The following is a 57,671-nucleotide window of genomic DNA, read 5'->3' as shown; positions in this document are numbered from 1 at the left end:
GCAGGTTTCTGAGCGGACCAACGGACAAGGTAATCTTCGATACGTGTTTGGAATCAATGGCTCGGAGTTTCTCATCCTGCTGATCATCGGCGTCATCGTGATCGGCCCCAGCCGTTTGCCTGAATACACGCGGAAGCTGACGAACCTGGTCAAGGAGCTGCGGCGCATGGCGTCCGGTGCCCGCGAGCAGATCAAGGAAGAAGTCGGCATCGACATCGATGAAGTCGACTGGAAGAAGTATGACCCGCGCCAGTACGATCCGCGCCGGATCATCAAGGAAGCACTGCTCGACGACGACACGAAGCCTGTCAGCGATGGTGCGCCTGTCGCCGTGGCAGCCGTGGACACCCCGACGAAGGTTCCCGAGCGCGTCGTTGAACGGCTTTCCATTGGGGAAAAGGCGCCCTTCGACGCCGAGGCCACCTAAAAAGGCTATTTCGGCTGGATCCCGAGGGACATTCCGGCGAGGCCACGCGGCTTGGCGTTGAGCTTTCCCGCGATGTCCTGAAGTGCCTGTGCGGCGGCCGTCTCCGGAGCCGTCAACACCAGGGGACGGCCCGCGTCTCCGCCTTCGCGCAGACGGATGTCCAAGGGGATCTGTCCCAACAGTGGAACGTCGGTCCCGACGGCGGCGCTCAACCGCTCAGCCAGCACCCGCCCGCCGCCGCTTCCGAACAATTCCATCCTGCCGCCGTCGGGCATTTCCAGGAAGGACATGTTCTCCACGACGCCGGCAAGCTTCTGGCCGGTCTGCGTTGCGATGGTTCCGGCCCGCTCGGCAACATCCGCTGCCGCGGCCTGCGGGGTGGTCACCACGAGGATTTCCGCGTTGGGAAGCAACTGTGCCACCGAGATCGCGATGTCGCCCGTGCCTGGCGGAAGATCCAGGAACAGGGCATCCAGATCGCCGAAATAGACATCCGTGAGGAATTGCTCCAGGGCACGGTGCAGCATGGGTCCCCGCCAGGCCACCGCTTTGTTCCCGGAAACAAACATGCCAATGGAGATCACTTTCACGCCGAAGGCCACGGGTGGGAGGATCATGTCGTCCACCCGTGTGGGCTGCTGTGTGATTCCCATAAGCGCCGGGACGGAGAAACCGTGGACATCGGCGTCGACGATTCCCACGCGCAGCCCCTGTGCCGCAAGGGCGCACGCAAGGTTGACCGTCACCGAGGACTTTCCCACACCGCCCTTGCCGCTGGCCACGGCGAAGACTTTCGTCAGGGAGCCCGGCTCGTTGAAGGGGATTCCGCGTTGCCCCCCTGCGCCTCTCAACTGTTCCTTGAGTGCGTCGCGCTGCGCTTGTGTCATGACCTTGAGCTCGACTTCGACGCCCGTCACGCCCGGAACCCTCGTAAGGGCAGCCGTGGCGTCGGCCGTGATCGTCTCACGCAGGGGGCAGCCGGCGATGGTCAGCCGCACCACAACCCGGACGGTTCCGTCCGGACTGGCCTCTACCGAATCCAGCATCCCCAACTCGGTGATGGGCCGGCGGAGTTCGGGATCGATGACGGTTGCCAAGGCAGCGTTGAGGGCCTCGACAGATGGTGTGCTCATGGGGTGGATGTTCAGCTTTCGGGCTGGGCGGGAGGAGTTGAGTGACGCGCCGGCGAAGTGCCGACTGCCGAGAGGTCGGGGGCAGATTGCTCCGCGTTGGAGTGCGCCGGATGGACCTTGGGAATCTGTTGCGTGGGGGGATTGCGCTGTTTATTGCGCTTGTCCTTGATTTTGTCCTTGGCTTTCTCGCCGTTGTTTGAGCCGCCGGAATTGTTGGGACCCAACTCCTCCTGCGCTTCGAGAAGATCCGAGAGCAGCGAGCGGAGTTCTGCACGTACGTAGTCCCTGGTAGCGACCTCACGCAAAGCGATGCGAAGGGCCGCGACCTCACGGGTCAGGTATTCGGTGTCAGCCAGATTGCGCTCGTCCCGGGCGCGGTCCTGCTCGATTGTCACGCGGTCCCTGTCGTCCTGGCGGTTCTGGGCCAACAGGATCAGGGGTGCGGCGTAGGAGGCCTGCGTGGAGAAGAAAAGATTCAGGAGGATGAACGGGTACGGATCCCACTGGAAGCCGAACAAGCCAATAACGTTGAACGCAATCCAGACGATCACGAAGATCGTCATGTAGAACAGGAAATTCGCCGTACCCATGTAGCGCGCGAAGCGCTCGGCAAATCGGCCGAAGGCATCGGGATCGCTCCCGAAGTTCGGCAGCATGCGGGAACGTAGCTCGAGCGGGGTGTCAAGTCCTCCGCTGGTGGGCTTCTCAGCCAATTCGGCCTCCTAGTTTCCTGATCGGTGCTCCGTCTTCGTGGGTTCGCCAGTCGTCCGGGAGCAAATGGTCCAAGAGGTCGTCAACTGTCACCGCCCCTACGAGGCGACCGGCGCTATTCACGACCGGGAGGGAGTTTAGGTTGTAGGAGGCCATGGTGTGGCTGACCTCGCTGACGCTGGCGTGATCGGAAACCGGCTCCAGGTTCTTGTCCACGATGCTGCCCAGCTGTTCGGGCGGGGCGCTGCGGAGCAATTGCTGGATATGCACGACGCCAAGGAATCGTCCCGTGGGGGTCTCCAGCGGCGGGCGGCAGATAAAGATGGCAGAGGCCAGGGCGGGGGAGAGTTCCTCGCTGCGCACGTGGGCCAGAGCCTCAGCGACGGTGGCTTCGGGGGGAAGGATGACGGGAACCGGGGTCATAAGTCCGCCGGCCGTGTCTTCGTCATACTGCAGGAGCCGGCGAACGTCGTCGGCCTCGTCGGGCTCCATCAGGAGCAGCAGTTCCTCGGCCTTCGCGGAAGGAAGGTCCGCCAACAGGTCTGCGGCGTCGTCCGGGTCCATCTCTTCCAGTACGTCGGCTGCGCGTTCGTTGTCCAGGGCAGACAGGAGGGTTACCTGGTCCTCTTCCGGCAATTCCTGGAGCACATCGGCGAGGCGTTCGTCCTGGAGCTCGCTGGCCACTTCGATCCGTCGCTTGTCCGACATCTCCTGGAGTGCGTCGGCAAAGTCGGCCGGTTTGAGGTCCTCGTGGGTGGCAACGAAATGGCTGGCACCCTGGGGATCGTTCTCGGAACCCTGCAGCGTGTCCGCCCAGTCCACCAGGAGGGTGTGACCGCGGCGCAGTCCACGGAGCCTGGACGTAGACGTGCCGCGTCGAATGAAAAGCTTGGAGACCAGCCAGTCACCGTTGCGCTGCTGGTCCATGGCGATGTCTTCGATGATGGCGTCGCCGCTGCCGTCCTTGAGGGTTACCTTGCGATCAAAGAGCTCGCCGACAACGAGCTGCTCGGCACCGCGTTGCTGGAAGCGGCGCAGATTGACCAGTCCGGTGCAGATAATCTGGCTCTGGTCCATGGACGTCAGCCTGGTCATGGGAACGAAGACGCGCTTCTTGCCGGGGACTTCGACGACGATACCCACTGCATGCGGGGCCCCGCGCAGGCCGCGTGAGAGCACCACGACGTCACGCAGCCGGCCCAGGCGATCGCCGAGGGGGTCGAAAACGTCGAGGCCGAGCAAGCGCGCAACAAAGATGCGTGATGGATTTGTGCTCACCCTTACAGGCTACCGAGTCTGCTCTCTTTTAGCTGAATTTCAGCCGGTTCACATGTGTATGGGACAGAATGGGGGTATGGCGAACATTTTCGGTGCCCCTAAGGCCACGGAGGAATCCCGCAGCGTCCCCAAGGGCGACACCGTGGGCTCTTACACTTCCTATCTCGATGCCCAGAAGGCGGTGGATTATCTTGCCGACCAGCAGTTCCCCGTCCAGCATGTCTCCATTGTCGGAAACGACCTCAAAATGGTGGAGCGGGTAACGGGACGGCTTAGCTACCCGCGGGTCGCTTTGTCCGGCGCCCTGAGCGGTATGTGGTTTGGCCTGTTCGTGGGCGTCATGCTTTCGTTCTTTACCCCTGCCGGGGGACCCTTCTCGATTGTGACGTCGGTCCTCATGGGCGCGGCATTCTTCATGCTCTTCGGGATCGTCACCTACGCCGCTCAGCGCGGGAAGCGGGACTTCACCTCCACCAGCCAGGTAGTGGCGACCAACTATGACGTCATTGTCGCGCTTGAGGCAGCCAACGAAGCCCGCCGTCTCCTTCACCAGTTGCCGATGAATCCTTCCGAGGCAGCCTTCGGCCGGCCGCCGCAGGCATACACGCCGCAGGACTACCGGAACCCGCCGGTCCATCCAGGTGCACCCCAAGGCCCGGCCCCGGAACGTCCGGCGTCGTGGCAGGACCCCTATGGCCAGCGCGGACCCGAAGCCGGACAGGGCACGGCCGGCGAGCCCGCCCAGCCTGTTGCGGATGCCCCGGCCCCAGCCGCGGCCGCGCGCCCGACCGCCGGCGTCCGCTACCCGGATCTTCCCGACGGCCGTCCGCAGTACGGCGTGCGGGTGAACGAACCCGGAAGCGGCGAGCAGGCCGCCAACGATGAGGATCCCGCCAAGCAGTAGCTATTGTTGCGCCACGATCCGCAGGGCCTCCCACGCTGCCGGATTCGCTACTACTCAGCCCTCAGGGCAGCTACCGGCTCCATTCGGGCCGCCCTGCGGCTCGGTCCTATCGCCGCCAAGCACAATGCAGTCAAGGTAACAATTACGATTCCACTGAATGCCAGGACGGTAAAAGTAGGACTCAGCGTCACTGCCGAGTGCCCCGGCGACAAGCTGCGTCAGGACCCACCCAGCCAACTGACCGACGAGAAGACCCCCTGCCAAGGCTGCGATTCCGAGCAAAATCGCATCAACGGCAACTAGCCTCGTTATGTCGCCCCGGGTGGCGCCAATCGCGCGCAACATGCCGAACTCTTTCTCCCGACGAGCGACGCCGACTGAGAACAGGCCTGCGGCGCCGACCGCGCCTAGGCTGAGTGCAAGCACCACGATGCCGAAGGCAACTCCGGCGTATGAACCGAGTTCTGATTCTGCGCGATCCTTCATTTTGGCGGCCGTGATCACCGAGACCCCAGGGATGTCGGCAACAGAATCAGCGATCTGGTCCCGTAGCGCCGTGACGTCGACGCCCGGCTTCGCTTCTACATTCCAGCCGTTGGATCCGGTAATTCCGAGCTCGGCTGCGGCATCACGACTGATCACCACTTGGTTCCCTGTTGCCAAGGACGCAAACGTCCCGACGACGCGAAGCGGGAGGGTCTTGCCTGCCCGGTCTAATCTGACGGTGTCGCCCAAGGAAATATCGCGGCTCACGGCGAGAGCTTCAGGAATGATGACCGCGCCTCCCTTTTCCAGGGCAAGGGGCGCGGTCCCGTCATTTCCTTGGCGCCATGGAAGCTGGGCTGTGGCGAAATAGCTGTTTGGATCGACAGCGAGGATTGCAATCTGGCTCGAGGTCCCCTGGAACTGCAATGCCCCGCGGTCCCAAACAGTGTCTGAGACCCTGTCGATCATTTGAATTGACCCCAGGCGTTCGTCTAGTTTTCCAGCGATAGGCGTCGTGGAGGATATTTGAATGTCGGCTCCGAATTGGCGAACAATCTGCTCAATCATGGCGCTCCTGACGGATCCGACCCCGATCACGAGGGCTGCACCCAGGCAGACGACAACGCCCATGATGGGCGTCGTAGAGTCGAGCGATGCGTATTTGCGGAGGCGCTGGGCCGCTGCCTTGCCTGTCCAACCCTTGAAGATCTGTAGCCTGGTGGCGGCTACGAGAATTAACGGAGCAAGGAATCCCGCGGCGGCCAGCGACAGGACGAAGCCAACGAGCTTCACGACAACGGAGTCAAGCCAGTAGCTGGCGACTCCGAATGCGAGGAGCATGATGCCGACGGCGACGCGGAGTCTCTGCCCAGACCTGCGCTCCGCACCTTCAGGCGAGATGGCCGTAAGAGGGCCCTGGCGTAGCACTTTCACTACGGCCCGAGCGGCCCCGGCGCAGCCCGCGGCGACCCCGCTCAGGATGGCAAGCATTACCTGCCAAGGTTCGACCGCGACGGTTGCTGGAGGTATGTTGCCGATCGACGATAGCCCTTGGTTGAGGATCCAGCTGACGCCAAACCCAAGCCCCAACCCGGCCACCGAGCACGCGGACGCGAGCATCAGTGCCTCACATAAGACGGCGCCTGCCAGCCAGGAACCGCGGGCGCCGACAGCTCTCATGACTCCGTAAGTCAGCCGGCGCGCATTCACGACGGCCTGGAAGGCCGTCGCTGATAGGAGGATCGAGATGCCCAGAACGGTGCAGGAGGCGATCATCAAGATGAGTGAGACAACGGTGATGAGGGGACCGAGGGTGGAATTGAAGGCGGAAGTGTCCTGCACTTTGAACTGAGGAGGCAGGCTGGACGAATATTCGCTCTGCCAGCGTTCCGCGGAGTGTCCGGCCGTCAGCTGGATGTCAACTCTTGATACTTGGCCCTCTTGGTTGAATATCATCTGGGCGTAGGACAAATCGACAAAAATGTTGTCGTATGCCAACGGCCCAAGAACCTTGCCGTTGAACACGCCGACGACGCGCAGTTGCGTGGGCCCATCGCTCGATGCGGCCACCAGCGAATCGCCTAAATCCACACCTAAGCGCGAAGCGACGTCAGCCGGAACCAGGGCCTCGGGCTTGTTTACGGCAGGGAGCCCGCCCCTAAGCTCAAGCCTCCTAAGTTGAAGCTCTGCGTTGAGCGTGGTGGGGTAACCGGTAACCGTCAAGGGGAGGCCTGTGCCAGGGGTTCCCGAGGGCCGGACGCTCGAATTCCGAGCCAGAGTCGGGATCGGCGTCGCAACCCCAGGGAGCTCCGCAATTGCCCTCACTGCGCTCTCGGGGGCCGTCGTCCCGGGAATAGCAGGGACCACGGCGACGTCGCCAATGCCTGATAGCGAGCCAACTCCTTGCGAGAGCTGGTCGTTGATGCTTTTCGATGTGAGGAGAGTGCCGAAAATGAGCGCTACGCCGAACACCAGCGCAACCGCTGCGACTCCATATCGTGGAAGATCAAAGCGAAGTTGCCGCAAACCACTCGCGAACGCGTTCATTATGGTGAGCATCTCCCTCCTGATGCGGTGCGTTGAGGTCAAGTTGATCAATGATCGTCCCGTCCCTCAGCGCAATGATCCGGTCGGCATAACTCGCAGCATATGGATCATGGGTGACCATCAGCCCGCTGGTACGACGATCGCCGCCAATCGCGTCGCGAATCAGACGGAGAACAATATCTCTGTTCCTCGAGTCGAGGCTTCCTGTCGGCTCATCGGCGAGGACGACGCTAGGAGCCCCGAATAGCGCTCGAGCTACGGCGACCCGCTGACGTTGTCCGCCGGACAACTGGTCGGGGAATCTATCGGCATATTCAAACAATCCCAGCTGTTCGAGCAGCACCAGTGCATCTGCTCGCCAACGAAAGCCTCTTTGGCCGGAAACAATCGATGACAACGCGGTGTTCTCCACTACCGTCATGCTTGGAACAAGATGAAAGGCTTGGAAAATGAATCCGACATTCTCCCGCCGGAAGATGGTCTTCTGTTTTTCGTCCATTCCGGAGACACGGAGTCCTGCTACATCGATACATCCGGCAGTCGGCGAATCGATTCCTCCGACCAACTGGAGCAGGGTTGACTTGCCGGATCCAGATGGGCCAATGATCGCAACAAGTTTACCCGGCTGGATCTCCAGTTCAGCAATATCAAGTGCAGCCTTCTCGTTTCCGGCACCGTCGTCATAGTGGCGACGAACGCTTTTGAGGGAAATGGCGGGAAAGTTGTTGGTCATGTTTCGACTGCCCCGACTTGGGGGAGCATCCACTCAAATTCGAACCACATTTCGCATTCTCCGACGTCGCTGGTGAGAAACTCAGACTCAATGACATCCCGATCGGCCAGGACGGATCGGTGACGTTCTTGCTATCTCACTTGGTTCGTTGGTGGCGATACACAACCCCGCCACCAACGAACCGAGCGTGGCAACAGCACCAAACGGGGGATCGACTATCGGTGCTGCGCCTAGGAGGAGGGTATAAGTGCGCAGGGGCGTCTCCGTGTGGATTTCGTCAATCTCAGTGGTCAAAACGGCAAATCTCAGTGTAAAAAACCCGAAATTAAGTGGACGGAAGCCGGCGTCTCCGTGTTTTAACAAAAGAGGAGGGCTACCGGATGTTCAAGATCCGGTAGCCCTCCTCGTGTTTTTTGCCTCAGTGGTTACGCTTCGGCGTCCTGGTAGATGCCCGCCATCCAGGACTCGACGTCGTCGGCCTTGCGGGGGAGAGCGGCGCTGAGGTTGACCGGACCGTCTGCCGTCATCAGGATGTCGTCCTCGATCCGGACTCCGATTCCGCGGTATTCCGCCGGAATGGCGAGATCCTCGTCCTTGAAGTAGAGCCCGGGCTCGATGGTGAACACCATGCCCTCGGTGAGTACGCCGTCCAGGTAGAGATCACGCTTGGCCTGCGCACAGTCGTGGACGTCCAGCCCAAGGTGGTGGCTGGTGCCGTGCGGCATCCAGCGGCGGTGCTGCTGCCCTTCGGTGCTGATGGCTTCCTCCACGGAGACCGGCAGCAGTCCCCACTCCGCAAGGCGCTCTGCGAGGACCGTGGTGGCGGCGGTGTGGATGTCGCGGAACTTCACGCCCGGCTGGGCTGCAGCGAATCCGGCGTCGGCGGCGTCAAGGACGGCTTCATAGACCTTGCGCTGGACGTCCGAGAACTTTCCGTTGGCAGGAATGGTACGCGTGACGTCGGCTGTGTAGAGCGAGTCTGCCTCCACACCGGCGTCCAGCAGGACGAGTTCCCCGGCGTTGACCTTGCCCGTGTTCCGGGTCCAGTGCAGCACCGTGGCGTTGTTTCCGGCGGCCGCGATGGTGTCGTAGCCGAGCTCGTTCCCTTCCTCACGGGCACGCGCGAAGAAAGCGCCTTCGATGACGCGCTCGCCGCGGTGGTGGGTCATGGCGCGGGGGAGGGCACGGACGACGTCGGCGAAACCCTCCACCGTCGCGGCCACGGCGATCTTCATCTGCTCGATTTCCCAGGCGTCCTTGAGCAAACGCAGCTCGGAGAGCGCCTCGCTGAGCAGTTCGTCGAGGGCATCGAGTTCGCCGAGGTCCAGGTTCTCCGGATCCTTGGCTGTGTTGTAGCGTGCGGTGTCCACGAGGGCATCGATGTTCTCGTCGACTTTGCGGACCAGGCGGATGGAGATGCCGCCGATTTCCGGGGCACCCACGTTCTTGGTGATGGCCATCTCGAGTTCGTCGAGATGCGCGGTCCTGAGTCCGAGGCGCGCTTCGAATTCGGCGAGCGTCGGACGCGCGCCGATCCAGAACTCACCGGAACGCGAATCGGCGTAGAACTGTTCAGTGTCCCGGCCGGCGAGCGGACGGAAGTAGAGCGTCGCGAGGTGGTTGCCGCCGTCGTCGCCGGTCCCCTCCTCGACAGGTTCCAGGACCAGCACGGCATCGGGCTCGTGGTCCAGGCCCAAGCCCGTGAGGTGCGCAAAACCTGAGTGGGGGCGGAAGCGGTAGTCGCAATCGTTCGAGCGGACCTTGAGCGGGCCGGCCGGTACGACGAGGCGCAGGCCTGCGAACTTGTCGGAGATGGCCCGACGACGCGTGGCGGCATGGTCGGCGACGGCGTCACGCGCAGGGGTCACCTGCGGCGTTGGTGCCCAATTGCTGGCCATGAATGCCTTGAAGGCATCGGATGTGGGCCGCTGGGAGCGGTTGTTGACGCGCTCCTCCAGGGGCTGGGAGGCTGTGGTTTCACCGTTTTGGGTGTTTTCTGCATCGTTCACCGTCCCATAGTCCCATCAAGGCCGACACTAGGCCAACGCCGAAACGGTCCAAGCCGTCCCCAATCAAATACGCTTGGAAAGTGAAGATCGACCTGCACGCGCACTCCAATGTTTCCGACGGGACCGAGGCTCCCGCGGGAGTGATCGCTTCCGCATCAGCTGCGGGTCTGGATGTGGTGGCCTTGACCGACCACGATTCCACTGACGGATGGGAACAGGCCTCCGTCGCGGCACTCGAATTCGGTGTGGCTTTCGTTCCGGGGATAGAGATCTCGTGCCGCACCCGGGAGGGGATCAGCGTCCATCTGCTCAGCTATCTCCACGATCCCGCGCACCCCGGCCTGCTCGAGGAAATCACCAAGGCGAAAGACGCGAGGCTCACCCGTGCCAAGCGGATGGTCACGCTCCTGGCCGAGGATTACCCCTTGAGCTGGGACGATGTCATCCATCATGTGGCTCCGGGTGCCACCGTGGGCCGGCCCCACATCGCCGACGCCCTCGTGGCGGCCGGTGCGGTGGCGAGCCGCTCCGAGGCGTTCACGGCGATCCTGACTTCGCACTCGCGCTATTTCGTGCAGCACTACGCGCCGGACCCGGCGCTCGCCGTCGAGCTCGTACGGTCGGCGGGCGGTGTCCCTGTCTTCGCGCATCCAGTGGCTTCGGCCCGCGGCCGGATGGTCGGAGAACGGACTTACGGGGAAATGATCGACGCCGGCCTCCTGGGGCTGGAAGTGGAACACCGCGACAATCCCGAGGAAGGCCGCGTGTTCCTGCGCCGCCTGGCCGCCGAACACGGCTTGTTCATGACCGGTTCGTCCGACTACCACGGAACCGGCAAGCCCAATCTGCTCGGGGAGAACCTGACGTCCCCCGAGGTCCTGGCCCGCATCGAGGAATTGGGCACGGGAAGCTCAGTGGTTCGCTAGACGGGGTAGAAGGTGGCCTTGCCGTCCAGGCGCTTGCGCATCACGTCGATGGCCGGGGCGTTCTGGTCCACGCACACGAACTTGCGCTCGAGTTTCGCCGCGACTGAACCGAGGGTGCCTGAGCCGGCGAAGAAATCGAGGCACCAGTCTCCTGGCCGGCTCGATGCCGTGACGATGCGCCGCACCAGGCCTTCCGGCTTCTGCGTCGGGTAGCCGGTCTTTTCCTTGCCTGTCGGGGAAACGATGGTGTGCCACCAGACGTCCGTGGGAAGCTTCCCAAGTTCGCGTTTGGCCGGCGTTACAAGGCCCGGCGCCATGTACGGCTCACGGTCGACCTCGGCGTTGTCGAAGTGGTACTTGGCAGGGTTCTTGACGTACACGAGGATGTTGTCGTGCTTGGTGGGCCAGCGGTTCTTGGCGCGTGCGCCGTAGTCGTAGGCCCAGATGATCTCGTTCAGGAAGCACTCGCGGCCGAAGATCGAGTCCAGCATGACTTTGGCGTAGTGCACTTCGCGGTAGTCGAGATGCAGGTACAGGGTGCCGTCGTCGGCGAGCAGGCGCCAGGCCTCCACGAGCCGGGGTTCCAGGAAGGACCAGTAGTCGCTGAAGGCATCGTCGTACTTGTGCAGGGCGCCCTTGATGGTGTTATAGGAGCGTCCCTTGAAGCCGACGCGGTCGCCGTCGCCGTCGGCGTTGCGGACCATGCGCGTTTCCTGGCGGCTCTGGACCCGGCCCGTATTGAAGGGCGGGTCCACGTAAATCAGTGTGAAGGCGCCGTCCGGCAGCGTCGGGAGGAAATCCGCGTTGTCCGCGTGAACCACCAAATTGCCGCCGTCCGGCGCCCAAACAATGTCAGTCATTGAGGCCGTTAAGCTTCGGTGCTCTCGCCGGACGCACCGGAAGCCGAGACCACTTCGCCGTTGCGGCGGCGGGTGCGGGAACGGCGAGCGCGGGAAGGCTTGTCCGCGCCCTCGCCGGACTGCGGCTCGGCAGACTGGGCCATTGCCTCAACGGGGGCTGCTTCGCCTTCGGACGTTCGACGGCGGCGGGTGCGGTTGCGTCCGCCCTCACCGTCTCCTTCGCGGGACGGAGCATCGCTGGACTTGGTACCGCGGCGTGCACCTTCACGGCCACCTTCACGCCCGGCGTCGCGTCCCGTGCGTCCACGCCCGGAATCGTCGCCTGAACGGGAGTTCTTCTTGCCGGTCTCGCCGAGGTCTTCCAGGACCTCAGCGTCGACCCCGGCGAGGGTGCGCTTGTCGCGGGGCAGGCGGCCCTTGGTGCCCGCGGGGATGTCCAGTTCCTCGAAAAGGTGCGGCGACGAGGAGTAGGTTTCCACGGGCTCCGGGTAGCTCAGGCCCAGCGCCTTGTTGATCAGGCCCCAGCGCGGCATGTCGTCCCAATCGACGAACGTCACGGCCGTGCCCTTGTTGCCTGCGCGGCCGGTGCGGCCAACGCGGTGCAAGTAGATCTTTTCGTCTTCGACGCACTGGTAGTTGATCACGTGCGTGACGTCATCGACGTCGATGCCGCGGGCGGCGACGTCGGTGGCCACGAGGACGTCCACCTTGTTGTTGCGGAAGGCGCGGAGAGCCTGCTCGCGGGCGCCCTGGCCCAGGTCACCGTGGATGGCGGCGGCTGCGAAGCCGCGGTCCACGAGTTCCTCGGCAACCTTGGCTGCGGTGCGCTTGGTCTTGGTGAAGATGATGGTCCGGCCGCGGCCGCGGGCCTGCAGAATGCGGGCGACGACCTCCACCTTGTCCATGCTGTGGGCACGGTAGATGAGCTGCCGGATGTCGCGCTTGGTCAGGCCTTCGTCGTCCGGGTCGGCGGCACGGATGTGCGTGGGCTGCGTCATGTAGCGGCGCGCCATGGCGATGACCGGGCCAGGCATGGTGGCCGAGAAGAGCAGGGTCTGGCGGACGGCGGGTGTGCCGGCAATCAGGGTCTCGACGTCCGGAAGGAAGCCGAGGTCAAGCATCTCGTCTGCTTCGTCGAGAATCACCATGCGTACGTTCTTGAGGTTCAGGTGCTTCTGCTTGTAGAGGTCGATCAGACGGCCGGGGGTGCCGACAACAACCTCGACGCCCTTTTGCAGGGCTTCGATCTGGGGCTCGTATGCGCGGCCGCCATAGATGGTGGCGATGCGGGCGTTGCGCTTCCGGGACGCCGTCTGGAGATCGTTGGCCACCTGCACGGCGAGTTCGCGGGTCGGAACAATCACGAGGGCCTGGGGTGCACCCGGGACAGCGAGCTTGTCGTGCCCGGCGTCGTCCGGTCCGACGACGCGCTGCAGTGCCGGAATGCCGAAGCCGAGAGTCTTTCCGGTACCGGTCTTGGCCTGGCCGATGATGTCGTGACCGCCTAGGGCGACCGGGAGCGTCATGGACTGGATGGGGAACGGGTGGGTGATTCCGGCGTCGGCGAGGGATTCAACGATGTCGGCGCGGACGTTGTAGTCGGCGAAGGTCTTTTCTGCGATCTCGTGGGGTGTTTCGTCCGAGGAAATGGTTTCCTCGGGTTCGATCGTTTCGGTTCCGTCGGTCAGAACTTCATGGGTGTGCAATTCACTCACAGTGGAGTTTTCCTTATTCATTTGGGCTGCGCTGCGTGCTCAACGGTTGTGGCAGGGCCGTTCCGGAGCACGGATGGGCGCAAGCAAATCCAGTGGAAGCCGATCGCGGGCTATCTAAATACTGGCACTGGGGACCAGTTGGTGTATCTCAAGATCGCGTAGGGGCGGGCTTGTTGATGTCAAAAAATTAACTGAATCAACGACCGGGCATCCATTACTACTCACTCAGTCTAGCGTCTGGGGGCGATAATCCCCGGATCGCGGTCCCGGGCCTGCGAACGGAGTGCGCTACGGGATCAGTTCGAAGGTGATTTGGCGGGTGGCAATGTCCGCGTCCAGCAGTTTCACGCGGACCTTCGTGCCCGACTCCATTTCGCCGTCGCAACGAGCGGTGACCGCCGGCTCGGCGATCTGGACGATGCCGTAGGGGCCGTGCGGGGCTCCGTTCCCATTGCCATTACCGTTGTTGCCATTGGCGCTGTTCCCGTTGCCGTTTCCGTTGTTCTTGGCGGGCTTCGATCCGGAAATCACTACGGCGTCGAATTCCTGTCCGATGTGGTTCACCAGGAGCGCTGCCTCCACCGTGTCCAGGGCCAGGCGTTCCATTTTGGCGGCAAGCTGGTCGGAAGACGCCATGATCACCGGCAGGGTCGGCAAAGCATTCCGGGCCCATGCAGGGATCTCTGTTCCATTACTCAGTGCTTCGCAGATGACCAGCACAAAACGATCCACAAGCCGGCGCAACGGCGCGGTGGTGTGGGCATAGGGTGCCCCGATGGCTGACTGCAGGACGCTGCCCGGTACCTCGCCGTCGAAGGGCGTGTAGCCGGCACCACGGAAAAGCAGCCCCGCTGAATGGAGGATGGCCAGTTGCCGGGGGTCCTTGGCGTCGAGGGTCCGCAAGTACGCTCCATAGCTCGTCCCCTCGGTCCAGGGCTTGCCGAGTGCCCCCGTTTGCCGCTTGAAATGGAGCAGCGAGCGCTCATCGGGGGCCGGCATGGTGCGCAAAATCCCCACTTTGCCGTCGAGCATCAGCTGGGCGGCGGCCATCCCGGTCATGAGCGAAATCTGGGCGTTCCAGTCCTCAACCGGCAGCGAGGGAGCTGCGACGATCCTGTACCCCCCGCCGTCGGGCAGTTGGACGATTTCCTGTTCGGGCATGTTCAGGCTTGCCCCGCCGCGGCGGCCCTCAAGTTCCACCCGCTTGAGTCCGACTTCCTTGAGCAGCTGCAGGACGGGATCAGCTGTTCCGGAATCGATCTCAGCCTGCACGCCCTTGTAGCTGAGTTTGGCGCGGCTCCGTACGCTTGCCCGCCGCACGGAGACGGTGCGGAACTCCGCCTCGGCATCGAGTTCGAAGTCCCACACGAACGCGCCGCACGTCTGGCCGGCCAACAGGCTTCCCGCATGCTCGCTGATGATCTCGGGGTGCAGCGGTATACGGCCGTCCGGGGCATAGTACGTTTGCCCGCGGTGGCGGGTCTCGGCGTCGAGCGCTCCTCCCGGGGGCACAAAGGAGGGCACATCGGAGATGGCGTAGAGAACCCTGTAACCACCGCCGGACCTGTCAATGAAGAGGGCCTGGTCGAGATCCGTGGAAGAAGCCGGGTCGATCGTGATGAACGGAACGTCCGTGAAGTCATGCGGCGGCAGGGTGTGTCCGGAAACCGCCGCTTCGGCGTCGCGCAGCGCTTCAGCGGGGTAACCTGCGGGCAGCTCGAGTTCAGTCCGCAGCGCCGCCAGCGCTTCCGCAAGCTGGTTCGACGTTTCACTAACGTTCGGGGCTATCCGCTGGTGTGACACGAAAGTCAGGGTAACTCCAAAATCTCGCGGCGTCTCGCTAGGCCGCCGCTGCGTCCAGGGCAGCCAGGAGCGCCTGGGCAGCTGCCGTCGGATCTTGCGCTTCGGTGATTGCCCGCACCACCACGATGCGGCTGGCGCCGGCCCTAACTACCTCTTCCACGTTGCCGAGATCGATCCCGCCGATCGCAAACCAGGGGAGCACGACGCCCCCGACGGTCTCTTCGTCTGCCTGCTTCACCGCGTTGGCAGCGTACTTCACCAGATCGAGCCCGACGGCGGAGCGTCCCGGCTTCGTGGGGGTGGCCCACACCGGCCCGACGCAGAAGTAGTCCAGGCCGCTGCGGCCAGGCGACGCGGCGATGGCGGCGTCAATCTGTTCCGGCGTGTGCGTGGAGAGGCCGATGATGGTGGGGTCGTGGAGCAATTTCCGGGCAGAGCGCAGCGGAATGTCCTTTTGGCCGATATGGAACACCGGCGCGCCGGAGAGGGATGCTACGTCCGCGCGGTCGTTGACTGCCCAGAGACGGCCGTGACGATGAGCCACGGATTGCAGGACCTCCAGGAGTTCGAGTTCTTCCGCCGCCTCAATCGTCTTGTCACGCAGCTGGATGATGTCCACGCCGCCCTCGAATGCGGCATCGACAAACTGCTCAAAATCACCCTTTTGTTTGCGGGCGTCAGTGCAGAGGTACAGGCGGGCGGTGGTGTGGACATCGTGCTGGGTCATGGAAACAGAGTAGTTCCTCTAAACTGGGCTGGTACCGCGGGAGCCGCGGCGGCAGTCACAATCGCCGCTCGGCTGAGAGGGCTTAAGCGCCGACCGCTTGACCTGATCCGGCTAGTACCGGCGTAGGGAAGGACTCCATGGACGAAGTAAACACCCAGCACGAACCCGTGCGCGCGGATGTCGCGGTGATCGGGGGCGGTGTCATTGGCCTCGGCATCGCGTGGGAAGCCCGCAGATCCGGCCGTTCGGTTGCCCTCGTCGATCCCGCACCGGCCAGCGGCGCTACGTTCGCGGCGGCGGGAATGCTGGCGCCGGTCAGCGAATTGCACTACCAGGAAGAGGACCTCCTGGAGCTAATGCTCGAATCGTCGGTATTGTGGCCGGACTTCGAACGGAATGTGACCGGCTCGAGCATCGGCCGCAGCACAGGTTACCGTACGACGCCGACCCTCGCCGTCGGCGCGGACGCTGCGGACCGCCGGGCGCTCGCCGATCTCCGGGATGTGCAGCTGGCCAACGGCCTGGTGGTGGAATCCGTGCGGTTGCGCGAGGCGCGGGAGCGTGAGCCGCTGCTGAGCCCGCAGATTTCCTGCGCCTTCGACATCCCGGGCGACCACCAAGTGGATCCACGCCGGCTTTCGGCCGCGATTCTGGGCGCGCTGGCAGACCACCAGCCCGGCGATTCCAGCTGGATTCCGGGGGCCGAGGACGGTTTTGCGGTCCACGACGCTGCGGCGGGACTCCTGTGGGAGGACGGGCGCGTCGTCGGGGCCGTGCTCGGCTCAGGAATCGAAGTGCTCGCCACGGAAACAGTGGTAGCCAACGGACTGGATGCCGCCCGCTTGGACGGCCTGCCGGATGGATTGTCACTCCCGTTGCGTCCGGTGTATGGCGACATACTGCGGTTGCGCGTCCCGGAGCACCTGCAACCCCTGGTCACCGCCACTGTCCGGGGAATGGTGCGCGGAGTGCCCGTCTATATCGTGCCCCGCGACGACGGGACGGTGGTGATCGGCGCGACGCAACGTGAAGACGGCTTGTCGGCGTCCGGGGGATCGGTCAACCCGGTATCAGCCGGTGGCGTGTACCAATTGCTCCGCGACGCCCAGGTACTTGTCCCGGCTGTGGCCGAACTGGAACTTCTGGAAGCAACTGCCCGAGCGCGCCCGGGCACTCCGGACAACGCACCGTTGCTGGGCCGCGTGGAAGGTCGCGAAAGAACCGTGCCGGGCCTCATCGTGGCCAGCGGCTTCTTCCGCCACGGCGTACTCCTCACTCCGGCAGCGGCGAAGATCTGCGTCGGACTCATGGACGGCACCGCGGATCCCCGGTGGAACAAATTCCGCCCGGACCGCTTCTCCCACCAGCTTTCAACGGTACCGGCCTCAACGGACGACCCATCGGCCGGTACCTTATATCCCCTTCCGAAGGACCACGCATGAACATCAAATTGAACGGCGCAGACCACACACTGAGCGACGACGCGTCTGTCACCACCCTCGTCAGCCACGTCACCGGACGTGTTGTGGACTCCAGCGGCCAGGCGGCTGACGGACGCAAGATCGGCGTCGCCGTCGCACGCAATTCCGAAGTGGTGCCACGCAGCCAGTGGGCTGCCACCGCGCTCGCAGAGGGCGACGAACTCGAAATCGTTACCGCAGTACAGGGAGGCTGAACCATGACCACAGCAAGCACACACGAAGCAAGCACCCGAACCGACGCCCTGGTGATCGACGGTGTCGAGTTCGGCTCGCGTCTCATCATGGGCACCGGCGGAGCCCCGAGCCTGGACGGCCTGGGGGCGGCGTTGCTGGCCTCCGGCACCGAACTCACCACCGTTGCCATGCGGAGGTACTCGCCGACCGAAACAGGTTCGCTTTTCCAGTTGCTCGTGGACCATGGCATCCGTGTCCTGCCCAACACGGCCGGCTGCTTTACCGCCAAGGACGCTGTCATGACAGCCGAGCTTGCCCGGGAGGCGTTGGAGACGGATTGGGTGAAGCTCGAGGTCATCGCCGACGAACAGACGCTGCTGCCTGACGCAGTGGAGCTCGTGGACGCAACGGAGAAGCTGGTGGACCGCGGCTTCAAGGTCTTCGCCTACACCAACGACGACCCCGTGCTGGCGCTTCGATTGGAAAACCTCGGAGCCACAGCGGTGATGCCCTTGGGCGCGCCTATCGGCACCGGCCTGGGCATCCTGAATCCCCACAACATCGAACTCATTGTGTCCCGGGCTTCTGTGCCGGTAGTACTCGACGCCGGCATCGGAACCGCGTCCGACGCCGCACTCGCCATGGAACTCGGTTGCGACGCTGTGCTGCTGGCAACCGCGGTGACCCGTGCGCAGAACCCGGTGCAGATGGGCGAAGCCTTCAAACACGCTGTCATCGCCGGTAGGCTGGCGAAGCAGGCCGGCCGCATTCCGCGCCGGGAACACGCCCTGGCCTCCTCGGCGATGGAAGGCCGGGCCGAGTTCCTCTAGTGGCCTACGCTGGCCGCCCCGGGGATTCCTGCGAAGATTCCGCGTCTGTGAAGGAGCCCCGAATGGCCGGCAAGGATGACATTCTTTCCAGGTCCGCGATCGACGACGCCCTGGCGGAGCTGCCGGACTGGCGGTACCGCCAGGGCGGACTCGTCACGGTTTACAAATGCCCGACGTCGGCTGCCGCACTCGAGCTGATCGCCGCCGTCGGGCGCATCGCCGAACAGCAGAACCACCACCCGGACCTGGACTGGCGGTACAACCGGGTGTTCATCCGCTACACCTCCCATGACGCCGGGAGCGAGGTGACCCGACGCGATATCCGGGCGGCTACGAGCGCGAGCGAAGCAGCCACGGAAGTGGGGGCAGTGGCCAAACCGGAAGCCACGCCATGAGCCGGATCTGTAGCTAGAGCCGCAGCGCCGGCTAGAGTCGCAGCGCCGCGGTCAGCTGGGCGGTGTCGTGCCGGACCCGATGGCGGCCCAGAAAGTAGGAGGCCACCGCGGCCGCCACGGTTCCCAGAATGATGGGCAGGACCCACGGGATCCACGTCACGCCAGGCTGGTAGCCAAAGCCAAGTTGGATGAAGATCATCCAACTCAGCATGGCGACAGCGACGGAAACGCCGGCGGGCAGGGTGATTCCGTATGTGCCACGGCGTTTGTCAGTTCCCCAGACGATGAAGCCTGAGGCGATGGTGGCTAGCGCCACGATGACAAGTGAGAGCATGCGGACTCCTGGCTCGCTGGTGTTCTTGCTTAATGCTTAGAGGGCGCCGAAGCCCACCCGGCGCACTTCCTCGGCGCCGATCTCCACGTATCCGAGGACATTGCCGGGAACGATGACCTGGCGGCCCTTTTCGTCGGTGAGGCGCAGGTCCGTGCCGTTGGCAATGGCCTCGCTTACGATCTTTGCAACAGCCTCGGCATCGAGAGCGGACTCAAGCGCGATCTCACGGCCAACATTCTGAATGCCGATCTTTACTTCCACAGCGGGGCCTCCCAGCCAATCAAAAAATTACTCAGTCCTCTATTTGTAGTCTAGGACTCTTTCGGGAAGCGACTGATTCCGCGCCAAGCTAAACGGTAGATCAGATCGCTGGCGACATCGAGGTCCAGATCGCCGTCGGTTTCGAGCCAATACCGGGCGCTGACCTGCGCCATTCCGGCCAGGCCGCGGCCCAGCAGCTGGGCCTCCAACGGGGGCAGCTTGGTGTCTTCGGCAATGACCTTGGCGACGGCGTCGGCGAAGGTGCGGTTGAAAGTCTCCAGTCGCGAGCTGACATCCGGGTCATTGATGAGATCGGATTCGAAGACGAGCCGGTGGGCTTGGTCATCCCCCGCGATGAAACGGTAGTAGGCGCGCATGACGGCCTGGACGCGTTCCTTGTTGTCCGACGTCGAATTCAGCGCCGTGAGCATCTGGTCCGTGAGCTTGGCCAGGTGGCTGTCGAGGAGGGCCATGTAAAGCTCCCGCTTGGACGGGAAGTGTTGGTACAGCACCGGCTTGCTGACGTGGGCGGTCTCGGCGATTTCGTCCATCGCTGCACCGTGGAAACCGTTGGCAACGAAGACTTCCAAGGCGGCGTTCAGGAGCTGGGCCCGGCGCTCATCGCGTGGCAGCCTCGCCGAGCGTGGCGAACCGGTCCGATCTTGCCTGACCTGCGCCTCCTGTTTGATGCGTACACTTTCAGCCACTTGTCTGCCGCCTTTCCTTTGCAGTTATGACCACAATACTGCGCAGTAATATGACCGGGCGGCAGCGGCAGGCATACTTTGGAGTATGGCCACTATTTTTGCTGCCCAAACGTTGCCGTCTTCGCTGCCGCCACTCGTGGAACCGGCCGCGGAGCTGACCACCGAAGAGGTCGAACGGTACTCGCGCCACCTCATTATTCCCGAAATCGGAGCGGCCGGTCAGCGCCGGCTCAAGAACGCAAAAGTCCTCGTGATCGGGGCAGGCGGACTGGGCTCTCCCGCGTTGCTGTACCTGGCCGCGGCCGGAGTGGGGACGCTCGGAATCGTCGACGACGACGACGTCGACCTCAGCAACCTGCAACGCCAGATCATCCACGGCGTTGGCGATGTGGGACGGCCGAAGATCGAATCGGCACGTGACGCCATCAAGGAACTCAATCCGCTGGTCAATGTGCAGCTGCACAGCGTCCGCCTGGACTCCTCCAACGCTTTGGAGATTTTCTCCGGCTACGACCTCATCCTGGATGGCGCAGACAATTTCGCCACCCGATACCTGGTCAACGATGCTGCCGCGATCCTCGGCAAACCGTACGTCTGGGGATCCATTTTCCGCTTCGACGGCCAGGTCAGCGTCTTCTGGGCGAAGCATGGACCCAGCTACCGCGATCTCTATCCGGAGGCCCCTCCTGCAGGCTCCGTCCCGTCCTGCGGCGAAGGCGGCGTGTTCGGTATGCTGTGCGCTGCTGTCGGCTCGCTCATGGTGACGGAGGCCGTGAAGCTGATCACCGGCGTCGGGCGCTCCATGCTGGGACGCGTGGCGCTCTTCGACGCCCTCGGCGGCAGCTGGCGCGAAATCAAGGTTTCGAAAGACCCGGAGGTCGAGCCGATCACTGAATTGACCGACTACGAAGCATTCTGCGGCATCACCCCCGCACCCGCAGCCGACTCGGTTCCGACCGTCACGGCCACCGAACTTTCCGGGATGCTCGAGGCACGCGCGGCGGGCGAACGAGACTTTGAACTGGTGGATGTCCGCGAGATCGGTGAACACGAGATTGTGAGCATCGACGGATCGGTGCTCATCCCTCAGGGACGCATCCTGGCGGGGGAGGCCTGGACGGAACTCCCACAGGACAAGGAGATCGTCTTCCATTGCAAGGGAGGCACCCGTTCCGCCGCAGTGCTCGCCGCGGCGCAGCGCGCCGGCTACACCCGGGTCAGCCACCTCGACGGCGGGATCCTGGCCTGGGTGCGTGACGTCGAGCCGGGCAAACCGGTTTACTGAACCCAAACGCCGTTGAACCCGAAAGGTCCCGATATGAGCGAGGAATCCATGACCACACCACAACACCCCATCGGATCGGGATTCGGCCACGGCTCCAAGGCATCGGAGGTTGTGGCGGGAGTGGACCTCCGCGGCAAGACGGCAATCGTCACGGGTGGCTATTCCGGGCTTGGCCTGGAAACGGTGCGGGCACTGTCCTCCGCAGGAGCCGCGGTCACTGTTCCCGCCCGGCGTCCTGAACACGCTAGGGAGGTCCTCGCCGCGGCCGGCCTGGCCCGGGAGCAGGTCAACGTGGAAACTTTGGATTTGGCCGACCAGCAGGCAGTGAAGGATTTCGCGGCACGCTTCCTGGCGTCGAACCCAACCCTGGACATCTTGATCAACAACGCCGCCATCATGGCGAGCCCGGAACAACGCGTGGGCCCGGGCTGGGAATCCCAGTTCGCCACCAACCACTTGGGCCACTTCACCCTTCTCAACACTTTGTGGCCCGCGCTGGCGGCTGCCGGTTCGGCCCGTGTGGTCTCCTTGTCCTCCACGGGACACAAACTCTCGCCGATCCGTTTTGAGGACATCAATTTCGAGACCGGTTACGACAAATGGAAGGCCTACGGCCAGGCAAAGACCGCAAATGCGCTATTCGCCGTGGAGCTGGACCGCCTGGGTAAATCCGCCGGGGTGCGGGCCTTCGCGGTCCATCCCGGCGGCATCATGACCGAGCTCCAGCGCTACCTTCCGCGTGAAGAGATGGTCGCGGCGGGTTGGATGGACGACGCAGGCAACGTCCGGGAGGGTTTCAAGACGCCGGAGCAGGGGGCTGCCACGTCCACCTGGGCAGCGACGTCCTCGGCACTGGCAGGCATGGGCGGGGTGTATTGCGAAGACTGCGACATCGCCAAGCCCACGGACCCGGCCTCGCCGCTCGCGCGGTACCAAGGAGTGGATGCGCACGCAGTGGATCCGGAAGCCGCAACAAGGCTGTGGGCTGTGTCTGCAGAAATGACGGGCGTCAACGCCTTCGCATAGGGCGCGTTCGCGGGGGGCTAGGCGCTTTCAGCCTGCCGGGATGCCGGTTGGTGGTCCACAGGGCATTCAGCTGCTGGAGCAGCGGCAACCGGCTGCTCGACCTGGATGCCATATAAGGCCTCGAGGGCTGCCACATAATCGTCTTGCTGGCCGTTTGCGGCAAGTTCGCGCGCACGGACCGTGGGGATGTGGAGCAATTGCTTGACCATGCGGCGGAGCGCGAACTCGACCTCTTCAGCCGCAGCGGTGCAGCCGTGCCGGGCCCGGACTTTTTCCATCTCGGCGTCGAGCACGTTCATGGTGTGGCGGCGCAGTGCCACTATGGCCGAGTCGACTGACCGGGCTTCGCGCTCCTGCTCGAAGGCGTCTGCCGCACCGGAAACAATGGTGCTCGCTTGTGCCAGCGACTCCGCTTGTTCCTGGGGCGCCGCGAGCCGCACGGATTCGAGCGTCAGGAGCTCGACGCCGTCGAGCTCGCCCACCGCGGGGTCGAAGTCGTGGGTGAGCGCGAGGTCGATCGCAATGAGCGTCTGGGTGGACAATGCACGGACCTTGGCAAGCTCTTCGGCCTCAACGCGGGTGTCCGATCCGCTGCAACCGATCATGACATCGGCGGCAGCGACGGCGGCAGGAAGGGTTTCGGCGTCGAGCGCGGTTCCGCCGCGGGTCGCCACGAAAGCCTCGGCGCGGCCGGAAGACGAGTAAACGGAGACGTCGGTGCAGCCGCGATCGCGAAGCAGCGACATAGTGGCCCCGGCGTAGGCCCCGGTCCCGAAGACCACTACCTTCTTGGTGCTCCAGTCGGCGTTCTCTGAGAGGTCCGTGGCGAGGTCCAGGGCAACTGAAACTATGGACAGGCCCCGCGAACCGAGGGCGGTCTGGGCCCCGACGTCCTTTGCCGTCTTGGAGGCAGCCTGGAACAAGCGGACCAGACCGGAACTCGCGGTTCCTTCGTGCTGGGCGGTGATGAGGGCACGGCGTACTTGGCCGGCGATTTCGCGTTCGCCGACGACGGCGGAGTCCAGTCCGGCGCTGACGGCGAAGAGGTGCCTGCTGACCTCAGGGCCGGTGCGGGTGCTGAAGGCGCGCGAGACGAGTTGCTCGTTGAGTCCGCTCAGGCCGCTGATCTGCGTGACGAGCGCCGAGCGGGCAGCTTCAAGGTTCTCGACATGCGGCGTTTCGCCGTAGATTTCGTAGCGGTTGCACGTGGCCAGGACCACGGCGCCCGAGACAAGTTGGGAATCGGCCAAAGCGGACGAGGCAACCTCGGATGAACCGTTGCTCAACTGAGCGACGGTTTCAAGATCGATGTCGGCGTGTGTAGCCACCAATGAGAAAAGAACCACAGCAAAGCAATCATAGCTTTTTCGGCGCCATGTAGAACAATGCTCGCGAGTGGTTCTCCGCACTGTCCGGAGTGACGCCCGTCACCTCACAATGTGCGGGACAGGCTGTCGTTATCTTTTGATCCCGATCTTCGGCACAATCGAAGGCATGACTTCCAGTTCCGCACTGCCTTATTCTGTGTCGGCCAACGGCGTTTCCGGCACCGCCGCCTCGAGCCTTGATGCAAGCCACCCGCTCATGGATGGCCGCACCGCAGACTCCCCGCTGATCCAGGCGTACCGTGGAGGCAAGCCGTCCCGCCGTCCGGTGTGGTTCATGCGCCAGGCCGGCCGCTCGTTGCCGGAGTACCTCAAAGTCCGTGAAGGCGTGGCGATGCTGGACTCCTGCCTGCGTCCCGAGCTCGCCTCCGAGATCACTTTGCAGCCGGTCCGCCGCCACGACGTTGATGCAGCCATCTTCTTCTCGGATATTGTCATTCCCCTCAAGCTGGCGGGCGTCGGCGTGGACATCGTTCCCGGCGTCGGTCCTGTCCTGGACAAGCCCGTCCGCACGGCCGCTGACGTGGCCGCCTTGCCGCAGCTGACGTGGGAAGCCCTCGAGCCGATCCGCGAGGCCGTGCGCCTGACGGTGGCGGAGCTCGGCACCACACCCCTGATCGGCTTCGCCGGTGCGCCGTTCACGCTCGCCGCGTACATGGTGGAAGGCAAGCCTTCCCGCGACCACCTCGGTCCGCGCACCATGATGCACGCCGATCCGGAAATCTGGACCGCCCTGGCCAACTGGGCAGCCGACGCTTCCGGCATGTTCCTGCGGGCGCAACTGGAAGCGGGCGCCTCTGCAGGGCAGCTGTTCGACTCATGGGCCGGTTCCCTTGGGCTGGCCGACTACGCCAAGTACGTTGCCCCCGCCTCGAGCCGCGCCCTCGACCACGTCCGCCACCTCGGCGCGCCGCTTGTCCACTTCGGTACAGGCACGTCCGAGTTGCTCGTCGCGATGCGCGACGTCGGCGTGGACGTCGTAGGGGTGGACTACCGGCTGCCGCTTGACGAGGCAAACCGGCGCCTAGGTGGAACTGTGCCCCTGCAGGGCAACATTGACCCCGCGCTGCTTTCGGCGCCGTGGGAGGTCCTGGAAGCCCATGTCCGCGAGGTAATCGCCGCCGGTTCCGCAGCCCCAGGCCACGTCCTCAACCTCGGCCACGGCGTGCCCCCGGAGACGGACCCCGCGGTCCTGACCCGGGTAGTGGAACTCATCCACTCGATCCCGGCAGGGTAGCCGGCATGCGCGGCGGTCACCCACAGCCCGAACACACCAATCCCGAACACGCACTTCCCGGCGATTCAGCAGCTGGCTTGACGTCCGTCGTCGTGGGCGGCGGCATTTCCGGCCTGCTCGCCGCCCGTGGACTGGCCAAAGCGGGCATCGCTGTCACCGTGCTCGAAGCGGGCGACTCATGGGGCGGCTGCGTAGGAAGCCACGAGGTTGGCGGCCTTGAGCTGGACAGTGGAGCGGAGTCCTTCGCCACGCGCTCCACTGCCGTGGCCGATCTCGCCCGCGATCTCGGGCTCGGCGACAACATCGTGGCGCCCCATCCGGGAGGGGCCTGGGTGCAGTTGCCCGACGGCCCGCAGGAACTGCCCAAGACCGGCGTGCTCGGAATTCCGGCGAACCCCTGGGACCCCGAGGTGCGGCGTTCCTTGGGCTTCGCAGGGTCCTTGCGGGCCTCGCTCGACCGCTGCCTGCCCGCATCACTGGGCACTTCCGCCGAGGTCACCAGCGTCTCTTCGTTGGTCAGCGCACGGATGGGCAAGCGGGTCCTCGAACGGCTCGTGGCACCCGTCGTCGGGGGAGTGCACTCCGCTGATCCCGCACTGCTCGACGTCGACATGGTGGCCCCGGGACTACGCGCAGCACTGCGCAAGCACGGTTCGTTGGCCGCCGCGGTGGCCAGCCAGCGCGCAGCCGGTTCAGGACAAACTGCTTCAGGGCAAAACGGGAGCGGAGCGGCGAAGGCCGGATCCGCCGTCGGCGGCTTGAAAGGCGGAATGAACACGTTGGTTTCCGCCCTCGTGGCTGAGCTGCGTTCTCAAGGTGTCGCCCTCGTTTCCGGCGCCCGCGTGGATTCGATTACCCGCACCGAAAACGGTTGGCAGGCCACCGCTGCGGGCACAAAGTACGACGCCGGGCGGCTCGTGGTGGCGCTCGACGGTCCGGCCGCCGTCGGGCTGCTGGAGGAGTCGCTTCCGGAGCTGTCCGCGCTGCGTCCCGCCGCGGGCCCCTTGGTGAGCTTGGTGACCTTGGTGGTGGACGTGCCTGAACTGGACCGCCGTCCCCGCGGCACCGGTATTCTCGTCGCTCCGCAAACCGAGGGGATCGAAGCGAAAGCGCTCACGCATGCCACGGCAAAGTGGGACTGGCTGGCGGAAGAAGCCGGCCCCGGCACGCACGTACTGCGCCTGTCCTATGGGCGGGGCGAGGGAGCGGACGCCCCTGAATCGGCGGCCGCGCTGGATGACGATGCCCTGTTTGAGGCTGCGCTCCGCGACGCCTCTACCTTGCTGACGGTGCCCATTGTTCGCGAAGACGTGCTCGATTGGGACGTTGTCCGCTGGGCCGGTGCCTTGCCGTTCGCCGCCGTCGGTCATAAACAGCGCGTTGCCGAGGTTCGGCGCATCTGCGCCGAAGCGGAGGGTCTGTCGGTTGTGGGCGGCTGGCTCGCGGGAAACGGCCTGGCCGCGGTGGTTGCGGACACTTCTACGCAAATCGACGCAGTTTTGTGAAATGCATCACTTCTACGTCTTGTAGAAGAGATGCATTTCGACTTAGCGGCATCGACGGGGCAGACTTGTACCATGAGCCACACTTCTGCCGAATCTGTCACTAAAACTGCCGAATCCGAAGAGCAGTTCTTTACGCTGTGGACCGTCTTCAAGCGGTCGGGCGATGTCCTGCGCAGCGCCGATGCTGTCCAGGATTTCGAGCAGCTGGCCGCCAAGCTCGCCGAGGACGGCGTTGTCCTCCGCGGAAGCTACGACGTCTCCGCCATGCGTTCCGACGCCGACATCATGGTGTGGCTCCACGGAGCCAAGCCCGAGGCCCTGCAGCAGGCCGTCCGTGACATCCGCCGCAGCGCGCTCTTCGCGGGCACCGAGATTGTCTGGTCCGCCATGGGCGTCCACCGCGAAGCTGAATTCGCCAAGAACCACGTTCCGGCCTACGCCCGCGGCGTCGAGCCCAGCACCTGGCTGTGCGTCTACCCGTTCGTGCGCTCCTACGAGTGGTACATCCTGCCGGCCGAAGAGCGTGGAAAGATGCTGCGCGACCACGGCATGCTGGGCCGCGACTTCCCCCAGGTCATCTCCAACACCGTGTCCTCGTTCGCCTTGGGCGACTGGGAGTGGATCCTTGGCCTGGAAGCACCCGAACTCGTTGACCTGGTCGACCTCATGCGTCACCTGCGGGCCACGGACGCCCGCAACCACGTCCGCGAGGAAATCCCGTTCTACACCGGTCGCCGCATCACCGCAGCGGAGATCGCCGAGGTCCTCGCGTGAGCGGCCGCCACTCCGCGGGTCCGGCCAGCCTCACCGAGGTCAATGACGTCACCGAGGCCGGACGCATGGCTCCCAAAGAGTACGACGCCGTTCTTCTCGCCTCTTTCGGCGGCCCCGAAGGCCAGGACGACGTCATTCCCTTCCTGCGCAATGTGACCCGCGGCCGTGGCATCCCGGATGAGCGTCTCGAAGAGGTGTCGCACCACTACCGCGCCTTTGGTGGCATCAGCCCCATCAACCAGCAGAACAGGAACCTCAAGGCCGCCCTCGAAGCGGAGCTCGCATCGCGCGGCATCAGCCTGCCCGTGCTGTGGGGCAACCGCAACTGGGACCCCTACATCCCGCAAACGCTCCAGGAAGCCTACGACGCCGGTCACCGCAAGTTGCTGATGGTCACCACGAGCGCCTACTCCTGTTACTCGAGCTGCCGCCAGTACCGCGAGGACATTGGCATCGCCCTGACGGAAACCGGCCTCGACGGCAAACTCGAGGTGGACAAGGTCCGCCAGTACTTCGACCACCCCGGCTTCGTGGAACCCTTCGTGGAAGGAACGGCCGCAGGGCTTGCCGAGGTCAAGGAGAAACTGGCCGCGGCCGGTCTCCAGGACGCTCCGGTCCACATCCTGTTCGCAACCCACTCCATTCCGACCCGCGACGCCGAGGCTGCCGGGCGATCGGACGCCGAGCCCCGCGAGTTCGAGCAGGACTCGGCTTATGTGGCCCAACACCTGGCCGCCGGCGCCGAGGTTGTCCGGCGGGTTGAAGCCGAATCCGGACTCACCGCGCCATGGTCCTTGGTGTACCAGTCCCGTTCGGGCGCTCCGAGTGTTCCATGGCTTGAGCCGGACATCAACGATGCCATCGAGGAACTGGCCGGCCAAGGGATCAAGGGCGTCGTGATCGTTCCGCTCGGATTCGTCTCCGACCACATGGAAGTGGCCTGGGACTTGGACACCGAGGCCTTGGAAACGTGCAAGAACCTCGGGCTCACCGCGACCCGCGTCCCCACGCCAGGAACCCACCGCAAGTTCGTTTCCGGCTTGGTGGACCTCATTTGCGAGCGGACCGCAGCCAACAACATCGCCGATCGCCCTGCCGTGACCGGGCTGGGACCGTGGTACGACATCTGCCGTCCCGGCTGCTGCGCCAACTTCCGTGGAGAGAAGCCCACGATTGCGGGTGCGGACACCACAGTAGGCACCGGACATGATGCCTACCCCGTAGGAGAAAGCGCGAAATGACCGTACGGATCGGTACCCGCGCGAGCAAGCTCGCGCTCACCCAGAGCCAGCAGGCGGCGGACCAGCTGGCCGCCGTCGGGGGCTTTCCCGTTGAACTGGTACGCATCAAGACGGAAGGCGATGTCCGGACGGGCTCGCTGTCCCAAATGGGCGGCACCGGAGTCTTCGTCGCCGCCCTTCGCGACGCGCTGTTGGAGAACGCGTGCGACGTCGCGGTGCACTCCCTGAAGGATCTCCCGACAGGTGCGGCACCGGGACTCACCATTGCCGCAACGCCCAAACGTGTCGACGTCCGGGATGCGTTGTGCGCCCGTGACGGGCTCAAGCTGGCGGATCTTCCGGCCGGCGCACGGGTCGGTACCGGCTCGCCGCGCCGTGCTGCCCAGCTGCGCGCCGCCCGCCCGGACCTTGACGTCGTGGACATCCGCGGCAACGTGGACACTCGGCTGGGCCGCGTTCCGGGGCTCGCCGGCAACGCGGAAGACGCACCCGGCGACCTTGACGCCGTCGTCCTCGCCGCCGCGGGACTGGAACGGATCAGCAGGCTCGACGTCGTGACCGAGTTCTTTGAGACCGACGTCATGCTTCCCGCCCCCGGACAGGGCTCACTCGCGATCGAGTGCCGCACGGCGGATGCTCCCGGACAAGGCTCCCCTGAGGGTTCCCAGGGTGCTCTAGCCCAGGCCCTGGCCGCACTCAATGATGAAGACACCCGGCTGGCCGTCACCGCGGAGCGTGCCGTCCTGGCCCGCCTCGAAGCCGGCTGTGCTGCGCCCGTGGGCGCATACGCTTACCGCAAGGGCAGCATGCTTTACCTTGAAGCCGTTGTCTGCGCCGTGGACGGGAGCAAGTCAGTACGCGAGAAAAAGGCCAGCGACGGACTCACTGAGGTGGGCGCCACGTTGCTGGGCATCGAAGTCGCCGAGCTCCTGCTTGCCGCAGGTGCCGCGGACATCGCAGATCTTGCAGCGTCCCGATAACCGGAGCCAACAGGAGACCATGGGACGACACAGCGCGGTGAAGTCGGGGGAGGCCCGGGTCCTTGAAGGAGCCCGGGTTCTTGTGACGCGCAGCCCTGATCGTGCCGCCCCGCTCGTCAGCGCCCTGCGGGAAGCGGGCGCCGAGCCGCTCTTGTTGCCCTTGATCGACTTTGAGCGTGCCCGCGACCAGCATTCCCTTGAGGTCGCCTTGGACGCCCTCCTCGCGGGAGCGTACGGCTGGCTGGTGGTCAGCAGTATCACGACGGTGCGCGCCCTGAAGGAGAAAGCGTCCGAGCGTCGCGTGGAGTTGAAGGACCTGATTCCGGATTCCGTCCGGATCGCGACGATTGGTCCGTCAAGCCGGCGGGTCCTCGAAGCGGAGGGCATTCCCGTGGACCTCGCGCCGGAAGACGTCCAGTCGGCCGCGGGCCTCGTGGCCGTCTGGCCGACAGGCCCGGCCAATGTGCTGTTGCCCCAAGCGGACATCGCCGACGCGATGTTGGCGGAGGGGATCGAAGCCAAGGGAGCCGCGGTCCAGTCAGTGACGGCCTACCACACCGTGGACTACCCCGCGGCCCCCGAACGCAGGCTGACTGCTGCCTTGGTAGCGGCGAACGGCTGGAAGACAGGGGCGGGATCCGGGGCGCCGGAGCTCACCCCCGAAGCCGCCAAGGCCGAACTGTCCGGCGGCCGGCTCCACGCCGTCGTCGCCGCTTCACCCAGTGCGGCACGCCGCATCCACGCCTCGCTGGGGCCGCTGCAGGATTGCCGCTTTATTGCGATCGGGCGCTCGACGGCGGCAGAGGCTGCCGCTCTCGGCATCCCGGTCGCGGCAACTGCCAAAGAACCCACGCCCGACGGCATCGTGACCGCCCTACGCACCGTATTCGCCACCGAAGGGAACGAAAGTTGAGCTTTCCAAACCACCGGCCCCGCCGGCTCCGCACCACCCCCGCCATGCGCCGGATGACCGCCGAACACCGCTTGGCTCCCGCGGATCTCATCCTGCCCGCCTTTATTCGCGAAGGACTCAGCGAACCGGCTCCGATCAGCTCCATGCCCGGTGTTGTGCAGCACACAACCGACTCGCTCAAACGCGCCGCTGCGGAAGCCGTGGAACTCGGTGTCAGCGGCATCATGCTGTTTGGTGTCCCGGCCATCCGCGATGCCCGGGGAACCGCCTCCCTGGATCCGGACGGCGTGCTGAACAAAGCCATCCGCGACGTCCGGGCGGAAGTTGGCGATGACCTGGTGGTCATGGGCGACGTGTGCCTCGACGAATTCACCGACCACGGCCACTGCGGCGTCCTGGACGCCAACGGGTACGTGGACAACGACGCCACCCTCGAAATCTACGCTCAAATGGCCGTAGCCCAGGCCGACGCCGGTGCCCACGTCCTGGGACCGTCCGGGATGATGGATGGCCAGATCGCCGTGATTCGCCAGGCCCTTGAAGAGGCCGGACACCAGAACACCGCGCTCCTGGCGTACGCGGCGAAGTACGCCTCCGCCTTCTACGGCCCTTTCCGCGAAGCCGTGGACTCGCAGCTCAAGGGTGACCGCCGGACGTACCAGATGGATGCCGCCAACCGCCGCGAAGCGATCATCGAGGTGGAACTCGACCTCGAAGAGGGCGCCGACATGGTGATGGTCAAGCCGGCCATGAGCTACCTCGACATCCTCGCCGACGTTGCCGCCATGAGCCCGGTTCCCGTGGCGGCCTACCAAATCTCCGGCGAATACGCCATGATCGAAGCGGCTGCCGCGAACGGCTGGATCGATCGCCGCGGCGCCATCACAGAATCCGTGCTCGGCATCAAGCGGGCCGGCGCCGACATGGTGCTGACGTACTGGGCCTCCGAGCTTGCCGGCTGGCTTAAGGAGTCCTGATGACAGATAACGCTTCCACTCCCACGGCCCCTGTCGGAGCTACGGAGATCCTCCTCGGACTGAATACTTTCGGTGACGCCGGGGTGGACGCCGGCGGCAACCCGAAACCGCATGCACAGGTTTTGCGGGAGCTGCTGGCGGAAGCGGAACTGGCGGACGCCATCGGGCTTCATGCCTTCGGGGTGGGGGAGCACCACCGCCGAGACTTCGCTGTCTCGGCGCCCGAAGTGTTCCTGGCGGCCGCCGCCGCCCGGACATCGCAGATCAAACTCGGTTCGGCGGTCACCGTGCTCAGCTCCGACGACCCCATCAGGGTCTTCCAGCGCTTCTCGACCGTTGACGCGATCTCCAACGGTCGTGCGGAAGTGATGCTGGGCCGCGGCTCCTTCGTGGAATCGTTCCCCCTGTTCGGCCTGGACCTGGCAGACTACGAAATCCTGTTCGAGGAGAAGCTGGAACTCTTCGACAAGGTCCGGGCGCAGAAGCCCGTGCATTGGGAAGGCCGCACCCGGCCGAACGTGAACGGAATGAGCGTCTTTCCGCCGCTGGAACACCACTTGCTGCCAACGTGGATCGGTGTGGGCGGCACCCCCGAGTCGGTGCTGCGCTGCGCCCAATATGGCTACCCGATCATTTTCGCCATCATTGGCGGGGAACCGCGCCGCTTTGCCCCGCTCGTGGAGCTCTACCGCGAGGCAATGGAAAAATACGGGCACCCCATGCAGCAGATCGCCACGCACTCGCCGGGCTACGTCGCTCCCACCGATGAGCAGGCCCGGGAGGAACTCTTCCCGCATTGGCTGGCCCAGCGCAACCGCATCGGCGCGGAACGCGGCTGGGGACCGGCGAGCCGGGGCGAGTTCGACGCCATGTGCGGACCTGAGGGAGCACTTTACGTAGGTTCCCCGGAAACGGTCGCCCGGAAGATCGTCTTGCTGAAGCGGAACCTCGGCGTCGACCGTTTCGACCTCAAATACAGCAACGGAACCCTGCCGCACGAATCCATGATGCGCTGCATCGAACTCTTCGGCACCGTGGTGGCCCCATTGGTGGCCAAGGAGCTTGCCGACGCTTGAACGCGGCCGAACCGTCTTTGCCGGCGCCTGAGCCGTCCCGAATCCCTGAAAGAATGGACCCCATGACTTCAAACACCCCTGTCTCCGACCAGCTGTTCGACCGTGCCCGTTCCCTGATGCCCGGCGGCGTCAACTCCCCGGTGCGCGCCTTCGGTTCCGTCGGCGGCACGCCGAAGTTCATGGTTTCTGCGCAGGGTCCGTACCTGACCGACGCGGATGGCCGCGAATACGTCGACCTCGTCTGCTCATGGGGCCCGGCGCTGCTGGGTCACGCGCACCCGGCCGTCCTCGACGCCGTCCACGCCGCCGTCGACCGCGGCTTGTCCTTCGGCGCCTCCACGCCCGATGAGGCAAACCTCGCCGCGATCGTCAAGGAACGCGTCTCCGCCGTCGAACGCATCCGCATGGTGTCCACGGGCACCGAGGCCACCATGACCGCCGTACGCTTGGCCCGCGGGTTCACTGGCCGCAACCTGATCGTGAAGTTCGCCGGCTGCTACCACGGCCACCTCGATGGACTGCTCGCCGCCGCTGGCTCGGGCCTTGCGACCATGGCACTGCCCGGTTCGGCCGGTGTCACTGAAGCTGCCGCCGCTGAGACCCTCGTCCTGCCGTACAACGACCTCGGCGCGGTGGAAGCCGCTTTCGCTGCGCACGGCAACAACATCGCTGCCGTCATCACCGAAGCCGCGCCCGCCAACATGGGCGTCGTCACCCCGGACGAAGGCTTCAACGCAGGGCTGTCCCGCATCACCCGCGAACACGGCGCGCTGTTGATCCTGGACGAGGTGCTAACCGGCTTCCGCACGGGCTATGCGGGCTACTGGGGCCTCACTGGCCGCCAGGAAGGCTGGATGCCGGACCTGCTGACCTTCGGCAAGGTCATCGGCGGCGGCATGCCGACGGCGGCCCTCGGCGGGCGTGCCGACGTCATGGATTACCTTGCGCCCCTTGGTCCGGTGTACCAGGCAGGAACCCTGTCCGGGAACCCGGTGGCCATGGCCGCAGGCGTCGCCACCCTGACGCTCGCGACCCCGGAGGTCTACAGCTTCGTGGATGCCCGCTCGCTGGAACTTTCGGCGGCACTCTCGTCGGCGCTGGACACTGCCGGCGTGGACCACTCGATCCAGCGCGCAGGGAACCTCTTCTCCGTGGCCTTCGGCACTTCAGCCAACGGCGTCCACAACTACGCCGACGCCCAAGCCCAAGATGTCTTCCGCTACGCACCGTTCTTCCACTCCATGCTGGACTCCGGCGTCTACCTGCCGCCCTCGGTCTTCGAGGCATGGTTCCTGTCCGCTGCCCACGACGACGCCGCCATGAACCGGATCTTTGACGCGCTCCCTGCAGCAGCCAAAGCGGCCGCGGAGGCCACCGCCCTGTAACGCCACTTTCCCGATGCTGCGCAGCCTGCTCCTTGCGCGCCCCGCCGGGCCGGGAGCAGGCTGTGGGCAACGATCGAATCTACAAGGCGATGATTCATCTGCTCAAGCCGTCCAGAATTTCAGTGCTCATCCTCTTCGCCCTGATGGCCGGGGCATTTGCCGGCATTGCGCATGCCGACGCCCCTGACCGCGGTTTGATGGCGGCCGGGGACCCGCCCTCGGCGCCAGGCACTCCCCAGGCCGCCCCAACGCCTCGGTTTTCCAACTCTCCGTCCGCGGGACCGCCGAGTGCTTCTGCAACGCCGGCCGGTCCTACTGAGCTGCCGCCGCCACCGCACCCGACGCCGGAACAGCGGCTCGCGGGCCTGACCCTGGAACAAAGGGTAGGGCAATTGTTCATGGTGGCGGCCAAGGCCGACGGAAGCGATTCGGGCGCAGTGGCCGATCTCCTGAACAACCACGTGGGCAATATCTATTTGGCCGGACGGAGCCAAGCAGGCGTTGCAGCGACAGCCTCAGTGGTGGAAAAGCTGAGGGCGGGCATTTCGCCGGCCTCAAGCCGTGGCTTGCCCCTGTCCGTCGCGACGGACCAGGAAGGCGGCTCCGTCCAAGTCCTCCGGGGACCTGGATTCCTGCCTATTCCCGCAGCCTTGGAGCAAGGCAACTCGAGCCCTGAACAACTACGCGCCGACGCCCGGAACTGGGGGGCCGAACTCTTGCAGGCCGGGGTGAATGTTGACCTGGCGCCAGTACTGGATACCGTTCCCAGCCCCGAATTTGCGCCCTCGAACAAGCCCATTGGGGCGTTCAAGCGCGAATACGGCTTCACCCCTGCCGCGGTGTCCGAGCACGGGAACGCGATGGCGGCCGGACTGCGGGACGCGGGGGTGGCGCCCGTGGTCAAGCATTTCCCAGGAATGGGGCGCGTCAGCCTGAACACTGACGTCAGCGCGAACGTCCACGACGCCGAAACCACCCGGACGGATCCGTACCTGATGCCGTTCAAAGCCGCGATCGACGGCGGACTCCGGTGGGTCATGATTTCCAACGCCTATTACGACAAGATCGATCCCGACCATGTGGCCCCGTTTTCGTCGGTGATCATGCGCACCATGTTGCGGACGGACGCGGGGTTCACCGGCATCATCGTGTCCGATGACCTTTGCAACGCCGTGCAGCTGTCGCCCTGGAGCATGGGGGATAGGGCAACGAACTTCATCGGGGCGGGCGGCACCATGGTTCTGTGCGCAGACACGGCTTCAGTTCCGGCGATGTACGCCCAGGTCCTGCAACGTGCGCAGACCGATCCTGAATTCCGCAAATCAGTCGATGCCGCTGCTTTGACTGTGCTTCAAGTCAAGGCGGGGCAGTAGCCCCGGTTACGGGCCCGGGCGGACATGAAAAAATCCCCGGTTTCCGGACGATTCACCACTTGGGTGGTTCGTCCGGAAACCGGGGATCTTCGTTGTTAAGGCCTAGAGCACGTCCGAAAGGAAGCCCTTCAGGCGATCGGTCCGCGGCTCGGTGAAGAGTTGTTCCGGCGATCCGGTCTCTACGACGACGCCTGCGTCCATGAACGTCACGGTGTCGGACACGTTCCTTGAGAAGCCCATTTCGTGGGTTACCACCACCATGGTCATGCCGCCCTTGGCCAGCTCGGTCATGAGCGCGAGAACGCCCTTGACCAATTCAGGGTCCAGGGCCGAAGTTGCTTCGTCGAAGAACATCACCTCGGGCTTCATGGCGAGCGCTCGGGCAATGGCCACTCGCTGCTGTTGCCCGCCTGAGAGGTTGGCTGGCCGGGCGTCAGCTTTGTGCTTGAGTCCTACAAGGTCCAGTTGGGCCAGGGCATCTTCCCGTGCCTGTTCCTTGGACATGCCACGGAGCTTCCGCAGTGCGAGGGAGACATTTTCCGCTACGGTCTTGTGCGGGAACAGGTTGAACTGTTGGAAAACCATGCCGATCCGCCGGCGCAGTTCATCCGGGTTGTCCTTGAGCACCGAACGGCCATCGAGCAAAATGTCACCCTGCTCGGGTTCGATGAGCCGGTTCATGACCCGCAGGAGCGTGGATTTCCCCGAGCCGGACGGGCCGATCACGGAAGCCGTCGTGCCCTTCTCGACGTGCAGGTCGATGCCGCGCAGGACATGGTTGGACCCGAAGGACAAATGGATGTTTTTGGCCGTCAGTGTTCCTGAAGCGAACTCGCTCATGCCTGGGCTCCCTTTCCGACGACGGCGGCCGCCTCGTCCGGTTCTTTCTTTTCCGGTCGCCCCGAACGCAGGCGGCGGTCCAGCCAGTTCACGAAATGCGTAAGCGGAATCGTCATGACCAGGTAGAACAGGCCCGCCGCCACATAGGGGGACAGATTGCCGCTCGTAGACGCAAAGTCCTTGCCGATCTGGAAGACTTCCCGTTCAGAGGCGAGGAGACCCAGGACGAACACAAGGGAGGACTCCTTGATCAGCGCAATGAACTGGTTCACGAGCGCGGGCAGCACGCGGCGTACACCCTGGGGAACCACCACAAGGCGCATGGCAGGGCCGTAGCCGAACCCCAGTGCTCGTGTTGCCTCCAGCTGCCCTTTGTCGACGCTCTGGATGCCCGAGCGGAAGATCTCGCCGATGTACGCCGCCGACATCAGGGACAGAGCCGCGACAGCCAACGGGTACGGGCTTGTTGAGCCCGTCAAATGCCGGATGATGGGTCCGAAACCGAGGCCGATCACGAGGATCGTGAGCACTGCCGGGAGCCCGCGGAGGACATCCGTGTAGATCCTGGCAATCCACCGGGCGACAGGATTCCGGGAGATCCCCATGAGGGCGAGCAACATCCCGAGCAGCGTTCCGATGATGCCGGAGGTGACGGCGAGGACAAGCGTGTTCGGCAAGCCGACCGCGAACATCTTCGGGATGACTTCGCCCATCGCCTTCCAGTCGAGGAAGGTCTCGCCGAGCTGTTTGAGGATTTCCTGGAGATCCATGGAACGCCTGGGTTACTTGGCCGGGATCTGGACGGCCTTGCTGCCCGGCTTCCAGCCCTGCGGGGTCTGCTCCGCCGTCGTCGGGCGGTCCTTGTACCACTCGGCCGTCAACTTGGTCCAGGTACCGTCTGCGATCACGGCGTCAAGGCCGGAGTTGAGGGCATCGAGCAGAGGCTGGTTGTCCTTGTTCACGGCCCAGGCGGTGAAGTTCTGGGTGTTGACGACCTTTTCCGCGATCTTGGTGTTGTCGCCGTCCTTGACCTGGCCGGTTGCCTGCTGCGACGGGGCGACCCAGGCGTCAACCTGGCCGCTCTTCACGTTGGCGTAAACCGTGTTGTAGTCCGGGAAGCGGACGGGCTCAAGCTTGAGCGTGTTGGTGACGTAGTCGTCCTGGACGGTGCCCTGAACGACGCCGATGCGGACGTCGGACTTGAGGTCCGCGAAGCCCTTGATCTTGGAGTCGGACTTGGTCACGACAGCCATGTAGCCGAAGTCGTAGCCATTCGTGAACCCGACCGACTCGCGGCGCTTGTCCGTGGTGGAGATCGAGGAGGATCCGACGTCGAACTGCTTGTTCTTGACCTGGGAGAGCAGCGCCGAGAAGTCAGTGGAGGCGAACTCGACCTTGAGGCCCAGCTTGGCTCCAACCGCGCGCAGCAGCTCGTTGTCATAGCCGGTGAACTTGCCCGAGGGATCGATGAAGATGTTCGGCGGGGCGTCCGAGAGGGTGCCGACGCGCAGCGTGCCGTCGGTGATGAGGCCCAGCTTGGACTTGTCGATCTTGTCCAGCGCGGTGACGTCCTTGGTGGTGTACTTGTCCAGAGTCTTCTGGTCGCTGCCTTGGAGGGCATCGGTCGGCGAGGCGCTGCTGGTGCTGCCCGCTCCGCCACCACACGCGGCCAGGGAGACGGCCAGGATTGCAGCCACGGGGACAGCAGAGAACCACTTCAGGGCTTTGATTTTCATCAAGCAAATCACTTTCATCGGGGAACACGCGTTCGTATCGAGACGGGCGGGGAACGCAGCCAAAGCAGGTTTGGGCCGCAATATCAGTACTCGACCCGCCAAACTTAATTATGTCATCCGCCCATTCAGCGATAAATTGACGGCGATAAGACGTGGGATTCCCGGAAACTCCGAATTAAATTCAAGATCGAATGGAAATTGTGCTTGAAGTGCCGCGCCCCTCAGCCGTCGAGGGGAATTCGTGACTGACGTCCAGCTGGCTTTCAGGCAATAAGCGCCATGTGACGTGCGTCCCATCATGCGGACTCTGGAAAAGCGTCCGGTACGTGGATGGGCGCTCTGAAAGTCCGGCCGCTTTAGAAGTCTCCCCGGCTGGCATCTTCCGGGGGAAGGACCGGCCAATTGCCTTCGATGACGGCTGTCGGTTTGGTCTTGCGCAGGTAGCTCTGGAAATCGGCGGCCTGTGCAGCCGCCCAATCGACCTGGAGGTGGTGCAGCTTGGAAGCGGGCATTTGCAGTTTCGGGAACTTGCCGGCCATGGCATCGAGGACGCGCAGCGTGGCGAGGGCGTCTGCAGCGGAGGTGTGGGCGTTATCGAGGTTCACACCGTACTCCTCGCACAAAGCGGTCAGGGTCCGCTTGCCCTTGCGGTACCGGTCGACCTGTTTGTTCATGACGTAGGGGTCAAGCACGGGGAAACGGCTAAGTTGCGGCACACCGTAGCGGGCGGATTCGGCCGCCAGGACCGTGAAGTCATAGCTGGCGTTGAACGCAATGACCGGCACGCCGTCGTCGAAAAGTTCCTGGAGCGCTGCCGCGAGTTCGCGCGTCACTTCTGCCGCCGGACGGCCCTCGGCCCTCGCCTTTTCCGTGGTGATGCCGTGGATCTCGCTGGCCTCCAGGGGGATCTCCACTCCAGGGTCCGCCAACCATTCGAGTTCCTTGACGATGCCGCCGTCGTCGTCCACTACCGTGACGGAAGCGGTGACGATCCTCGCGGACCGGGAGTTCCGTCCCGTGGTCTCAAGGTCGAACGCGGCGCGGGGGAGGGTGTTCCAGGAGCTCATGCTTCAACGCTACCGGCGCCCTCCGACAAGAACCGGAGCGACACTCCTTCTGCGCCGATCCGGCCGCGCATGCCGATAGGCTGGTGGCATGCGGATGGAGTTTGTGACGGCGGTACTGGCCGTCGTGGATCTCATGCCGCCCGGCGTTGCCGTGTCCTATGGGGATGTTGCCGAGCTTCTGGGCTCAGGCGGTCCCCGGCAGATCGGATCGGTCATGAGCCACCATGGGAGCACAGTGGCTTGGTGGCGCGTACTGCGTGCAAGCGGGGAAGCGCCCCCAGGACTTGAGTCGGAAGCGCTACATCACTACTTGGATGAGGGAACGCCGCTGCACGGCGCCTACGCGGAGTATCTGCGGACCGGCGAGGGCCGCTGGCGGGTTGACCTGTCCCTGGCCCGGTGGGCTCCCACGGACCGCGATTTCGACAGTATCGACGCGATCTCTGAGCAACTCGAGCGTCAGCTCCATAAATTGTCGGTACCCGATGATGAAATGACCGTGTGAGTCCAACACCGACACCTCAAGCAACAACGCAGGATGCAACCCCGGCACAACCGCGGCAGGCACAGTCGCGGCAGGCGCCCGCCCGGTTGCGCCTGCTTCCCCCGCGCGAGGTCCACTACGCAGCGCCGGAGTTGTCAGCCGACCAGGCTGCCGTCGTCGGGCTCCCGCACGGATCCGGGCCGGTCCTGATACCGGGGGCGCCGGGCACCGGAAAATCCACTGTGCTGGTGGAAACCGCCGTCCGCCGGGTTCAGCGTGACGGCGTGGATCCGGAACGGATCCTGATTCTCGCACCCGGCCGGCATGCGGCGTCGGCGTTGCGGGACACCTTTACCGGGCGGCTGGACCGCAGCTTGAGTACGACGCCGGCGCGCACCTGGGCGTCATACGCTTTCGACCTGATCCGGCGGGCCAAGGCCGAGGGCGTGCTGCCGCTGAAGCGGCCGCCCAAATTGCTCTCGGGGCCGGAACAGGACCTCATCATCAAGGAACTGCTGGAGGGGCACGCCCGGCCGGGCTTCGAACTTCCCTGGCCGCAGGACTTGTCGGCCGCGTTGCCAACTCGGGGTTTCCGCCAGGAGATCCGGCAGCTCTTCGACCGGATTATCGAATCCGGCCGCACTGCGGACGACCTCACGTCGCTTGCCTATGAATGCGGCAGACCGGACTGGATCGCTGCCGCAGACCTCTATTCGGAGTACCGGGATGTCCTGGACCTGCGCATGCCGGAGGCCTTTGACCCGGCAGGAATCATTACCGCCGCGCGCCAAATCTTCCAGGACTCGCCCGGGTTCCTGGCGGCAGAGCGGGAGCGGCTGCAGTTGATCCTGGTGGACGACGTCCAAGAGGCAAACCCCGCCGTGTTTGAACTGCTCGCGGACATCGCGGAAGGAAAGGACGTTTTGGTGGCGTCCTCCCCGGACACCGTCGTCCAGGGGTTCCGCGGAGCACGACCGGACCTTGTCGCAGAACTGCCGCGGCTTCTCGGAGGCCTTGCGGGTACCGTGCGGGAGCTTCCGCTATGGCACACCCACCGGCACCTCCCGGACGTCGCAAAAGCGTGGACGGGCGTAGCGGCGCGCATCTCGCAGCGTGCGGGAGGCCAGCTGGCCCGGCGTCTGGACCCACTTCCTGCATCGGCGGAGGAAACTCCTTCCGGAGGTAGCCAGGCCATGGGTCGGGTGGAAGCACATGTCCTTCCGTCCACAGTCCACGAATTGCGCTATGTGGCACAACGCATCCTTGAAGCACAGCTGCGCGAAAACCACGAGTTCGGCGACATCGCAGTAATTGTGCGCAACGGTGGGCAATTGGCGCAGCTCCAGCGCTATCTGAGCGGTCAGGGAATCCCGGTCCGCGTCCCCGTCGCGGACTCGGCTGTCCGCGACGAAGTGGCTGTCCGTCCCCTGCTTGAGGTGTACGGCGTGGTGCTGGATGCCGCCAAGCTGACGCCTGAGTCTGCCGTCTCGCTTCTCACGTCGAGGATCGGCGGGGCTACCGCCATCGAGTTGCGCCGCCTGCGGCAATCCCTGCGCCGGGAGGAACTGTTGGGCGGTGGTGGACGGTCCAGCGATGCGTTGCTGGTTGAAGCGTTGCTGGAGCCCGGGGCACTGGGTTCTTTGGGCATCGAGGGTAGTTCGGCCCGCCGTTTGGCCCGGATGATCGCGGCGGGACGTTCGGCGGCCGCCGAGTCAGGGGCTAACGCGGAGACGGTGTTGTGGGCGTTGTGGCAAGCCACCGGCCTGGCTTCGCGCTGGACGGAAATGGCGCTCGACGGCGGCGCGGCCGGCGCCCGGGCGGACCGGGACCTTGACGCCATGATGGCACTGTTCCACACAGCCGAGCGCTATGTCGACCAACTCCCCGGCTCCGGTCCCGAACAGTTCCTCGAGTATCTGCTCAGCCAGGAACTCCCCATGGACACCCTTGCCGCCAGGGCACAGTTGGAGGAAGCAGTGGAGCTCATGACGCCGGCCAGCGCGGCCGGGCGGGAGTGGGCCGTGGTCATCGTGGCGGGTCTGCAGGAGGGCGTCTGGCCCAATACGAGGCTCCGTGGTGAACTCCTCGGGAGTACTTTGTTCGCCGATGCCGTGGAGCATGGAGTCGAACATGCCTTGCAACGCGGGCCCCTCAGCAGGCTGCGGGATATCCGCTACGACGAACTGCGCAGCTTCTCCACAGCCGTTTCGCGGGCCCGGGAAGTCCTCATCTGCACCGCGGTTTCTTCCGAAGACGAGCAGCAGTCTGCCTTTCTCGACTATGTGGCCCCTCTGGAACCGGGACAGTACCAACGTGAGTACACACCGGTTGGCAGGCCCATGACCCTGCGTGCCTTGGTGGCCGAGCTGAGGCAGCGCGTTCAGCCGGACGACGCCGCGCTCGCCCGCCCGGGCGTCGCCGCGGACGCCGCGGAAGCTGCTCGCGTGCTGGCACACCTTGCCACCGCACAGCCCGCCGTGCCGGGCGCGCATCCGGATTCCTGGTGGGGACTGGCACCGCTTAGCAGCGAGGCACCGGTGGTCCCGGCGGAAGGCACGGTGTTCGTTTCTCCCTCGAAGGTGGAAACTGTGCACAAATCGCCGTTGGATTGGTTTGTCCAGGCGGCCGGTGGCGAAGCCGCTACCGACTTTGCCCGCAGCCTGGGCACCTTGGTCCATACGATTGCCCAGGAGTTGCCCGATGCTTCCGGCGCGGAATATGTCACGGAGCTCGTGCGTCGCTGGCCGACCCTGGGCATGAAGGACAACTGGGAGGGCAGGCTGGACTTCCAACGGGCAGAGCAGATGGTCCGGAAACTCGCCCAATACGTCCTTGTCATGCGGAGCGAAGGCCGAAATCTGGCCGGGGTCGAAGTGGACTTCGAGGTTCCCCTTCCGGAGGTGCGTCTGGGCCACGTTGCCGAGGATTCCGATGTTGTCCGGAACGCCGTGCTCCGGGGACAAGTGGATCGTTTGGAAATAGATGCTGAGGGCAGGCTGGTGATTGTCGACCTCAAGACGGGCAAACGCCAGCCGGGCAAAGCCGAACTGGCCAGGCACCCCCAACTCGGTGCGTATCAGGCGGCGGTACTGCACGGGGCGTTCCAGGATCTGCCTGTTCCGGGGCTTGTTCCCGGCGGTGCCGTGCTGGCACAGCTGGGGACCAAGACAAAAACGCCTGCGGTCCAAGTGCAGGAGCCCCTGGACCCGGGAGATAACTGGGCACAGGACCTTGTCAGCGAGGCCGCCGTGCTCATGGCCGGAGCAAGCTTCGAAGCACGTCACGATCCCTCGAAAGGCAGCCATGGAGGCCACGGCTGCCGACTGCCCGATATTTGCCCATTGTGCGCCAGGGGAAAGCAGGTCACGGAATGACCGTCCAGACACTCGCGGGAATTGAGGCCGGAGACGCCGCCGAAGATGCCGCGGTCCTGCCGGAACCTCGATTTTCGCCCGGCGAATTGGCCGATATCCTCGGCGAGCGGAACCGTCCCACGGACGAACAATCCGCGATTATTGCGTCACCGTTGACCCCCCGGCTAGTCATCGCCGGCGCCGGATCGGGGAAAACCGCAACCATGGCGGACCGTGTGGTGTGGCTCGTCGCGAACGGATGGGTTCGCCCCGAAGAGGTCCTTGGCGTCACCTTCACCCGTAAAGCCGCAGGGGAGCTGGCCAGCCGTATCCGCGCGAAATTGGCCACCCTGCAGCGCATCGCATCCTCGGACAACGGGGAGTACGGCTTCCCGGAGGGGGTTGCAGGCTCCGACGAGCTTGAACCCAAAGTGTCTACCTACCACTCCTACGCCAGCGGGATCGTATCCGACTACGGCCTGCGCCTGGGCATCGAGCGCGATGTGGTGTTGCTCGGCGGCGCCCAGGCCTGGCAGCTCGCGAGTGAAGTGGTCGAAGCGTACGACGGCGACTATGAGCACTTCACCGCTGCCAAGTCCACGTTGGTCAACGCCGTGATGCAGTTGGCCGGCGAGTGCGCCGAACACTTGCGAGAACCGGCCGAGGTTCAGCGCTGGTTGATGGACCGGGTGTCCGAGTTCGCCCAATTGCCCTATGTGTCCGCCGCGAAAAAGAACCCGAGCCAAGCTGCCGGTGATCTCGGCGCCATGTTGCGTACCAGGGCCAGCGTCGCGGACATGGTGGGGCGCTACCAAGAGGCCAAGAGGAATCGCGGCGTCCTCGACTTCGGCGATCTCGTTGCGCTCGCCGCGAAGATCGCCCAGGACATACCGTTGGCGGCTGCCACCGAACGGGCCCGCTACAAGGTGGTGCTGTTGGATGAATTCCAGGACACCTCGCACGCGCAACTGGTCCTGTTCTCCCGCCTGTTCGGGGGAGGGCACGCTGTGACGGCGGTGGGGGATCCGAACCAGTCCATCTACGGGTTCAGGGGTGCTTCCGCCGGCCAACTGTTCCACTTTGTCCAGGAATTTCCCGTCCGGGTGGAAGACGGTTTTGGAACGGCATCACTTACAACTGCACCCACCTCGTACCTGACCACTGCGTGGCGGAACGGGCGCAACATCCTGGCCGCCGCAAACGTCATTTCCGCCCCTCTGAACAAGGCCGCCGCGAATGACGGAGCCCCGGGCTCCAGGGCCGACGACGGTTCCGTCGCAGTGCCTCCGCTGCAGCCGAGCCCGGCAGCCGTGGACGGCAACGTCGTTCTCGGACGATTTGCCACCGACGAAGACGAAGCCGCAGCGATTGGGCGGGACGTCCGGCGCTACCGGCGCACAGTCTTTGAAACCGCGGCCGACGGTACGCCGGTTTCTCCCACCATGGCAGTGCTTTGCCGCCGTCGGGCACAGATGGAATGCTTGCGGCGGGAATTCGAGGTCCAAGGAATTCCGTACGAAATAGTCGGACTCGGTGGGCTCCTCGACACCCCTGAAGTAGTGGATCTTGTGGCTGCGCTCCGGGTTCTCGCAGATCCCGGCCGTTCCGATGCCCTGATGCGTTTGCTGGCAGGCGCCCGGTGGCGTATCGGAACTGCAGATCTGATGGCATTCCGCGACTGGTCCCAGTTCCTTGCCCGGCGGCGATCCCAAGGCGGTGCGGGAGACAGCGGCACTGCAGACGATGCGTCAAACGCGGACGAAAGCCCGATGGAGACCGTCGTGGAGAGCGACATTACTGATGCGGCCAGCCTCGTGGAAGCGCTGGACTTCCTGCCACGCCCAGGGTGGACTTCCGGCCATGGACGCTCCCTGAGCCCGGCGGCCTTGGACCGTCTTGGCCGGCTGTCTGCGGAGCTTCGGAACCTGCGGGGGTTCATGGGAGACGATCTGACCACGCTGATTGGCGAGGTGGAACGTGCCATGCTGCTGGACATTGAGGTCGCTGCCAAGCCCGGGACGAGCATCCACCAGGCCCGCCGGAACCTGGACGCATTCCATGATGCCGCGGCGGGTTTCCTGCGGACTTCGCAGCGGGTTGATCTCCTGGCCTTCCTGGGGTGGCTTGAAGCGGCCGCGTCAGAAGAAGGCGGACTGGACATGGCGGACGCCGAGGTGAACCACGAGGCCGTGCAGTTACTGACAGTTCACGCCTCCAAAGGCTTGGAATGGGACGTTGTCTTCGTCCCCGGCCTCAACGCCGGGGCCTTCCCGAGCAACCGGGACTCCCGGTGGAGCAGCGGCACCGCGGCCCTGCCATGGCCCCTTCGTGGCGACCGGGCGGATCTCCCTCAATGGGATCTGGACCAGCCGGACCAAAAGGGCTGGCTGGACGCCGAAAAGGACTTCAAATCGGAAGTCCAGCACCACGGCGAAGCCGAAGAGCGGCGACTCGCCTACGTTGCCTATACTCGCGCAAAGTTCGTCCTGTGGGCCTCGAGCGCCGCGTGGAATGGCTCGCGGGCAGGCATTGCCGAGACGTCACCTTTCCTCGCTGAGCTGGCCTGCCTCGCCGGTGATGCAGGAGACAACGACCGGGGAGCATCGGCCGCAGCCATTCACCCGCAGTCCCTCAGCGAAGACGCGCTGCCCACTGAGAGCCCCTTGACAGTCGGCACGGAGGTGGCGATCTTCCCCTATGATCCGCTCGAAGGTCCCAGCGACCCTCGCACAGGGGAACGGCTCCGCTTGGTACCTGGGCGGCGGGCCGCCATGGAGGCGGCAGCAACACGGGTCCGGGACGCCGTCGAGGGACTGCGGACGGATTCGCCGCTCGTCATCGATGCCTCGCGGACCTCCCTCCGCGGTGCCGCAGCGGGCTGGGCCGCCGAAGCGGAGTTGTTGTTGGAACGGCAGTTGCGGCGGAAGCCCGTCCAGGACGTCCATTTGCCCGGACACATCTCGGCATCGATGTTCGTCGACCTGGGAGACGACCCCACGGCGGTCCTGGCCCAGCTCCGGCGCCCGGTGCCCCGGCAACCCGGGATCTCGGCACGCAAAGGCACCGCCTTCCATTCCTGGGTGGAGGAATACTACGGAACCACCGGGATGCTGGATATCGACGAAGCCCCCGGCTCTGACTCCCACATCGACGAAGCCTACGGACTTGACGACATGGTGGCGACGTTTAGCAATTCTGAATGGGCGCACCGGTCCCCGGCGTTCGTCGAAGTTCCCGTGGAAACAAGGATCGCGGACGTCGTGGTGCGCGGACGGATTGACGCGGTTTTCCGCGGCGCGGACGGCACATGGGAACTGGTGGACTGGAAAACGGGCAAGCGCCCGGCCGGCAGGCAACTCAAGACCCGCGCCGTGCAACTGGCCGTCTACCGCCTGGCATGGGCGCGCCTCAAGGGTGTGCCGTTGGAGCACGTCAGTGCAGCGTTCTACTACGTTGCCGATGACGCTGTTGTGAGGCCCCATGACCTGGGCACGGTCGCGGAACTGGAGAAGATCATCGCTTCCGCGCTGGGTAGCCGAAACCGGTAGGCAGCCGAAACCACGGCAGCCAAGCCGGGAAGGACTAGTGGTCCTTGGCGTCCTGGAGCGGCGCGGGCTCCACTATCTGGAGGGCCGTCGTCGAGGTGTCGTCAGCTTCGGACGACGCCTCCGGAGTCGGCTCGGTCCCGTCTCCTGAATCTCCCGAAGGCTCCGGGATAGCTGTAACGCTCACCGTGGGCTTCGCGGAGTCGCCCTCCGGGGCCTTCTCTTCCGAAGCCATAACGACTGCCGGTGCTGCCAGCCCTTCCGCGGCGGCAAGTTCCGCAGCTGCAAGTTCCGCAGCAGCCGCCTCGGCCTCGTCGGCCGCCAACGCGTTTTGCTCCTCGATGTCGTCGGCGAGGGATTTGAGCATCGCCTCGGCTTCTGCCGTCATGTCACTGTGACCGGCTGCCAAGGCCTTGACGAGATACTGGGCCAAGGCGAATTCGGCAAGAAGTGCCGAGCGTCGCAGCAAGTGGCTGTCCGGCGTATCCCGCCGGGCTTCCGTGTAGTGCCGGAGGACGGACTCCACGAAGCGCTGTTCGTTTGACGCCACGAGCCAGGCGAAGTCATCGGCAGGATCACCGATGCGCAGATCGGTCCACCCCGTCACGGCCGTCACGCTGTCGCCGTCGACCAGCAGATTGTCTTCATGGAGGTCGCCGTGGACCACACACGGGTTGAAGCGCCACAGCGCCACGTCCTCGAGTGCGTGCTCCCAGCGACGCAACAGCGCGGGCGGAATCTTGCCCGTTGTGGCGGCCTGGTCCAGCTCGTTCAACTTGCGCTGGCGGAATTCGTTGGCCGTGTAGCTGGGAAGATCGGCGTTGTTGACGAGGGATTGGGGGAGGTCGTGGACTGCGGCCAGCGCCGCACCGATCTCCTTGGCCAAGGCATCACTGCAGGTGGACAACTCTTCGATGCTGCGCGTGGCCCCCGCCAAATGGGCGTAAACAAAGGTGCTCAGTGCACCTTGGCGAACGGTTCCGGCCACAGTGGGCATCAGAAAGGGCAGCTCGGCCCGGATGGCCGGAGCGAAAGCCCGCAGAATCATGAATTCGGTTTCCAACCGGGCGCTGGCTTCCGGATGGCGCGGCGAACGGACACGCCACCGTTTGCCCTCGGAATCCAGCAGAAGCGCCGAGTCGAAATCGGCAGCATCATCCGGGGCGGAGGCGGCAGCCATCGGCGTCAGGCCGGGCACCGCCGCAGTAGCTACAGCGGCCAGTTCGAACGGTGTTCTTCTCACGTCTTCCACGGTAGATTGACAAGCGCCTCTGGCAGCGATGCAGTGCGGCGAGTCTTGAGATCCGCTGGAAAACAGGATCCAGGGGCGTACATCGCTGAAAGATCCAAATGTCAATTGTCGGTGCGAGTCAGTACGGTAGGTACATGAGTTTCACCGAGTTCCAGGCGCCGGCAAACCACCTTATAGATACCGTTCTTCCAGTGCGCCCTGCCATGGTTGACCGCGGATCTGCCGAACGCCTGAAACCGGGCATGCTTGACGAAGTGATCTCCTCAGGATCGGCCAAGGCCATGGTGGTGTCGCAGCGTCAGGCCCTCGTGATGGGTGACAAGCTGTGGCTGGGCGACGCCGCGCCGCTCTTCGAAAACCTTAAAGCCGCTGGCGGACCGCTCACCGTGGTTTATCTCGGCCGGACCCTCGCTGCTTCCTCGGTCCCGGAGCAAACACCGATCGTCCTCTTCGTTCCGACTGAGCCGGTTTCGCCTGGAGCCGCGGGCCTTCCTGCCTCCGGGTCCTGGGCGGGATTCCGGGAGGTCGCCGCGCGCCTCGGTGCCATGGACACAGCCTTGTTTGTTGAGGCCAGCGCGATTTCCAATTGGCATGCCACCCATACCCACTGCCCGCAGTGTGGAACTCCCACGGAAATCGAAGCCGGCGGCTGGGTCCGGCGTTGCCCGCGGGACAAATCGGAGCACTATCCAAGGACCGATCCGGCCATCATCGTCACCGTGGTCGGTTCCGACGGCAGGCTTCTCCTGGGTGGAGGTGGGCCGCTTGACGCCAAGAACTACTCCACGCTCGCCGGCTTCGTTGAGCCAGGGGAATCGCTTGAACAGGCCGTGGTTCGCGAAATCGGGGAAGAAGTAGGTGTGCGGGTCACCGCTTGCCAGTACCTTGGCTCGCAGTCGTGGCCGTTTCCGGCCTCGCTTATGCTCGGGTTCACCGCAACAACGGACGACGTCGAGGCCCGGCCCGACGGCGTCGAGGTCACCCGGGCGCGCTGGTTCAGCCGCGCGGAACTCCAGGCAGCCGTGCTCAGTGGCGAGATCACGATCTCCACGAGGCTTTCGATTGCACGTTCCCTGATCGAGCACTGGTATGGCGGCCTCATCGAGGACCTCCAGCAGTGACAGAGGGTATTTTCAGCGACACCGTTTCACTCGAGGACCGGATTCTCGGCGGCCTTGACGCCGAGCAACGGGAAGTCGCCAGCAACCTTACTGGTCCCATGTGCGTCCTCGCGGGAGCGGGTACGGGAAAAACCCGGGCCATTACACACCGCATCGCCTATGGCGTCCACTCCGGCGTTTACAGCCCTCAGCGCCTCCTGGCCGTCACCTTCACATCCCGGGCCGCCGCCGAGATGCGCAGCCGGCTGCGGGATCTCGGCGTCGGTAACGTCCAAGCCCGCACCTTCCACGCCGCTGCACTCAGGCAATTGCAGTTCTTCTGGCCGCAGGCGGTCGGTGGCGTCCTGCCAAACTTGCTGGACCACAAGGCGAACATGATCGCCGAAGCCGCGCGGCGGCTCCGGCTGAGCACCGACCGCGCTTCAATCCGCGACCTTGCGGCGGAGATCGAGTGGGCCAAGGTTTCCATGCTGACGCCGGCCAACTACCTTGAGAACGCGCACGGCCGCGGCACTCCAGGAGGTTTCGACCTCACCGCCGTCGCGCGGGTCTTCCAGTCGTACGAGGACGTGAAGACGGACCGCAACGTGATCGACTTCGAGGACGTCTTGTTGATCACGGTAGGCATCCTTCAGGAGGACCCGAAAGTGGCAGCCACGGTCCGCGAGCAGTACCGGCACTTTGTGGTGGACGAGTACCAGGACGTTTCTCCGCTGCAGCAGAGGCTTCTTGAGCTGTGGCTTGGCGGCCGCGACGAACTCTGCGTGGTGGGTGACTCCAGCCAGACCATCTACTCCTTCACGGGCGCCTCTCCCAAGCACCTCCTTGGATTCAAGGGCCATTACCCTTCGGCGACGGTCGTCAAACTCGTTCGCGACTACCGTTCCACGCCTCAAGTGGTGAAGCTCGCCAACGACCTCCTCGGATCCCGCCGCAGTGGTGGAACGGTTGCCGACGCAGCCTGGGCCAAGCCCCTGCAGTTGGTGGCCCAGCGCCCGGCCGGACCAGAGCCGCGGTTCATGGAATGCCCCGACGACGAGGCCGAGGCGGCGGTGGTCGCAGGCAGGATCCGGGAATTGATCGACGCCGGCACCAAGGCGAGCGAGATTGCCGTGCTGTTCCGCACCAACGGCCAATCGGAAGCGTACGAACAAGCCCTTGCTTCGGCGGGTATCGGCTACCAACTGCGGGGCGGTGAGCGGTTCTTCGCGCGCAAGGAAGTCCGGGACGCCATCCTGCAGTTGCGCGCCGCCACGCGGGCGGTAGCCGAGGATTCCGCCAAGGAGGCGCTCGGCCAATTGGTCCGGGACATCGTGGCTTCGCTCGGTTATACGGATGCCGCCCCACATAGCGGGGGCGCACTCCGCGAACGCTGGGAGTCGCTGGCCGCGCTCGTGGCCCTCGCGGATGAACTCGCCATTAGCCGCGGGCCGGAATTCACTTTGATGGAATTCGTCAACGAGCTCCAGGAACGTTCGGTGGCCCAGCACGCCCCGACAGTCCAGGGCGTGACCCTCGCATCGCTGCACGCAGCGAAGGGCCTGGAATGGGACGCCGTGTTCCTGGTGGGCTTGAGCGAGGGACTTATGCCTATTTCCTTCGCCGACACTCCCGAAAGCGTGGACGAGGAACGCCGCCTCCTCTACGTCGGGATCACGCGGGCACGCGAGCACTTGAACCTGTCCTGGTCCACGGCCCGCACGCCTGGTGGACGTGCCAACCGCAAGCCTTCGCGCTTCCTCGACGGGCTCCGCCCCGACTCGGTGCTCGGAGCCAGCGCGCGCAGCCGCCCCACGCCACGGCGCAAGGCGGCAGCACCGGCGTCGTGCAGGGTCTGCGGCACGATGCTCGCCACTGGCGCCGAACGCAAAGTGGGTCGCTGCAGCCAGTGCCCGCCTACCTACGAGGACCAGACCTTTGAGGCTTTGCGGCAATGGCGCAAGGAGGAGGCCCTGAGCAACGAAGTTCCCGCCTATGTGGTCTTCACGGACGCGACATTGACGGCCATCGCCGAGGCCCGGCCGGAGTCCCTTGAGGAACTGGCGAAACTCGCCGGTGTCGGACCTTCCAAACTGGAAAAGTACGGCGAAGCCGTGCTGGCAGTTCTGGTCGAGAACGGGTCTGCCTAGTGCCGCGGATCGCGGGACAGTCGGCTTTGCCGCTGACAACCGACGACGGCGCGCCCGTCGTCGTTCGCCGCTCGGCCCGCCGCCGTCGTACCGTGGCGGCTTTCTGGGAGGACGGGAACGCCGTTGTGGCGATCCCTGCCCACTTCACGAAGGCACAAGAAAACGAATGGGTCCGGCGGATGCTGGACAAGCTCAAGCGCCAAGGGCAGAGAGGCGCCCAGGGCGCCGGCAGGCGGAGACCCGCGAGCGACGCAGCCCTTGCCGGCCATGCCGCGGAATTGTCCTCAAGGTATCTGGGCGGGCGTGCCACCCCGACGTCGGTCCGCTGGGTCAGCAACCAGAAGTCACGGTGGGGCTCGGCAACTCCGGCGGACGGGACCATCCGGCTTTCGGACAAGCTCCAGTCGATGCCGCAATGGGTGATCGACTACGTGTTGCTCCACGAACTCGCGCACTTGCTCGTGGCCGGGCACAACGCCGCGTTTTGGCGCTTGCTGGAGGCGTACCCCGAAACACAGCGGGCGAAGGCCTTCCTGGAGGGCGTCGCCTTTGCGACGTCCCGTGGGCTTGGACCGGATGAAGAAGGCGCCGGCGCTCCAGCCGGAAGCTGGGACGCCGACGCCGACTAGGCGTTCGAGGAGCCGCTAAGCTTTCGGCCCGCCCGGCTCCGTGTTGTCAGGGGAGTCTCCGTCTTCAGGCTTACGAGCCTCCGGGCTCCCCTCTGTGTTCTCCTCATCCTTCGGAGCGTCGTAGCCACCTTGAAGGAGCTTCTGCAGCGCATCGTCCACTTCGGTGTCGCTGGCTTCAGCCAGGCGGCGCCGTTCGGTGAAGCCCGCCGGGTCGTCGAGGTCATGCGCCGTCGGGAGCAAATCGGGGTGCTGCCAGATGGCATCGCGCCCGGCGATTCCCCGCTCGTCCTTCAGTGCAGCCCACAGCGTGGCGGCTTCGCGCAGGCGTCGCGGACGCAGCTCGAGTCCCACCAGCGACGAGAACGCGTGTTCAGCGGGTCCTCCAGTGGCGCGGCGCCTCCGCACCGTCTCGCGGAGTGCGACGGCGGATGGCAGCACGTTCTCGGTGGCGGCAGCCGTGAGTTCGTCCACCCAGCCCTCAACCAGCGCCAGTGCGGTTTCGAGTTTCTCCAGTGCAGCCGATTGTTCGGGAGTGCGCTCGGGCGTGAACACCCCCTGGGAGAGGGCTTCTTGAATGCCCTCGGGGTTGCCGGGATCCAGGTCCCGGGCGAGGTCCTCTACGCGGGACAAGTCGATGTGGATGCCCCGGGCATAAGCTTCGATCGCTCCGAGGAGATGGCCGCGCAGCCATGGAACCTGCACGAAGAGCCGGGCATGCGCGGCTTCGCGGACGGCGAGGAACAGCCGGACGTCATTCTCAGGGACACTCAGGCCTTCGCCGAACTTCGCCACATTGGCCGGTAGCAATGCCATCTCGAGATCAGCCAGTGGAACGCCGATGTCGGTGGAGCTGACCACCTCGGCGGACAAGGCCCCGATGGCCTGGCCCAGCTGCATGCCGAAGATTGCCCCGCCCATGTTCTGCAACATGGACGAGGTGCCACCCATCATGGCCTTCATTTCTTCCGGCATTTGCTGGGTCAGTGCGTCCGACAGGGCGTTGGCGATGCTGTTGGCCACCGGCTCCGTGAGCCGTTTCCACGTAGCGAGGGTAGCTTCCACCCATTCAGCGCGGGACCACGCGCGGCCGATGAGGCCCGTTGCCTGAAGATCGGTGACCGGATCCAACCAGAGTTCCGCGAGCCGGAGCGCCTCGTCGACTTCGCGGGTCTGTACGGCATTCACCGACGGATCCGTGCCGGCAGCGGCGACACGGCGTGCATTCTCGTGGGCGAGCTGCCAATTGACGGGACCCTCTGAAGTGGAGCTCATCATGGCCTGCACCTGGGCGAACATTTGCTGCAGCATGTTGGGGTCGTTCGGCAGCCCTGCGGCCTTTGCCAATTCGGCGGGGTCGATATTGCCCATGCCTTGCCCGCCCATCAGGTTCTTCAGCATTTCTGCCAAGGGATCCACGGGTGAATCGTCTCCGTTGGGAGGGGTATTGGGGTTGGAGGTCATGGTGCCGCCGATCGTCGGTGTGACTGGTGATCACTTTCAAGGTACCGCGATGCCCCGGGGCTGTCTGCCTCAGGAACGCGTCGTTCGCTCTAGGCAAAGCACCTCACGCGGGCACAGCAAAGTAGGGTGGATCGTTGGTATGTTTACTGGCCTCCACCATGAGGGGGTCGAAACGGTAGCGCTAGGCACACGGTTCCCGGCGCGGAGAGGTCTTCCATTGACTAGTTTGCCGAGCCCCGGAGCTGCCGGGGAACCCGGACAGCCTCTCGGCCCCTCCGACTCCCCGGACGCCCCGACGTCGCAAGGCCATTCCCCGGAGCCGGACACGGCACAAACGAGGGAGCCAGGCGAGGACCCGGGGGAGGAACCGCCCCACGCACCCCAACCGGTACGGCGCCGTGACGGCCGGTACGTCGCGATGCTCGTCTCCGGCGCCCTGACCATTGTGTTGGGAATCGCCGCGGCTGTCCTTCCTGTTCCTTACGTCGTGGAATCTCCCGGACCGACGTTCAACACCTTGGGCACGGACCACGACAAGCCGGTCATTAGCATCTCCGGGCACGCGACGTATCCTGCCAAAGGAAATCTGGACCTGACCACCGTCTACATCAACGGCGGCCCCAACGGACCCGTCAACATTTTCGAGGCCTTTCAAGCCTGGCTGGATGGTTCCAAGGCCGTATACCCCGAAGAACTTCTCTATCCCAAGGGCGTCACCAAGCAGCAATCCGAACAGGAAAGCGCGCTTGCCATGACTACCTCCCAAGAGAACGCAGTTGCCTCGGCCCTCAAAGAAGAGAACATTCCCTACGGGCAGAAGCTTGCAGTCGCAGGGTTGTCCGATGGCTCGGCCTCGGCAGGCAAACTCCAAACAGGGGATGTCTTCACGTCGATCAACGGCAAGGCGGTCACGTCCCTGAACGTCGTCCAAACCGCACTGGCCGACGGCGCGGGCGCGCCTGCCGCCGTCGTCGTCGATCGGAACGGCAAGCCTGTGACGGTGAGCATCACTCCGGGCAAGGGCTCGAACGGCAAGTACATCCTGGGCGTACTGCTTCAGTACAAGTTCACCTTCCCGTTCGACGTCAAGATCTCCCTGGACCAGGTGGGCGGACCGAGCGCCGGCATGATGTTCGCACTGGGCATCATCGACAGCATCACCCCGGGCGACCTCACGGGGGGCAAGCATGTGGCCGGCACCGGCACCATTTCGCCGGACGGCACCGTGGGACCCATTGGAGGAATCGCCCAGAAGATGCGCGGAGCCCGCAACGGCGGCGCCACGCTTTTCCTCGCGCCCGCCGCCAATTGCGACGAGGTCGTTGGGCACGTTCCGGACGGGCTGCAGGTAGTCAAAGTGGACACTCTGGCGGACGCAAAATCAGCCGTCGAGCGACTCGCCTCGGGCCAGAATGTGTCCCGCCTCCCGACATGCTCCAACAACTAGACTGATGATGGAACTTAGCTCCACTGCCACTCGTGGCACTAATGACGGCCTCCGCCATTGGCACCCGGCACCGGGGCCGACGAACACACGCACTGATGACCGTTAACTGACGACCAGCGATGAGGTATCGAGTTTGTCCCGTCCAGCCAGCACCAGCCCGCCCGGAAGACCGCAGCGGAGACGGGGTGCACTCACTCCAACTCTGATCATCGTCGCCGTCGCCGTGGTGGGATTCATTTTCTTCGCCAATGTGTGGACAGACGTCCTCTGGTATCAGCAGTTGGGCTTCTTCGAAGTCTATTTCAGGGAGAACCTGGCCCGGATCCTGATCTTCCTCGCCGGCTTCGTCCTCATGTTCGTGCCGGTCTTCTACGCGATCCGCGTTGCCTACCACGCACGGCCCGTTTACGCTCCGGACTCCGAGGTCAGGGACAATCTGAACCGGTACCAGGCGCAACTCGAACCCGTGCGACGCGTGGTCATGATCGGCGTCCCCGTGCTGTTCGGCCTCTTTGCAGGCAGCGCGGCCGCGAGCCAGTGGCAATCGGTGCTTTTGTTCTTCAACCAGGTACCCTTCGGCCAGGCCGATCCCCAGTTTGGCCTGGACATCAGCTTCTATCTCATGACTTTGCCGTTCCTTGGCTTTGTCACGGGTTTCCTCATGAGTGTTGTGGTGATTGCCGGAATCGCGGGAATCCTCACCCACTACCTCTATGGCAGCATCCGGCTCATGGAACGCGGCATCTTCACCAGCCGTGCCGCCCAAATCCACTTGGCCGTGACCGGGGCCGTTTTCCTGCTGCTGCTAGGAGCCAACTTCTGGCTTGACGTCTACAGCACCGTCCAGAACAACGGCGGCCACTGGGCAGGTGCCCTCTACACGGACGTCAACGCCGTGATCCCGACGAAGACCATCCTGGCCGTTGCCGCGGGTCTGGTGGCCATCCTCTTCATTGTGGCCGCCGTGATCGGCCGTTGGCGCCTGCCCGTGATCGGCACGGCCATGCTGATCATCACGTCCATCCTCGCCGGCGGTGTCTATCCCTGGGTCATCCAGCAGTTCCAAGTCCGCCCCTCGGAGCAGACGCTGGAAAACAAGTACATCGACCGCAACATTGCCATGACCCGGTCCGCCTACGGTTTGGACAAGATCAAGGTTTCTCCCTACAACGCCACCACGGACGCCAAGACCGGGGCGCTTGCCAAAGATGCCCAGACGGCCGCCAACATCCGGCTCTTGGACCCGAACCTGGTTTCCTCCGCATTTTCCCAGCTCGAGCAATACCGCCCGTACTACCAGTTCCCCAAGGCCCTGAACGTCGACCGCTACACCGTGGACGGCAAGACCCAGGACACCGTGATCGCTGTCCGCGAATTGAACCAGGACGGGCTGAACGCGAGCCAGCAGACCTGGGTCAACCGGCATATCGTCTACACCCACGGTTACGGCGTCGTCGCCGCCAAGGGCAACACCTTCACTGTTGACGGCAAGCCGGACTTCCTGCTCTCCGGAATACCATCCATGGGTACCCTTGGCAGCGATGCGAGCTACCAACCCCGCATTTACTTCGGTGAAGATTCGCCGGACTACTCGGTGGTCGGTGCCCCGGATGGCGCTGCGCACCGCGAACAGGACCGACCAGCCGGCAAGGACACTTCCACTGAAACGCAGTACACGTTTACCGGCAACGGTGGCCCGAACGTGGGCAACTGGTTCAACCGCCTCCTGTACTCCATCAAGTTCCAGTCCTCGGACCTGCTGCTGTCTGACGGCGTCAACGAGAAGTCCCAGATCCTTTACGACCGCACTCCGCGTGAGCGCGTGCAAAAGGTTGCTCCCTACCTGACGGTGGACGGAAGCGCCTATCCCGCAGTGGTCGACGGCCGGGTGAAGTGGATCGTGGACGGTTACACCACCAGCCAGTACTTCCCCTACTCCCAGCAGCAGCAATTGGGAAACGCCACGGCCGATTCGCAAACGACCTCGGGGCGCACGGCGGCACTGCCGAACAGCACCGTCAACTACATCAGGAACTCGGTCAAGGCCACTGTTGACGCCTATGACGGCTCGGTCACGCTGTACGCCTGGGATGACCAGGACCCCATCCTGAAAGCGTGGGAGAAGATTTTCCCGACCACCGTTAAGCCGTACTCGGAGATGTCCGGACAGCTCATGAGCCACGTCCGTTACCCGGAAGACTTGTTCAAGGTCCAGCGTGAGTTGCTTGGGCGTTACCACGTGACCAATGCGGACAACTTCTACCAGAACAACGATGCGTGGAGCGTTCCGAACGACCCCACGGTCACGGATCCCGTCCGGCAGCCTCCGTTCTACATGTCCCTGCAGATGCCCGACCAGACCAAGCCGGCCTTCCAGCTGACGTCATCCTTCATTCCACAGGTGGTCAACGGCGCTGCCCGGAACATCCTGTACGGGTTCCTCGCTGCCGATTCCGACGCCGGTAGCCAGAAGGGGGTGAAGGCGGACACGTACGGCCAGTTGCGATTACTCCAGTTGCCAACGGATACCCAGGTTCCAGGACCCGGCCAGGCCCAGAACAAGTTCAACTCCGATCCTGAAGTGTCGCGGGAACTCAACCTGCTCAGGCAGGGAGCATCCGATGTACTCAATGGCAACCTTTTGACCTTGCCGGTGGGCGGAGGCCTGCTCTATGTCCAACCGGTCTATCTGAAGTCGACTGGTGAGACGTCTTATCCAACGCTTCAGCGCGTGCTCGTGGCCTTTGGCGACAAGGTGGGCTTTGCGCCCACGCTTGACGGCGCGTTGAAGATCCTCTTCGGGGGCGACTCGGGGGCCTCGGCGGGAGACTCGGCAAATAACGGCCAGACCCCCACTCCGCCGGGGACCACCACGCCACCCGCAACTGCGGATGCACAGGCCCAGCTGAAGGCTGCGCTGGACCAGGCCAACAAGGCCATCCAGGATGGCCAGGCCGCACTGGCCAAGGGCGACTTCGCCGGATACGGTGCCCAGCAGAGCATCCTGTCCGCGGCGATACAGAAAGCGCTCGACGCCGAGTCCCGGCTTGGTGTCACCCCGGCCCCGTCGGCAAGTGCCAGCCCCTCGGCAAGCCCGTCGGCCTCGTCGTCGCCTTCGCCTTCGCCAAGCAAATAGCTGACTCCAGCTGGCCGGTTCCGGCTTAGCTGGAGGTTTTTGGAAGACCGGGCCAGTCCTCACCTGAACTGGTCCGGTCTTTCTTTTTGATCTGGTGGCCCCCGCAGCTTGGCCGCGGGGCAGGGGAGACGGAGGTCACGTCGTTTCGATTTGGCCTGACATTCACCTGCAGGTAAAGTAGTTCTTGCGACGCGGGGTGGAGCAGTTCGGTAGCTCGCTGGGCTCATAACCCAGAGGTCACAGGTTCAAATCCTGTCCCCGCAACTGAAGAAAAGATCCGGCACGGTGGAAACACTGTGCCGGATCTTTTTGTGTACGCCCGGCATGGGCATTTGCTTGGAGGTGTGAGTCCTCTGGAGGAGAAGGTGGTTTAA

Annotated in this window: 48 protein-coding genes, 1 tRNA gene and 1 riboswitch (1 of these 50 running past the window's edge); of the genes, 29 read left to right on the top strand and 20 right to left on the bottom strand. The window is 64.5% G+C overall.

Annotated elements, in window-relative coordinates; genetic code table 11:
* Window positions 1–12, top strand: the 3' end of a protein-coding gene (locus tag ABEA18_RS09595; protein WP_345449129.1) for a hypothetical protein. Its footprint begins 870 nt before the window's first position; 12 of the gene's 882 nt are visible here — the last part of the coding sequence; the start codon falls outside the window, past its left edge; the stop codon is at window positions 10–12.
* 31 nt (window positions 13–43) lie between these two features.
* Window positions 44–427 carry a twin-arginine translocase TatA/TatE family subunit gene (locus ABEA18_RS09590; protein WP_345449128.1) on the top strand — a complete coding sequence of 128 codons (384 nt, stop codon included), beginning with the start codon at window positions 44–46 and terminating at the stop codon, window positions 425–427.
* 5 nt (window positions 428–432) lie between these two features.
* On the opposite strand, the gene ABEA18_RS09585 is transcribed toward ABEA18_RS09590, so the two are convergent.
* The 3 genes from ABEA18_RS09585 to ABEA18_RS09575 are packed head-to-tail and all read right to left on the bottom strand — an operon-like array spanning window position 433 to window position 3,549.
* Entirely contained in the window at window positions 433–1,560 is a 1,128-nt protein-coding gene (locus ABEA18_RS09585; protein ID WP_345449127.1) for an Mrp/NBP35 family ATP-binding protein, read from the bottom strand.
* An 11-nt stretch (window positions 1,561–1,571) separates the two neighbouring features.
* Window positions 1,572–2,216 (bottom strand): DUF1003 domain-containing protein, encoded by a 645-nt coding sequence (locus ABEA18_RS09580; protein ID WP_345449263.1) that lies wholly within the window; start codon window positions 2,214–2,216, stop codon window positions 1,572–1,574.
* 49 nt (window positions 2,217–2,265) lie between these two features.
* Window positions 2,266–3,549: a magnesium transporter MgtE N-terminal domain-containing protein gene (locus tag ABEA18_RS09575; protein ID WP_236812034.1), complete on the bottom strand. Its 1,284-nt coding sequence runs from the start codon at window positions 3,547–3,549 to the stop codon at window positions 2,266–2,268.
* Window positions 3,550–3,625: 76 nt separating this feature from the next.
* On the opposite strand from ABEA18_RS09575, the gene ABEA18_RS09570 reads away from it, so the two are divergent.
* Window positions 3,626–4,453 (top strand): YflT domain-containing protein, encoded by an 828-nt coding sequence (locus ABEA18_RS09570; RefSeq protein WP_345449126.1) that lies wholly within the window; start codon window positions 3,626–3,628, stop codon window positions 4,451–4,453.
* A gap of 54 nt (window positions 4,454–4,507) precedes the next feature.
* On the opposite strand, the gene ABEA18_RS09565 is transcribed toward ABEA18_RS09570, so the two are convergent.
* The 3 genes from ABEA18_RS09565 to ABEA18_RS09555 all read right to left on the bottom strand — a co-directional run bounded on the left by ABEA18_RS09565 (window position 4,508) and on the right by ABEA18_RS09555 (window position 9,727).
* The gene (locus ABEA18_RS09565) at window positions 4,508–6,997 is read right to left on the bottom strand and encodes an FtsX-like permease family protein (RefSeq protein WP_345449125.1); all 2,490 of its coding nucleotides are present in this window, start codon (window positions 6,995–6,997) and stop codon (window positions 4,508–4,510) included.
* Window positions 6,945–7,718: an ABC transporter ATP-binding protein gene (locus ABEA18_RS09560; RefSeq protein WP_345449124.1), complete on the bottom strand. Its 774-nt coding sequence runs from the start codon at window positions 7,716–7,718 to the stop codon at window positions 6,945–6,947. The genes ABEA18_RS09565 and ABEA18_RS09560 overlap by 53 nt, the downstream gene beginning before the upstream one ends.
* A 425-nt stretch (window positions 7,719–8,143) precedes the next feature.
* Complete coding sequence (locus ABEA18_RS09555) at window positions 8,144–9,727, bottom strand: aminopeptidase P family protein (RefSeq protein ID WP_345449123.1); 1,584 nt, start codon at window positions 9,725–9,727, stop codon at window positions 8,144–8,146.
* A gap of 80 nt (window positions 9,728–9,807) precedes the next feature.
* Between ABEA18_RS09555 and ABEA18_RS09550 the strand changes: the two genes are divergently transcribed.
* Complete coding sequence (locus ABEA18_RS09550; RefSeq protein WP_345449122.1) at window positions 9,808–10,653, top strand: PHP domain-containing protein; 846 nt, start codon at window positions 9,808–9,810, stop codon at window positions 10,651–10,653.
* Here the strand turns inward: ABEA18_RS09550 and ABEA18_RS09545 are convergent.
* The 4 genes from ABEA18_RS09545 to thiE all read right to left on the bottom strand — a co-directional run bounded on the left by ABEA18_RS09545 (window position 10,650) and on the right by thiE (window position 15,758).
* Window positions 10,650–11,513, bottom strand: a complete 864-nt coding sequence (locus tag ABEA18_RS09545; protein WP_345449121.1) for a DNA-methyltransferase — start codon at window positions 11,511–11,513, stop codon at window positions 10,650–10,652. The two genes, ABEA18_RS09550 and ABEA18_RS09545, sit on opposite strands and share 4 nt — an antisense overlap.
* Window positions 11,514–11,521: 8 nt before the next feature.
* Window positions 11,522–13,228 (bottom strand): DEAD/DEAH box helicase, encoded by a 1,707-nt coding sequence (locus ABEA18_RS09540; protein ID WP_345449120.1) that lies wholly within the window; start codon window positions 13,226–13,228, stop codon window positions 11,522–11,524.
* Window positions 13,229–13,516: 288 nt separating this feature from the next.
* Window positions 13,517–15,031, bottom strand: coding sequence for an RNB domain-containing ribonuclease (locus ABEA18_RS09535; RefSeq protein ID WP_345449118.1), 1,515 nt, complete (start codon window positions 15,029–15,031; stop codon window positions 13,517–13,519).
* Window positions 15,032–15,068: 37 nt separating this feature from the next.
* Window positions 15,069–15,758 (bottom strand): thiamine phosphate synthase, encoded by a 690-nt coding sequence (thiE, locus tag ABEA18_RS09530; protein WP_345449117.1) that lies wholly within the window; start codon window positions 15,756–15,758, stop codon window positions 15,069–15,071.
* 26 nt (window positions 15,759–15,784) lie between these two features.
* Window positions 15,785–15,904, top strand: a riboswitch (TPP riboswitch).
* Between thiE and thiO the strand changes: the two genes are divergently transcribed.
* The 4 genes from thiO (at window position 15,896) to ABEA18_RS09510 (ending at window position 18,638) form a co-directional block, all read left to right on the top strand.
* On the top strand, window positions 15,896–17,200 hold the full coding sequence (gene thiO / locus ABEA18_RS09525) for a glycine oxidase ThiO (RefSeq protein WP_345449116.1): 1,305 nt from the start codon (window positions 15,896–15,898) through the stop codon (window positions 17,198–17,200). (Overlaps the previous riboswitch by 9 nt.)
* Window positions 17,197–17,433, top strand: a complete 237-nt coding sequence (thiS, locus tag ABEA18_RS09520; RefSeq protein ID WP_345449115.1) for a sulfur carrier protein ThiS — start codon at window positions 17,197–17,199, stop codon at window positions 17,431–17,433. The genes thiO and thiS overlap by 4 nt, the downstream gene beginning before the upstream one ends.
* A 3-nt stretch (window positions 17,434–17,436) precedes the next feature.
* A complete protein-coding gene (locus ABEA18_RS09515) occupies window positions 17,437–18,243 on the top strand; it encodes a thiazole synthase (RefSeq protein WP_345449114.1) in 807 nt (268 codons plus the stop codon).
* 62 nt (window positions 18,244–18,305) lie between these two features.
* The gene (locus ABEA18_RS09510; RefSeq protein ID WP_345449113.1) at window positions 18,306–18,638 is read left to right on the top strand and encodes a 4a-hydroxytetrahydrobiopterin dehydratase; all 333 of its coding nucleotides are present in this window, start codon (window positions 18,306–18,308) and stop codon (window positions 18,636–18,638) included.
* A 31-nt stretch (window positions 18,639–18,669) separates the two neighbouring features.
* Here ABEA18_RS09510 and ABEA18_RS09505 read toward each other — a convergent pair whose 3' ends face one another.
* From ABEA18_RS09505 to ABEA18_RS09495, 3 genes are read right to left on the bottom strand one after another with little or no spacing between them, the layout of a single operon-like run.
* Window positions 18,670–18,972, bottom strand: a complete 303-nt coding sequence (locus ABEA18_RS09505) for a hypothetical protein (RefSeq protein WP_345449112.1) — start codon at window positions 18,970–18,972, stop codon at window positions 18,670–18,672.
* 36 nt (window positions 18,973–19,008) lie between these two features.
* Window positions 19,009–19,233: a DUF3107 domain-containing protein gene (locus ABEA18_RS09500; RefSeq protein ID WP_059387503.1), complete on the bottom strand. Its 225-nt coding sequence runs from the start codon at window positions 19,231–19,233 to the stop codon at window positions 19,009–19,011.
* Between the two features lie 50 nt (window positions 19,234–19,283).
* Window positions 19,284–19,940, bottom strand: a complete 657-nt coding sequence (locus tag ABEA18_RS09495) for a TetR/AcrR family transcriptional regulator (protein ID WP_425550507.1) — start codon at window positions 19,938–19,940, stop codon at window positions 19,284–19,286.
* 85 nt (window positions 19,941–20,025) lie between these two features.
* Between ABEA18_RS09495 and moeB the strand changes: the two genes are divergently transcribed.
* Together moeB and ABEA18_RS09485 are read left to right on the top strand one after the other, a co-directional pair.
* The gene (moeB, locus tag ABEA18_RS09490) at window positions 20,026–21,225 is read left to right on the top strand and encodes a molybdopterin-synthase adenylyltransferase MoeB (RefSeq protein ID WP_345449110.1); all 1,200 of its coding nucleotides are present in this window, start codon (window positions 20,026–20,028) and stop codon (window positions 21,223–21,225) included.
* A gap of 48 nt (window positions 21,226–21,273) precedes the next feature.
* Window positions 21,274–22,251: an SDR family NAD(P)-dependent oxidoreductase gene (locus ABEA18_RS09485; RefSeq protein WP_345449109.1), complete on the top strand. Its 978-nt coding sequence runs from the start codon at window positions 21,274–21,276 to the stop codon at window positions 22,249–22,251.
* A gap of 17 nt (window positions 22,252–22,268) precedes the next feature.
* On the opposite strand, the gene ABEA18_RS09480 is transcribed toward ABEA18_RS09485, so the two are convergent.
* Window positions 22,269–23,597: a glutamyl-tRNA reductase gene (locus ABEA18_RS09480; protein ID WP_345449108.1), complete on the bottom strand. Its 1,329-nt coding sequence runs from the start codon at window positions 23,595–23,597 to the stop codon at window positions 22,269–22,271.
* A gap of 148 nt (window positions 23,598–23,745) precedes the next feature.
* On the opposite strand from ABEA18_RS09480, the gene hemE reads away from it, so the two are divergent.
* The 10 genes from hemE to ABEA18_RS09430 all read left to right on the top strand — a co-directional run bounded on the left by hemE (window position 23,746) and on the right by ABEA18_RS09430 (window position 35,097).
* Window positions 23,746–24,873 (top strand): uroporphyrinogen decarboxylase, encoded by a 1,128-nt coding sequence (hemE, locus tag ABEA18_RS09475; protein ID WP_345449107.1) that lies wholly within the window; start codon window positions 23,746–23,748, stop codon window positions 24,871–24,873.
* Between the two features lie 5 nt (window positions 24,874–24,878).
* A complete protein-coding gene (gene hemG / locus ABEA18_RS09470) occupies window positions 24,879–26,378 on the top strand; it encodes a protoporphyrinogen oxidase (protein WP_345449106.1) in 1,500 nt (499 codons plus the stop codon).
* Between the two features lie 72 nt (window positions 26,379–26,450).
* Window positions 26,451–27,152 (top strand): hydrogen peroxide-dependent heme synthase, encoded by a 702-nt coding sequence (gene hemQ / locus ABEA18_RS09465; RefSeq protein WP_059387506.1) that lies wholly within the window; start codon window positions 26,451–26,453, stop codon window positions 27,150–27,152.
* A 65-nt stretch (window positions 27,153–27,217) separates the two neighbouring features.
* Entirely contained in the window at window positions 27,218–28,393 is a 1,176-nt protein-coding gene (locus ABEA18_RS09460; protein WP_345449261.1) for a ferrochelatase, read from the top strand.
* Window positions 28,390–29,373 carry a hydroxymethylbilane synthase gene (gene hemC / locus ABEA18_RS09455; RefSeq protein ID WP_345449105.1) on the top strand — a complete coding sequence of 328 codons (984 nt, stop codon included), beginning with the start codon at window positions 28,390–28,392 and terminating at the stop codon, window positions 29,371–29,373. Before ABEA18_RS09460 ends, hemC begins: the two co-directional genes overlap by 4 nt.
* 19 nt (window positions 29,374–29,392) lie before the next feature.
* Window positions 29,393–30,286 carry a uroporphyrinogen-III synthase gene (locus tag ABEA18_RS09450; protein WP_345449104.1) on the top strand — a complete coding sequence of 298 codons (894 nt, stop codon included), beginning with the start codon at window positions 29,393–29,395 and terminating at the stop codon, window positions 30,284–30,286.
* Window positions 30,283–31,263: a porphobilinogen synthase gene (gene hemB / locus ABEA18_RS09445; protein WP_345449103.1), complete on the top strand. Its 981-nt coding sequence runs from the start codon at window positions 30,283–30,285 to the stop codon at window positions 31,261–31,263. The genes ABEA18_RS09450 and hemB overlap by 4 nt, the downstream gene beginning before the upstream one ends.
* Window positions 31,263–32,339 (top strand): LLM class flavin-dependent oxidoreductase, encoded by a 1,077-nt coding sequence (locus ABEA18_RS09440; RefSeq protein WP_345449102.1) that lies wholly within the window; start codon window positions 31,263–31,265, stop codon window positions 32,337–32,339. The genes hemB and ABEA18_RS09440 overlap by 1 nt, the downstream gene beginning before the upstream one ends.
* A gap of 62 nt (window positions 32,340–32,401) precedes the next feature.
* Entirely contained in the window at window positions 32,402–33,724 is a 1,323-nt protein-coding gene (gene hemL / locus ABEA18_RS09435; protein ID WP_345449100.1) for a glutamate-1-semialdehyde 2,1-aminomutase, read from the top strand.
* 62 nt (window positions 33,725–33,786) lie between these two features.
* Window positions 33,787–35,097, top strand: a complete 1,311-nt coding sequence (locus ABEA18_RS09430) for a glycoside hydrolase family 3 N-terminal domain-containing protein (protein WP_345449099.1) — start codon at window positions 33,787–33,789, stop codon at window positions 35,095–35,097.
* 102 nt (window positions 35,098–35,199) lie between these two features.
* Here the strand turns inward: ABEA18_RS09430 and ABEA18_RS09425 are convergent, their stop codons facing one another.
* From ABEA18_RS09425 to ABEA18_RS09410, 4 genes are all read right to left on the bottom strand, one after another.
* Window positions 35,200–35,937, bottom strand: a complete 738-nt coding sequence (locus ABEA18_RS09425; RefSeq protein ID WP_345449098.1) for an amino acid ABC transporter ATP-binding protein — start codon at window positions 35,935–35,937, stop codon at window positions 35,200–35,202.
* On the bottom strand, window positions 35,934–36,707 hold the full coding sequence (locus tag ABEA18_RS09420; RefSeq protein ID WP_236811990.1) for an amino acid ABC transporter permease: 774 nt from the start codon (window positions 36,705–36,707) through the stop codon (window positions 35,934–35,936). Before ABEA18_RS09420 ends, ABEA18_RS09425 begins: the two co-directional genes overlap by 4 nt.
* 12 nt (window positions 36,708–36,719) lie before the next feature.
* Entirely contained in the window at window positions 36,720–37,673 is a 954-nt protein-coding gene (locus ABEA18_RS09415) for an ABC transporter substrate-binding protein (protein WP_345449097.1), read from the bottom strand.
* Window positions 37,674–38,029: 356 nt separating this feature from the next.
* The gene (locus ABEA18_RS09410; RefSeq protein WP_236811988.1) at window positions 38,030–38,740 is read right to left on the bottom strand and encodes a 3'-5' exonuclease; all 711 of its coding nucleotides are present in this window, start codon (window positions 38,738–38,740) and stop codon (window positions 38,030–38,032) included.
* 88 nt (window positions 38,741–38,828) lie between these two features.
* On the opposite strand from ABEA18_RS09410, the gene ABEA18_RS09405 reads away from it, so the two are divergent.
* The 3 genes from ABEA18_RS09405 to ABEA18_RS09395 all read left to right on the top strand — a co-directional run bounded on the left by ABEA18_RS09405 (window position 38,829) and on the right by ABEA18_RS09395 (window position 46,125).
* Entirely contained in the window at window positions 38,829–39,245 is a 417-nt protein-coding gene (locus ABEA18_RS09405) for an MGMT family protein (protein WP_284751582.1), read from the top strand.
* An 86-nt stretch (window positions 39,246–39,331) separates the two neighbouring features.
* Window positions 39,332–42,598 (top strand): ATP-dependent helicase, encoded by a 3,267-nt coding sequence (locus ABEA18_RS09400; RefSeq protein ID WP_345449260.1) that lies wholly within the window; start codon window positions 39,332–39,334, stop codon window positions 42,596–42,598.
* The gene (locus ABEA18_RS09395) at window positions 42,595–46,125 is read left to right on the top strand and encodes an ATP-dependent helicase (protein WP_345449096.1); all 3,531 of its coding nucleotides are present in this window, start codon (window positions 42,595–42,597) and stop codon (window positions 46,123–46,125) included. The genes ABEA18_RS09400 and ABEA18_RS09395 overlap by 4 nt, the downstream gene beginning before the upstream one ends.
* A gap of 34 nt (window positions 46,126–46,159) precedes the next feature.
* Here the strand turns inward: ABEA18_RS09395 and ABEA18_RS09390 are convergent, their stop codons facing one another.
* Entirely contained in the window at window positions 46,160–47,365 is a 1,206-nt protein-coding gene (locus tag ABEA18_RS09390) for a macrolide 2'-phosphotransferase (protein WP_345449094.1), read from the bottom strand.
* A gap of 143 nt (window positions 47,366–47,508) precedes the next feature.
* Here ABEA18_RS09390 and nudC point away from each other — a divergent pair, with 143 nt between their 5' ends.
* Genes nudC through ABEA18_RS09375 form a run of 3 tightly spaced genes read left to right on the top strand, consistent with a single transcriptional unit; the run spans window position 47,509 to window position 51,253 of the window.
* Window positions 47,509–48,495: an NAD(+) diphosphatase gene (gene nudC / locus ABEA18_RS09385; protein ID WP_345449093.1), complete on the top strand. Its 987-nt coding sequence runs from the start codon at window positions 47,509–47,511 to the stop codon at window positions 48,493–48,495.
* Window positions 48,492–50,624, top strand: coding sequence for an ATP-dependent DNA helicase UvrD2 (locus ABEA18_RS09380; RefSeq protein WP_345449092.1), 2,133 nt, complete (start codon window positions 48,492–48,494; stop codon window positions 50,622–50,624). Before nudC ends, ABEA18_RS09380 begins: the two co-directional genes overlap by 4 nt.
* A 26-nt stretch (window positions 50,625–50,650) precedes the next feature.
* Window positions 50,651–51,253: a M48 metallopeptidase family protein gene (locus ABEA18_RS09375; protein WP_345449091.1), complete on the top strand. Its 603-nt coding sequence runs from the start codon at window positions 50,651–50,653 to the stop codon at window positions 51,251–51,253.
* Between the two features lie 15 nt (window positions 51,254–51,268).
* On the opposite strand, the gene ABEA18_RS09370 is transcribed toward ABEA18_RS09375, so the two are convergent.
* Window positions 51,269–52,714 (bottom strand): zinc-dependent metalloprotease, encoded by a 1,446-nt coding sequence (locus ABEA18_RS09370; RefSeq protein ID WP_345449090.1) that lies wholly within the window; start codon window positions 52,712–52,714, stop codon window positions 51,269–51,271.
* A 226-nt stretch (window positions 52,715–52,940) separates the two neighbouring features.
* Between ABEA18_RS09370 and ABEA18_RS09365 the strand changes: the two genes are divergently transcribed.
* The 3 genes from ABEA18_RS09365 (at window position 52,941) to ABEA18_RS09355 (ending at window position 57,561) form a co-directional block, all read left to right on the top strand.
* Window positions 52,941–54,161, top strand: coding sequence for a YlbL family protein (locus ABEA18_RS09365; RefSeq protein ID WP_425550508.1), 1,221 nt, complete (start codon window positions 52,941–52,943; stop codon window positions 54,159–54,161).
* A gap of 133 nt (window positions 54,162–54,294) precedes the next feature.
* Window positions 54,295–57,297, top strand: coding sequence for a UPF0182 family membrane protein (locus ABEA18_RS09360; protein ID WP_345449089.1), 3,003 nt, complete (start codon window positions 54,295–54,297; stop codon window positions 57,295–57,297).
* A gap of 190 nt (window positions 57,298–57,487) precedes the next feature.
* Window positions 57,488–57,561 (top strand) — tRNA-Met (locus tag ABEA18_RS09355).
* The last annotated feature ends 110 nt before the right edge of the window (window positions 57,562–57,671 follow it).

This window comes from Arthrobacter gyeryongensis, from assembly GCF_039543785.1.
GTDB lineage: Bacteria > Actinomycetota > Actinomycetes > Actinomycetales > Micrococcaceae > Arthrobacter > Arthrobacter gyeryongensis.
Note: the sequence above shows the minus strand (reverse complement) of the source record. Positions and strands in the feature narration are given on the sequence as shown.

Excerpts from the sequence above, each read along its gene's own strand:
- ABEA18_RS09585 (WP_345449127.1), bottom strand. The coding sequence starts at position 1,560 with ATGAGCACACCATCTGTCGAGGCCCTCAACGCTGCCTTGGCAACCGTC.
- ABEA18_RS09580 (WP_345449263.1), bottom strand. The coding sequence starts at position 2,216 with ATGCTGCCGAACTTCGGGAGCGATCCCGATGCCTTCGGCCGATTTGCC.
- ABEA18_RS09570 (WP_345449126.1), top strand. The coding sequence starts at position 3,626 with ATGGCGAACATTTTCGGTGCCCCTAAGGCCACGGAGGAATCCCGCAGC.
- ABEA18_RS09565 (WP_345449125.1), bottom strand. The coding sequence starts at position 6,997 with ATGCTCACCATAATGAACGCGTTCGCGAGTGGTTTGCGGCAACTTCGC.
- ABEA18_RS09560 (WP_345449124.1), bottom strand. The coding sequence starts at position 7,718 with ATGACCAACAACTTTCCCGCCATTTCCCTCAAAAGCGTTCGTCGCCAC.
- ABEA18_RS09545 (WP_345449121.1), bottom strand. The coding sequence starts at position 11,513 with ATGACTGACATTGTTTGGGCGCCGGACGGCGGCAATTTGGTGGTTCAC.
- thiE (WP_345449117.1), bottom strand. The coding sequence starts at position 15,758 with ATGACCCAGCACGATGTCCACACCACCGCCCGCCTGTACCTCTGCACT.
- thiO (WP_345449116.1), top strand. The coding sequence starts at position 15,896 with ATGGACGAAGTAAACACCCAGCACGAACCCGTGCGCGCGGATGTCGCG.
- thiS (WP_345449115.1), top strand. The coding sequence starts at position 17,197 with ATGAACATCAAATTGAACGGCGCAGACCACACACTGAGCGACGACGCG.
- ABEA18_RS09515 (WP_345449114.1), top strand. The coding sequence starts at position 17,437 with ATGACCACAGCAAGCACACACGAAGCAAGCACCCGAACCGACGCCCTG.
- ABEA18_RS09510 (WP_345449113.1), top strand. The coding sequence starts at position 18,306 with ATGGCCGGCAAGGATGACATTCTTTCCAGGTCCGCGATCGACGACGCC.
- ABEA18_RS09505 (WP_345449112.1), bottom strand. The coding sequence starts at position 18,972 with ATGCTCTCACTTGTCATCGTGGCGCTAGCCACCATCGCCTCAGGCTTC.
- moeB (WP_345449110.1), top strand. The coding sequence starts at position 20,026 with ATGGCCACTATTTTTGCTGCCCAAACGTTGCCGTCTTCGCTGCCGCCA.
- ABEA18_RS09485 (WP_345449109.1), top strand. The coding sequence starts at position 21,274 with ATGACCACACCACAACACCCCATCGGATCGGGATTCGGCCACGGCTCC.
- hemE (WP_345449107.1), top strand. The coding sequence starts at position 23,746 with ATGACTTCCAGTTCCGCACTGCCTTATTCTGTGTCGGCCAACGGCGTT.
- hemG (WP_345449106.1), top strand. The coding sequence starts at position 24,879 with ATGCGCGGCGGTCACCCACAGCCCGAACACACCAATCCCGAACACGCA.
- hemQ (WP_059387506.1), top strand. The coding sequence starts at position 26,451 with ATGAGCCACACTTCTGCCGAATCTGTCACTAAAACTGCCGAATCCGAA.
- ABEA18_RS09460 (WP_345449261.1), top strand. The coding sequence starts at position 27,218 with ATGGCTCCCAAAGAGTACGACGCCGTTCTTCTCGCCTCTTTCGGCGGC.
- hemC (WP_345449105.1), top strand. The coding sequence starts at position 28,390 with ATGACCGTACGGATCGGTACCCGCGCGAGCAAGCTCGCGCTCACCCAG.
- ABEA18_RS09450 (WP_345449104.1), top strand. The coding sequence starts at position 29,393 with ATGGGACGACACAGCGCGGTGAAGTCGGGGGAGGCCCGGGTCCTTGAA.
- ABEA18_RS09440 (WP_345449102.1), top strand. The coding sequence starts at position 31,263 with ATGACAGATAACGCTTCCACTCCCACGGCCCCTGTCGGAGCTACGGAG.
- hemL (WP_345449100.1), top strand. The coding sequence starts at position 32,402 with ATGACTTCAAACACCCCTGTCTCCGACCAGCTGTTCGACCGTGCCCGT.
- ABEA18_RS09425 (WP_345449098.1), bottom strand. The coding sequence starts at position 35,937 with ATGAGCGAGTTCGCTTCAGGAACACTGACGGCCAAAAACATCCATTTG.
- ABEA18_RS09420 (WP_236811990.1), bottom strand. The coding sequence starts at position 36,707 with ATGGATCTCCAGGAAATCCTCAAACAGCTCGGCGAGACCTTCCTCGAC.
- ABEA18_RS09415 (WP_345449097.1), bottom strand. The coding sequence starts at position 37,673 with ATGAAAATCAAAGCCCTGAAGTGGTTCTCTGCTGTCCCCGTGGCTGCA.
- ABEA18_RS09410 (WP_236811988.1), bottom strand. The coding sequence starts at position 38,740 with ATGAGCTCCTGGAACACCCTCCCCCGCGCCGCGTTCGACCTTGAGACC.
- ABEA18_RS09405 (WP_284751582.1), top strand. The coding sequence starts at position 38,829 with ATGCGGATGGAGTTTGTGACGGCGGTACTGGCCGTCGTGGATCTCATG.
- ABEA18_RS09395 (WP_345449096.1), top strand. The coding sequence starts at position 42,595 with ATGACCGTCCAGACACTCGCGGGAATTGAGGCCGGAGACGCCGCCGAA.
- nudC (WP_345449093.1), top strand. The coding sequence starts at position 47,509 with ATGAGTTTCACCGAGTTCCAGGCGCCGGCAAACCACCTTATAGATACC.
- ABEA18_RS09370 (WP_345449090.1), bottom strand. The coding sequence starts at position 52,714 with ATGACCTCCAACCCCAATACCCCTCCCAACGGAGACGATTCACCCGTG.